Origin of the sequence: Candidatus Thiosymbion oneisti, assembly GCF_004359955.1 — a bacterium.
Classification (GTDB): domain Bacteria; phylum Pseudomonadota; class Gammaproteobacteria; order Chromatiales; family Chromatiaceae; genus Thiosymbion; species Thiosymbion oneisti.
Genome location: NZ_SMSC01000016.1, coordinates 57672 through 115342, shown reverse-complemented (window position 1 = coordinate 115342; position 57671 = coordinate 57672). Strand labels below are relative to the sequence as shown.

General features: G+C 59.5%; 44 protein-coding genes, 1 tRNA gene and 2 pseudogenes (2 of these 47 cut by a window edge). 29 read left to right on the top strand and 18 right to left on the bottom strand.

Annotation, left to right across the window (positions count from 1 at the left end; all coding sequences use genetic code 11):
* The 8 genes from dnaX to minE form a co-directional block, all read left to right on the top strand.
* Nucleotides 1-1048, top strand: the 3' portion of a protein-coding gene (gene dnaX, locus E1958_RS11195; RefSeq protein ID WP_133511944.1) for a DNA polymerase III subunit gamma/tau. Its footprint begins 746 nt before the window's first position; only the last 1048 of its 1794 coding nucleotides appear in the window; the start codon falls outside the window, past its left edge; it ends in the stop codon at nt 1046-1048.
* A 53-nt stretch (nt 1049-1101) separates the two neighbouring features.
* A complete protein-coding gene (locus E1958_RS11190; RefSeq protein WP_089727197.1) occupies nt 1102-1425 on the top strand; it encodes a YbaB/EbfC family nucleoid-associated protein in 324 nt (107 codons plus the stop codon).
* A 3-nt stretch (nt 1426-1428) separates the two neighbouring features.
* Nucleotides 1429-2034: a recombination mediator RecR gene (gene recR, locus E1958_RS11185; RefSeq protein WP_133511943.1), complete on the top strand. Its 606-nt coding sequence runs from the start codon at nt 1429-1431 to the stop codon at nt 2032-2034.
* 490 nt (nt 2035-2524) lie between these two features.
* Entirely contained in the window at nt 2525-2869 is a 345-nt protein-coding gene (locus tag E1958_RS11180) for a histidine triad nucleotide-binding protein (RefSeq protein WP_133511942.1), read from the top strand.
* A gap of 357 nt (nt 2870-3226) precedes the next feature.
* Nucleotides 3227-4075 (top strand): lipase family protein, encoded by an 849-nt coding sequence (locus E1958_RS11175; protein ID WP_133511941.1) that lies wholly within the window; start codon nt 3227-3229, stop codon nt 4073-4075.
* Between the two features lie 814 nt (nt 4076-4889).
* Nucleotides 4890-5654 (top strand): septum site-determining protein MinC, encoded by a 765-nt coding sequence (gene minC / locus E1958_RS11170; RefSeq protein WP_133511940.1) that lies wholly within the window; start codon nt 4890-4892, stop codon nt 5652-5654.
* A gap of 378 nt (nt 5655-6032) precedes the next feature.
* Nucleotides 6033-6842, top strand: coding sequence for a septum site-determining protein MinD (gene minD / locus E1958_RS11165; protein ID WP_089724588.1), 810 nt, complete (start codon nt 6033-6035; stop codon nt 6840-6842).
* Nucleotides 6843-6845: 3 nt separating this feature from the next.
* A complete protein-coding gene (gene minE, locus E1958_RS11160) occupies nt 6846-7130 on the top strand; it encodes a cell division topological specificity factor MinE (protein ID WP_089724590.1) in 285 nt (94 codons plus the stop codon).
* A gap of 244 nt (nt 7131-7374) precedes the next feature.
* Here the strand turns inward: minE and gltX are convergent, their stop codons facing one another.
* The 6 genes from gltX to E1958_RS20280 all read right to left on the bottom strand — a co-directional run bounded on the left by gltX (nt 7375) and on the right by E1958_RS20280 (nt 12401).
* A complete protein-coding gene (gltX, locus tag E1958_RS11155; protein WP_133511939.1) occupies nt 7375-8787 on the bottom strand; it encodes a glutamate--tRNA ligase in 1413 nt (470 codons plus the stop codon).
* 70 nt (nt 8788-8857) lie between these two features.
* Nucleotides 8858-9094, bottom strand: coding sequence for a type II toxin-antitoxin system RelE/ParE family toxin (locus E1958_RS11150; RefSeq protein WP_133511938.1), 237 nt, complete (start codon nt 9092-9094; stop codon nt 8858-8860).
* Complete coding sequence (locus E1958_RS11145; protein ID WP_243448439.1) at nt 9095-9358, bottom strand: type II toxin-antitoxin system RelB/DinJ family antitoxin; 264 nt, start codon at nt 9356-9358, stop codon at nt 9095-9097.
* Nucleotides 9359-9465: 107 nt separating this feature from the next.
* Nucleotides 9466-9663 (bottom strand): DUF1289 domain-containing protein, encoded by a 198-nt coding sequence (locus E1958_RS11140; RefSeq protein ID WP_279512432.1) that lies wholly within the window; start codon nt 9661-9663, stop codon nt 9466-9468.
* On the bottom strand, nt 9660-11837 hold the full coding sequence (locus tag E1958_RS11135) for a polysaccharide deacetylase family protein (protein ID WP_133511937.1): 2178 nt from the start codon (nt 11835-11837) through the stop codon (nt 9660-9662). Before E1958_RS11135 ends, E1958_RS11140 begins: the two co-directional genes overlap by 4 nt.
* 228 nt (nt 11838-12065) lie before the next feature.
* The gene (locus tag E1958_RS20280; RefSeq protein ID WP_166664633.1) at nt 12066-12401 is read right to left on the bottom strand and encodes a hypothetical protein; all 336 of its coding nucleotides are present in this window, start codon (nt 12399-12401) and stop codon (nt 12066-12068) included.
* A gap of 608 nt (nt 12402-13009) precedes the next feature.
* Between E1958_RS20280 and E1958_RS11130 the strand changes: the two genes are divergently transcribed.
* From E1958_RS11130 to mtnA, 4 genes are all read left to right on the top strand, one after another.
* A complete protein-coding gene (locus E1958_RS11130) occupies nt 13010-14134 on the top strand; it encodes a glycosyltransferase (RefSeq protein WP_133511936.1) in 1125 nt (374 codons plus the stop codon).
* Between the two features lie 88 nt (nt 14135-14222).
* On the top strand, nt 14223-14807 hold the full coding sequence (locus tag E1958_RS11125) for a D-sedoheptulose-7-phosphate isomerase (RefSeq protein ID WP_133511935.1): 585 nt from the start codon (nt 14223-14225) through the stop codon (nt 14805-14807).
* A 425-nt stretch (nt 14808-15232) separates the two neighbouring features.
* The gene (locus tag E1958_RS11120) at nt 15233-17209 is read left to right on the top strand and encodes a bifunctional aldolase/short-chain dehydrogenase (RefSeq protein WP_133511934.1); all 1977 of its coding nucleotides are present in this window, start codon (nt 15233-15235) and stop codon (nt 17207-17209) included.
* Between the two features lie 97 nt (nt 17210-17306).
* Nucleotides 17307-18365: an S-methyl-5-thioribose-1-phosphate isomerase gene (mtnA, locus tag E1958_RS11115; protein WP_133511933.1), complete on the top strand. Its 1059-nt coding sequence runs from the start codon at nt 17307-17309 to the stop codon at nt 18363-18365.
* 444 nt (nt 18366-18809) lie between these two features.
* On the opposite strand, the gene lptF is transcribed toward mtnA, so the two are convergent.
* A complete protein-coding gene (gene lptF / locus E1958_RS11110) occupies nt 18810-19919 on the bottom strand; it encodes an LPS export ABC transporter permease LptF (RefSeq protein ID WP_133511932.1) in 1110 nt (369 codons plus the stop codon).
* A 910-nt stretch (nt 19920-20829) separates the two neighbouring features.
* Between lptF and E1958_RS11105 the strand changes: the two genes are divergently transcribed.
* The 5 genes and pseudogenes from E1958_RS11105 (at nt 20830) to E1958_RS11090 (ending at nt 31097) form a co-directional block, all read left to right on the top strand.
* Entirely contained in the window at nt 20830-21843 is a 1014-nt protein-coding gene (locus E1958_RS11105; RefSeq protein WP_133511931.1) for an FAD:protein FMN transferase, read from the top strand.
* A gap of 393 nt (nt 21844-22236) precedes the next feature.
* Nucleotides 22237-24276 carry an AAA-like domain-containing protein gene (locus E1958_RS11100; RefSeq protein WP_133511930.1) on the top strand — a complete coding sequence of 680 codons (2040 nt, stop codon included), beginning with the start codon at nt 22237-22239 and terminating at the stop codon, nt 24274-24276.
* An 89-nt stretch (nt 24277-24365) separates the two neighbouring features.
* Nucleotides 24366-28061 carry an AAA-like domain-containing protein gene (locus tag E1958_RS11095; protein WP_133511929.1) on the top strand — a complete coding sequence of 1232 codons (3696 nt, stop codon included), beginning with the start codon at nt 24366-24368 and terminating at the stop codon, nt 28059-28061.
* A 347-nt stretch (nt 28062-28408) separates the two neighbouring features.
* A pseudogene (locus E1958_RS21775) lies at nt 28409-28519 on the top strand (hypothetical protein); the annotation flags it as partial.
* Between the two features lie 91 nt (nt 28520-28610).
* A complete protein-coding gene (locus E1958_RS11090) occupies nt 28611-31097 on the top strand; it encodes a bifunctional acetate--CoA ligase family protein/GNAT family N-acetyltransferase (RefSeq protein ID WP_243725260.1) in 2487 nt (828 codons plus the stop codon).
* Between the two features lie 381 nt (nt 31098-31478).
* Here E1958_RS11090 and E1958_RS11085 read toward each other — a convergent pair whose 3' ends face one another.
* The 8 genes from E1958_RS11085 to E1958_RS11050 form a co-directional block, all read right to left on the bottom strand.
* Complete coding sequence (locus tag E1958_RS11085; RefSeq protein WP_089728384.1) at nt 31479-32078, bottom strand: SH3 domain-containing protein; 600 nt, start codon at nt 32076-32078, stop codon at nt 31479-31481.
* A 430-nt stretch (nt 32079-32508) separates the two neighbouring features.
* Nucleotides 32509-33585, bottom strand: coding sequence for a histidinol-phosphate transaminase (hisC, locus tag E1958_RS11080; protein ID WP_133511952.1), 1077 nt, complete (start codon nt 33583-33585; stop codon nt 32509-32511).
* Between the two features lie 206 nt (nt 33586-33791).
* Entirely contained in the window at nt 33792-35489 is a 1698-nt protein-coding gene (locus E1958_RS11075; protein ID WP_133511928.1) for a hypothetical protein, read from the bottom strand.
* Entirely contained in the window at nt 35390-36328 is a 939-nt protein-coding gene (locus tag E1958_RS11070; RefSeq protein ID WP_207787904.1) for a ribose-phosphate diphosphokinase, read from the bottom strand. Before E1958_RS11070 ends, E1958_RS11075 begins: the two co-directional genes overlap by 100 nt.
* 526 nt (nt 36329-36854) lie before the next feature.
* Nucleotides 36855-37340 carry a hypothetical protein gene (locus E1958_RS11065; protein WP_133511926.1) on the bottom strand — a complete coding sequence of 162 codons (486 nt, stop codon included), beginning with the start codon at nt 37338-37340 and terminating at the stop codon, nt 36855-36857.
* A gap of 156 nt (nt 37341-37496) precedes the next feature.
* Nucleotides 37497-37571, bottom strand: a tRNA-Gln gene (locus E1958_RS11060).
* 5 nt (nt 37572-37576) lie between these two features.
* Nucleotides 37577-38428 carry a 4-(cytidine 5'-diphospho)-2-C-methyl-D-erythritol kinase gene (ispE, locus tag E1958_RS11055; RefSeq protein ID WP_133511925.1) on the bottom strand — a complete coding sequence of 284 codons (852 nt, stop codon included), beginning with the start codon at nt 38426-38428 and terminating at the stop codon, nt 37577-37579.
* A gap of 134 nt (nt 38429-38562) precedes the next feature.
* Entirely contained in the window at nt 38563-40332 is a 1770-nt protein-coding gene (locus E1958_RS11050; protein ID WP_133511924.1) for a tetratricopeptide repeat protein, read from the bottom strand.
* A 657-nt stretch (nt 40333-40989) separates the two neighbouring features.
* Between E1958_RS11050 and hemA the strand changes: the two are divergent.
* From hemA to prmC, 3 genes and pseudogenes are all read left to right on the top strand, one after another.
* A pseudogene (gene hemA, locus E1958_RS11045) lies at nt 40990-42275 on the top strand (glutamyl-tRNA reductase).
* The gene (gene prfA, locus E1958_RS11040; RefSeq protein ID WP_133511923.1) at nt 42272-43351 is read left to right on the top strand and encodes a peptide chain release factor 1; all 1080 of its coding nucleotides are present in this window, start codon (nt 42272-42274) and stop codon (nt 43349-43351) included. Before hemA ends, prfA begins: the two are co-directional and overlap by 4 nt.
* A 263-nt stretch (nt 43352-43614) precedes the next feature.
* A complete protein-coding gene (gene prmC, locus E1958_RS11035) occupies nt 43615-44499 on the top strand; it encodes a peptide chain release factor N(5)-glutamine methyltransferase (protein ID WP_133511922.1) in 885 nt (294 codons plus the stop codon).
* A gap of 379 nt (nt 44500-44878) precedes the next feature.
* Here the strand turns inward: prmC and nhaA are convergent, their stop codons facing one another.
* Nucleotides 44879-46072 carry a Na+/H+ antiporter NhaA gene (gene nhaA, locus E1958_RS11030; protein ID WP_133511921.1) on the bottom strand — a complete coding sequence of 398 codons (1194 nt, stop codon included), beginning with the start codon at nt 46070-46072 and terminating at the stop codon, nt 44879-44881.
* A 337-nt stretch (nt 46073-46409) separates the two neighbouring features.
* Between nhaA and E1958_RS11025 the strand changes: the two genes are divergently transcribed.
* The 8 genes from E1958_RS11025 (at nt 46410) to E1958_RS10990 (ending at nt 54333) form a co-directional block, all read left to right on the top strand.
* Nucleotides 46410-46826 carry a high-potential iron-sulfur protein gene (locus tag E1958_RS11025; RefSeq protein ID WP_089728364.1) on the top strand — a complete coding sequence of 139 codons (417 nt, stop codon included), beginning with the start codon at nt 46410-46412 and terminating at the stop codon, nt 46824-46826.
* A 502-nt stretch (nt 46827-47328) separates the two neighbouring features.
* Nucleotides 47329-48372, top strand: a complete 1044-nt coding sequence (locus tag E1958_RS11020) for a PstS family phosphate ABC transporter substrate-binding protein (RefSeq protein WP_133511920.1) — start codon at nt 47329-47331, stop codon at nt 48370-48372.
* Nucleotides 48373-48748: 376 nt separating this feature from the next.
* A complete protein-coding gene (gene pstC, locus E1958_RS11015) occupies nt 48749-50140 on the top strand; it encodes a phosphate ABC transporter permease subunit PstC (protein WP_089728371.1) in 1392 nt (463 codons plus the stop codon).
* On the top strand, nt 50133-51437 hold the full coding sequence (pstA, locus tag E1958_RS11010) for a phosphate ABC transporter permease PstA (RefSeq protein ID WP_133511919.1): 1305 nt from the start codon (nt 50133-50135) through the stop codon (nt 51435-51437). The genes pstC and pstA overlap by 8 nt, the downstream gene beginning before the upstream one ends.
* 39 nt (nt 51438-51476) lie before the next feature.
* Complete coding sequence (gene pstB / locus E1958_RS11005; RefSeq protein WP_133511918.1) at nt 51477-52340, top strand: phosphate ABC transporter ATP-binding protein PstB; 864 nt, start codon at nt 51477-51479, stop codon at nt 52338-52340.
* 282 nt (nt 52341-52622) lie between these two features.
* Nucleotides 52623-53429, top strand: a complete 807-nt coding sequence (locus E1958_RS11000) for a phosphate signaling complex PhoU family protein (protein WP_165741779.1) — start codon at nt 52623-52625, stop codon at nt 53427-53429.
* A gap of 156 nt (nt 53430-53585) precedes the next feature.
* The gene (locus E1958_RS10995) at nt 53586-53933 is read left to right on the top strand and encodes a type II toxin-antitoxin system RelE/ParE family toxin (RefSeq protein WP_133511916.1); all 348 of its coding nucleotides are present in this window, start codon (nt 53586-53588) and stop codon (nt 53931-53933) included.
* Entirely contained in the window at nt 53926-54333 is a 408-nt protein-coding gene (locus E1958_RS10990) for a helix-turn-helix domain-containing protein (protein WP_133511915.1), read from the top strand. Before E1958_RS10995 ends, E1958_RS10990 begins: the two co-directional genes overlap by 8 nt.
* Nucleotides 54334-54483: 150 nt before the next feature.
* Here E1958_RS10990 and E1958_RS10985 read toward each other — a convergent pair whose 3' ends face one another.
* Nucleotides 54484-54915 carry a DNA polymerase III subunit chi gene (locus E1958_RS10985; protein WP_133511914.1) on the bottom strand — a complete coding sequence of 144 codons (432 nt, stop codon included), beginning with the start codon at nt 54913-54915 and terminating at the stop codon, nt 54484-54486.
* On the bottom strand, nt 54912-56414 hold the full coding sequence (locus tag E1958_RS10980; protein WP_133511913.1) for a leucyl aminopeptidase: 1503 nt from the start codon (nt 56412-56414) through the stop codon (nt 54912-54914). The genes E1958_RS10985 and E1958_RS10980 overlap by 4 nt, the downstream gene beginning before the upstream one ends.
* A 266-nt stretch (nt 56415-56680) precedes the next feature.
* Here E1958_RS10980 and lptG point away from each other — a divergent pair, with 266 nt between their 5' ends.
* Nucleotides 56681-57671 carry the 5' portion of an LPS export ABC transporter permease LptG gene (gene lptG / locus E1958_RS10975; protein WP_133511912.1) on the top strand. 74 nt of this gene lie beyond the right edge of the window, so only the first 991 of its 1065 coding nucleotides appear in the window; its start codon is at nt 56681-56683; the stop codon falls past the right edge of the window.

Here is a 57671-nt window from a genome sequence, read left to right as displayed (position 1 = left end):
TTTGAACCTGCTCCAGGCCCTCGCCAAGCTGGACCGCCCCGGACTGCTGGACGAGGTGGCCCGCATCGCGGAGCTGACACCGGACTTCGCCGATGTGCTGCAGGAGCTGATCGGCCTGCTGCACCGCGTCGCCCTCTACCAGGAGGTACCGGCGACCCTCAGGGAGGACGATCCCGAGCGCGAACGCATCGCAGACCTGGCAGGGCAGCTGGCCCCGGAAGACATACAGCTCTTCTACCAGATCGCCCTCTTGGGGCAACGGGACCTATCCCTGGTCCCGGACCCGCGCACCGGGATCGAGATGGTCCTGTTGCGCATGCTCGCCTTCCGGCCCGATGCCGGGGATGAGACAAGAACGGAACAGCGGCCCAAGCGGCAACCGACCCGGTCGCCGGCCCCGCCGCGGGATGTCCCCGGAGAGTCGGTCACCCCGCGGGGAGAGCGGTCCGCCGGGCTGGGGGCGGCGCGACAGTCGATCGGAGCCGGGGGCGCGGCGCGGGAGACCCAGGCCCCGGTCGCGCCACCGCCACCCGCCGCATCCGGCGAAGACTATCGGACCGTGGAACGCGCGGGGGATACTGCGCCACCGCGGGTGGCGGAGGCGGGCGCGGAAACGACCCTATCCAAGCCCTATCTACAGGAGCCCACGAGCCCCGATAGCCTGCATAGCTCCGAGGACTGGCATCGCTTAGTCGCGGATTTGGGGCTCGGTGGCGTGGCGAGTCAGCTCGCGCACAACTGCGGGCTTGCCGGGTGGGATGGGCATCGGCTTGCCTTGACATTGGCCCCCGAATGCCAAAATCTGCGGGTGCCTTCGGCGGAGGAACGGCTGCAGGATGCACTGGCTGGGGTATTAGGTAAGGGGCTCAAGGTGGAGATCCGAATCTCCCGCCCGGAGCACGAGACGCCGGCCCAGCGTCAGGCCCACCGGCATACCCAGCGTCGGCTCCGGGCCGAGGCCTTGATGGAAGAGGACCCGGTGGCACGGTTCCTCCAGGACGAGTTCGATGCCCGCTGGGTGCCCGGCAGTATCGAGCCGACGCCATAGATTCGCCGCCGGGCCGAAGACCGGCGGCAACGAGCAGCAGGAGATAACCCAAGGTGAAAAGCGGACTAGGCAATATCCTCAAGCAGGCCCAGAAGATGCAGGAGGAGCTGCAGAAGACCCAGGAGAAGCTGGCCCGGGAAGCGGTCACAGGCGAATCCGGTGGGGGCATGGTCAAGGTAACCATGAACGGCAAACACGAGGTCAAGCGGGTCGAGATCGACCCCTCGCTCATGGAAGACGACAAGGAGATGCTGGAGGACCTGGTAGCGGCAGCGGTCAACGCCGCGGTGCAGCGAGTCGGCGAGAAGATGCAGGAGAACATGGCGGACCTGACCTCCGGGTTGCAACTGCCGCCGGGGATGAAGTTGCCCTTCTGAGCCATGCCGGAACCTTCTCTGCTTAACCAACTCGTCGATGCCCTGCGTTGCCTGCCGGGCATCGGTCCCAAGTCGGCGCAACGGATGGCGTTCCACCTCCTGGAACAGGACCGGGAAGGGGGGCGTCATTTGGCCTCCGTCCTGGAGGCGGCCATGGAGCGCATCAGGCGCTGCAAGCGTTGCCGTACCTTGAGTGAGCAGGAATTGTGCGGCCTGTGCGCCAAACCTAACCGGGATGACTCCCTGCTGTGCGTGATCGAGCATCCTTCCGAGATCGTCGCCATCGAGCAGGCCACGGATTTTCGCGGACGCTATTTCGTGCTCGGCGGCAGGCTCTCACCCCTCGACGGCATCGGACCGGAAGCCTTAGGTCTGGACCTGCTCGAAACCCAGCTGCAGGAACGGAAGATCGAAGAGCTGATCCTGGCCATCAGCCCGACGGTGGAGGGTAGCGCCACATCGCACTTCATCGCCGCTATGGCGGCGCGCTATCAGGTGCGGACGACCCGCATCGCCCACGGGGTTCCCCTGGGTGGAGAGCTGGAATATGTAGACGGCGGCACCCTGGCCCATGCCTTTGCCGGTCGTCAAGGGGTAGAGCAATCCTGAATTGTTTGCGCTGTTCAGGGAAAACGCAACACGACGCCAGACGCCAGGATCCGTTTTAACCAAACAGCCCGCGTAGGTCGGGTAAGGCGCGCCTGTGGTGGCCGCGTCGGCTGCGGTAATTGACGCGCCGTCACCCGACGCAAGATGGCGGACTACGCCATGTCGGGTGGCGGCCAGGCTCCCTCCTGCGTCGGGACGGGGCCTGGCCTGACCCGACCTGCGCGGGCTACCGATAACATTGAGCCGGCAGGATCCCACGAAAAATTTGTCCGCAAATCGGTAGTGGTTAATATCTAAGTTGTAACATGACCAACGACACTGGCCGCTATACCCCCTCTCCCTCTGGGAAAGGGTTGGGGAGAGGGGATCAAAAAGATGAATCTCTCTACGTTAACACTAGCGAACCGGTCTCGACCGATTTGCGTTTATTTGCGGAAAAAATGATTCCCATTTGCCGCAACGGAAACCGCACGCAACCAAAGGTTTTATCATGTCAGACACGCTTTTCAGCAAGATAGCGGCCGGTGAGATTCCGGCGAATATCGTCTACGAGGACGAAGACGTCGTGGCCTTTCGAGACATCGGGCCTCAGGCGCCGACCCATGTGTTGGTGATACCGCGCAAGCCGATCCCGACTATCAACGACCTGGAGCCGGAGGATGCGGAGCTGGTGGGGAAACTGTTTCTCGCCGCCAAACGGATCGCCGCGGATGAGGGCATCGCCGAGGCCGGTTATCGCACCGTCATCAACTGCAATGCGGCAGGCGGCCAGAGCGTATACCATCTGCATCTACACCTGTTGGGTGGCCGCCCCATGCAGTGGCCCCCCGGCTGAGGTCAGGAAACGGGGGCTTTACCCAGCTGCGTTCACCCCGTAGGATGGACGTAGGATGCGGTGAGCGCGGCAGGTCTTACCGGACGGCACTGCGAGGAGGTGCGAACCGCATCAATGGTGTGGTGAGCACCTGCCTGTCCCGCCCCAGGGATGTCTGCCTGTACCGGTATGACAGACAGATGCAGGCAGCGAACCGCATCGATTGGTAGGGGACAGGGGACAGGGGGCAGGGGACAGTTGTCAGGGGAGGTCCCCTGACAACTGATAACTGACAACTGCCCCCTGAGATGCGGTTCGCTGCGCTTACCATATCCCACCCGACTGTTAGCCACAGAACTGAGTTTTTAGAGAGTCATAATGCCGAAACTAACAAACCAAGTACAGCTTAACCCATTAACTTCACGTTATGAGCCCGCGAATGCGTATTGGATGGCGAAATTTTCTGAGATCGCCTATCGCAAGCAAAAAGATCTTTCGCCTGACGTTCAGGCTATTAAAGCCGAACTCTGTAACATCGACAAAAAATTCTCGGAAGTGAAAGGGTTTGATGCCAAGAGTTCTCAAGGTATTGTCATAAAGCACGAGGATTTCGTCGTGGCGGCCTTTCGTGGAACGGATGAGATTGGCGACTGGTTGGATAATCTGAATGCTGTGCCACAGTGCGGCCCCCTAGGTGGTGATGTTCACACGGGTTTTTACAGGGCTTTAATGGATATCTGGCCCCAAATGAAGACAGCCATTCGCTCCTTTTGTAGGACTTCTAACGGCCTCCCGGATAGGCCTTTGTGGTTGACAGGCCATAGCCTTGGAGGTGCTTTAGCGACACTCGCAGTGGCAACATTAATGGAAGCGGATGAAACCTTCTATGGTGCTTATATGTTTGGCAGCCCCCGGGTTGGAAATAAAGTTTTTGCTAGACACTTTAACGTTGAAGCGAAAGGTAAGGTTTTCAGATTTCAAAATAACGCTGACATTGTAACTCGGGTGCCAGCACGCCTTATGGGTTACAGCCATGTTGGATCGTTTGTCTATATTTCCGAGAATGGGAAGCTGAGCACGGATATTGGCTGGTGGTATCGCTTCATGGACACAGTCAAGGGTGTAATTGCAGATATCGGGGAAAAGGGCTTGGATGCTATTGAGGATCACAGCATCGACGAGTACATCGAGAGGATAGCGAATTTTGGCGACAATCATCCCGACTAAAAAGAGTAATTATGGATGATAAAGGTAATAGGTTCGCTGCACTTGACGTAACCATACCTACATAGAAGGCTAACATGCGTATCCAGCCGACCACAAAAAGCGCCGCTCGTTTCCCGCTCCGCTTTTTGTGCCGGCTGATACTTGACGTTAGGTAGCCGCCAATGCCATTAAGTTAAGTTTTGTAGGTCGGGTTAGGCGCGCCTTGCGATGCGAGCGTGGACAACCGAGGCTGAACGCGCCGTAACCCGACATCCCAGGCTGGCTCCCATCATCGTCTGTCGGGTTACGGCGCGCCCCAATCCTGTGATCCAACCGAACACCGAAGCACGCGCCTAACCCGACCTACCACGACCAGCGGCCGGCAGCTAACTTAATGGCATTGAGGTAGCCGCTCCATGCAGTGGTTCCCCAACCGAGGTAGACGGGAAACAGGTGCTTTGCTTAGCCGCGTTCAGGCCGTAGGATGCGGTGAGCGTGGTAGGTCTTAGAGGACGGCACCGCGAGGAGGCGCGAACCGCATCGGTGATGCTTTGCCTAGCCGCGTTCAGGCGTTAGTATGATACCCGTCATCCATGGATTTTCCGCGCGCTGCACGCCGCTCGCATCCACCGGCGGTTGGGTTCCACCTCCCGGTATGGGGAGGGAAGGCCAACGATGAGCTATCACGCCTTACACTCGGGTCCGACAGGCGTGTCTTACCTTCCGCAAAATCCACAGGCGACAGGTAGCGTGCGGTATTGCCGCGACATCCTCGCTCCATGGGGGGAAGTGCACCCTCTCCTGGGGTGCGGGGATCTGATCAATAACGAGATCAATGGTGGTCAAACCAGAATCAGAAGGGAAGACTCCTGCCGGGGCGGTCGAGCTCAAGGCGGCGGTCTTTACCCTGCCCGTTATTCACTTGTTTGATACCGACATGGATGGGGTAGCGGAACAGCTGGGCACGAAGATGGACCAGGCACCGGAGTTCTTCCGCAACACGCCCGTGGTCGTCGATCTCTCGGCGCTCCCCCCGCGTGCGGGCGATATCCAGTTTCCCCTGTTGGTGGGCCTCCTGCGCGGGTACGGCATGATCCCTGTGGGCGTGCGGGGCGGCAATGCCTCTCAGAACCAGGCCGCCGAGGTCATGGAGCTGGCGATCATGGGAGAGGCCGCTATCAGCAACCCCGGGCAAGCTACCGCCGAACCGGTGCCAAAACCCGCTGCACAGGCTGCCGAGCAGGCACCGGGGACCATTAAACCGAGCTCAGGGAAAACCTCCAAGTTGGTAACGCAACCGGTGCGATCGGGTCAACGGGTCTACGCCACGGGGGGCGACCTCTCGGTGGTGGGTCCCGTCAGCTCGGGGGCCGAGCTCCTGGCCGACGGGAACATTCACGTCTACGGCCCCTTGCGAGGCCGAGCCATGGCCGGCATGAGCGGCGATGCTGAGGCCCGGATTTTCTGTCAGGCATTGGAAGCGGAGCTGGTGTCGGTGGCTGGACGTTACCGCGTCAGCGAGCGTATACCGGACGTACTCAAAGGGATACCGGTACAGATCTTCCTGGATCAGGAAATACTGCGGATAGAAAAACTCTGATGTCAGGGGCCGTTGACATTCATCATTCTCGGGTCCATTGCGGCCCTGTTCCGCGCTGACGGCGTTGCGGCGCGTCGAAATAGGTCCACTATTTCCCCTCGCCGCGCCTTTCAGTTAAGAAAATTTCCTCGCAATCGTCCGCGCTTAAGAATAAATGTCAACAGCCCCTAGTACCCCATTTCTGCATATTTTGCGCGTAACCCGTAGGGTGGGCTGTGCCCACCAGCCAGGCACGGTGTTGGTGGGCACAGCCCACCCTACGAGCCTGAGAACGTAAAATAGGGTGAAATGAGGTACTAGTCCATTCTTGTACTGCAGGAACCGCCGAGTCGATCGGTGCTTCCTTTAGCGATCACGCGCCTTAAGGAGGGCGGAATCTTGGCGAGAATCATCGTTATCACCTCCGGCAAGGGCGGCGTCGGCAAGACCACGACGAGCGCCTCGCTGGCTATGGGCCTGGCCCAGCGGGGCAATCGCACTGCGGTGGTCGACTTCGACGTCGGCCTGCGCAATCTGGATCTGATCATGGGCTGTGAGCGGCGCGTGGTCTACGACTTCGTCAACGTCATCAACGATGAGGCGAACCTCAATCAGGCCCTGATCCGCGACCGGCGTTGCGACGACCTGTATGTGCTGCCGGCGTCCCAGACCCGGGATAAGGAGGCCCTGACCAAGGAGGGCGTAGGCAAGGTCTTAGAGGAATTGGCGCAAACTTTCGAGTATATCGTCTGCGATTCACCCGCCGGCATCGAGCACGGGGCGACCATGGCCATGTACTATGCGGACGATGCGGTGGTGGTCACCAACCCGGAGGTCTCCTCGGTGCGCGACTCGGACCGCATGCTCGGCATCCTGGCGAGCAAGTCCCGCCGCGCCGAGACCAACGCCGAGCCCATCCACGAGTACCTCCTGCTGACCCGGTACTCGCCGGAACGCGTCGCCAGGGGCGAAATGCTCGGCGTCGAAGACGTGCAGGAGATACTGTCGCTGGATCTGCTCGGTGTGATTCCCGAGTCCAAATCCGTGCTCAACGCCTCCAACTCGGGGGTGCCCGTGCTCCTGGACCCGGAAAGTGAGGCCGGACAGGCCTACAGCGATATGGTTGCCCGCTATCTGGGTGAGCAACTTCCGCACCGCTTCCTCGAAGCGCGGAAAAGGGGCTTCTTCAGCCGACTCTTCAGGGAGTGAGCCATGCGACTACTGGACATCTTCCGTTTACGTTCACCGCGCCCCAAAGGTTCCTCCGCCATCGCCAAGGAACGGTTGCAGATCCTGGTTGCCCATGACCGCACCGAACGTAACCGCCCATCCTACCTGCCGAAGCTCCAGCGCGAGCTCCTGGAGGTCATCCGCAAGTATGCGGATGTGGACGTCAGCGCCGTATCCGTCAACTACGAGCAGGAGGACAGCCGTGAGGTCCTGGAACTCAATATCGTCCTACCGGAGATCATAGCGGCGGTAAACAAGCGCGTATGAACCTTCCCGAAAACATGATCCTGTAGATGGGCTGTGCCCACCGGGACTCTGCTCACCACCCCGGTCTCAAGAGCCGAGGTTGCGTGCGTGTTTTGAATCCGCAGATTGCGCAGATTTTCACAGATTGTTTCGTTTGCGAAAATCTGTGGATATTAAGAATGTCGCCACAAACCGCCCCGAATAAAGGCGAGCCCGAGTAGGTTGGGGTGAGGAACGAACCCCAACATCAGCCTCTACATATTTATTATTCGATTGCCCTGCCTCGAATATATGCAAGCGCCTTGTCGATGCGGCGCAGGGTCGCCGTCTTTCCCACCAGCTGCAAGGTTACGTCGATACCCGGCGAGGCGGCCCGCCCCACCAGGGCCACGCGTAGCGGCTGGGCCACCTTGCCCAGCTTGACATCCAGCGCCTGTGCGACCTGTTTCACCGTGTGCTCCAGGGTCATCGGTTCCCAGTCCTCCAGGGCCAGCATATCGAATGCCTCTCGCAGTCGCTCCAGGGCCTCCCTGGCCGCCGGCCGCAGGTGCTGCTTGGCCGCCGCCGCATCGTAGGCATCGAAATCCTGGTACACGAAGGCGCTGATCGCGGCCAGTTCCACCAGGGTCTTGGCCCGCGCCTGCTGGACCAGAACGACGTCCACCAAATCGGGACCCGACGCAGGATCGACACCCAGCCGGCCTAGATGGGGACTCAGCAGATGGGCGATACGCTTGGGGTCGCCGTGCCGGATGTAGTGCTGGTTGAGCCAATCCAGCTTATCGATATCGAAGCTGGCGGCGGCCTTGTTGACCTGATCGATATCGAACAGCTCAACCAGCTCATCCAGGGAGAAAAGCTCCTGATCGCCGTGGGACCAGCCGAGGCGCACCAGGTAATTCAGCAGGGCCTCGGGGAGATAGCCCTGGTCCCGATAGGCAACGACGCTTACGGCCCCGTGCCGTTTGGATAGGCGCGTGCCGTCCTTGCCCAGGATCATGGGGACATGCGCATAACGCGGAGGCCTCCAACCCAGGGCGCGCAGCATGTTGATCTGGCGCGGGGTGTTGTTGAGGTGGTCATCGCCACGGATGACGTGTGTGATCCCCATGTCCCGGTCATCCACCACCACGGTCAGATTGTAGGTGGGAGAGCCGTCGCCGCGACGGATGATCAGATCATCCAGCTCCTCGTTGCTGAATGCCACGCGACCGTGGATCAGGTCCTCCACCACCACTTCCCCCGCGTCGGGGTTGCGGAAGCGCACCACATGCGGCTGGTCCGGCCCCAGGTCACGGTGGCGACAGTGGCCGTCGTAGCGTGGCTTGTCCTTCCTGGCCATCTGCTCCTTGCGCAGGGCGTCCAGACGCTCCATGGAGCAGTCACAACGATAGGCAAGCTCCTGCTCTATAAGATCGTCGATCACCTGGTTGTAACGCCCCAGGCGCTCGGTCTGGTAGAAGGGCCCCTCGTCATATTCCAAGCCCAACCAGGTCATCCCTTCCAGGATGGCATTCACCGAGTCGGCGCTGGAACGCTCCAGATCCGTATCCTCGACGCGCAGGATGAAGACTCCACCGTGCTTGCGGGCGAAGAGATAGGAGAAGAGCGCCGTGCGGACACCTCCCACGTGCAGATAACCGGTCGGCGAAGGGGCGAAACGAGTACGAATGGTCATGGTTGATTGGAATCCTTACCAGCTACCAGCTACCAGCTACCAGTCGTCGACTACCATGGGTGTCGTTTGTTTAGATGTCAAGCGGTACAAGTCTATCATTGTAGATCAACAACCAGTCCGGTTCGATAGGGCATTCGCGACGGTCGGTATATTTTCCGGCTAATGCATGGTCGCGCAGACGGGGCGGTAGCGGCTGTTCGGAGATAACCAGCTCGATGACCTTCTTCAGTTTAGCCGTCTTCTTTCCCCGCTTCTTCGCCAACGCCAGGTCCTTCTCGAAGCGCTTGGTGTAGCGCGGCGTTCGCACTCACAGACCCAGTTTGTCGAACATATCGGCGGTATCCTTGCAGCGAACAATGTCCTCGTCCCGGTCAGTGGCCTCGAAGGTCGCAACCGTGGTTGCGTTCGGTATCTCGACCTCGAACGGTAGGGCCTTGTCCCTGGCGATTCGCACCAGCAACAGCCGAACAGCATCGGACATGGACAGTCCCATAGCCTTCAAAACCTCGGATGCTTCGGCCCTTAGTTGCTTGTCGATCCGCATTCGAACCAGGTCTTCGGCAGGCATCATCGGGACCTCTATAAACTCGATGTCGCTATAGTCCAACTCAGAGAAACGGACGGTCCAGAGATAGCGTGTTTAGGTGCCGAATCCCCTGGACTATTCACATACGGCAGCTATAAGCATTTTCCTTGAGGCCATGCTTGCCGACCACCAACCCGCTCCAGCACAGCCAATTTCTCGGCCGTGCTGAAAGCCGTCCAGCCGGCGATTTCGTCCAGGGTCCGTTGGCAACCTCGACAACGGCTGGTGGTCGGGTCCATTTTGCAGACGCCGACGCAGGGCGAGGCGGGTTCCTGAGCCTCGCCGTTCACGCCAGATAGATCCGCTCCAGGGAGCTGCGCGAGCGGTTCCCTTTGGTGTCCTCGGCCTGGATGTAGTAGCTCACCTCGCCCGCGCCCACCGGTAGCTCCGCGGTAAAGAAACGCGCCCTAGCCCTCGGGCTGGTCTGTGACGGATAGAGGCCCTGGTCGGTCATGGCGATGGTCTTTTCGCCCTTGGCCGTGCGGAGTACCAGTGACACCCGCTTAAGGCCCGATACATCGTGGATGAAGCTGTGCACCACACCTTGGCGCGGCGCGTCTTCCAGGCAGCCCTGTCCCCACTTCTTACCGCCTGGGTTCTCTGGGATGATCCAGGGCGGGAAGATGGTCGGCCCGGTCCTGTCCTTGCTCGTGGAGACGAGCCGGTCGAGGTCGCCCTTGATCAGTGTGTAGGCGACGTTGGCCGCGTTGGTCACCTGGGCGTCCCACTCGGTCTGCCCGGTCCAGTACCAGTAGCAGCTGGTCTCCGCCGTCAACATCAGGCGGGAGGCCTCACCCAGCTTCGCACGGCTGGTCGCCGCGTCTGCCAGGGTATGGACGGCGTTGTGTAGGGCGGTTAGCACAGCCCAGGAGTTCAGATCCGGCGAGTAGGGCTCATTGTAGCGGCTGAACCATTTCATGAATTGGGGATCGCCGTTGTCCGCGCCGCTCCAGGAACCGGATTCGATGTGCACGGCCCGGTCGGGATCGGGCGGAAACAGCGTCAGGTAGTCCCGGATGGTGATCAGGTCGAAGCGTGGATCGCGTCTGATCCAGTCCACCAGCGCCCCGGTGTTGTGCTTGTAGTAGCTCTCCGCCCCGCCGCCGTGATTGTCTCCGTCAGAATGCAAGACGAAGAAAGGGGGATGTTTGGGGTCATAGGTCCCGGTGGCCAGGATCCGATCATAGACCTGGCCCAGCACGTCCGGATACTGCAGGGCGCCGAATCCACCGCGGGCGTCTTCGTTGCCGATGTAACGCTCGGCGGGCACGGCGATAATCTTGTGGATCCGCCCCTCGGGGTCTTCGTATTGCACGTACTCGGGCCGCAGGAGGCTGGGAGCGATCCGGGAACCGGCCCAGATGTTGTGTAGTTGCAACCAATCGTTGGCCGGGGGGTTGCGTTGATCCGCCGGATTGGGGGGCAGCATCCCTTCGTTGATGCCGGCGTAGGGGTATTCCTTGCAGGTGCGGAAGCGATGGATCGAGTCGTAGATGACCGCCTCGATACCGGCCTGGTTGAGGGCCGGGATCATGCGCACATGGAAGGCCGTCTCCGGCGGGAACAGCACGTTCGAGGTCTCGACCCCGAAGGTCGCGCGCACCAGCTCTCGGTGGCGAGCGATCTGCTCGACGATGTTACGCCCTGGGATAAGTGCCATGAGGGGGTGGAAGAAGCCGAAGGCGGTGAAATCTACCCGTGGGTTTCCCAAGCCGGTCTTTGCGGCGGCGATTTGGCGTAGTTCCCTCGTCCAATTGCCGAAACGACCGCCGCACAGGCCTTCACGGGCACAGCGGTTGAGCTGCTCGATAAGGGTGCCGCTCCAGCTCGTGGACAGACCTGCATGGGGCAGCCCGCCGTCGATGTATTGGCGCACCGCCGCCGGGATGAACTCCGTGTAGGGACCAGCCCGGGAGCCGAAGATTTCCTCTTTCTCGCCGTCCCAGTAGTTGCGATCGGTCGCCTGGTAGTAAGGCTGGTGCATGTGTTTGTGGATACCGAAGTAGACCTTCGGCTCCGCACTGAAGGTGCCTGGCTTCAGGGTCGCCCTGGGCACCGGCTTGGGCTTGGGCTTGGCCTTCGCGACCGCTGCCGACCCGCCTGCCGCCGCATCCGGTCGCATATGGACCCGCAGATATTCCTTGATCCAGTCGCCGTCACCGGCTTGCCGCAGATCCGCCTTCCGGCAGCCTTCCACCTGGATATCAACCTCCCCAGGCCCCACGAGCCCCGCGGGTACGGAAGCGACGTAGGTGACCCGTCCGTCCGCGTCCGTGCCGGATGCCTTGATCATCCGGTCCTTGATCAGGTGCTGCCGACCCTGGGCGTACAGGATGACCTGCGGGAAGGGGATCCGCCCATCGGCCAGGATGGTGACCTGGAAGGGGGCGTTCTTGCCGGAGGGGTCGCAGGCGACGGATTCCGGGACTTGGACGCGGACCAAGCGAGAAAATGGATTACTCATTTGAAAATCTTTCCTGAGCGATAAGGAAGTCCAACCACACTGGACGCGAAACGGCTAGGATGTTAGCCGTGTCGATTGTGACGAGCAAGGCTATACCGCTGGCACCGGAGGACACGGGCAGAGCGAGGGCACTAGGATCCTTGAGGGACCCGGAGCTTTACAAATGGGTCAAGTTTTGTGTGCACGGCACAAAAAATTCACGCCTCGTGGGCTTAAGGCGAAGCCTCGCTAACCAAATCGTACAGGATTAACAGGATTTTCAAGATTAACAGGATTTTTTGTTGTGAAGAGCGCTTGCTGGTTTGATAAGCGCGTGATCGGGCGTAGGAAATTCAGGAATGACAAGAATCTTGTCAATCCTGTGTAATCCTGTAAATCCTGTAAATCCTGTAAATCCTGTAAATCCTGTAAATCCTGTAAATCCTGTAAATCCTGTAAATCCTGTAAATCCTGTCCGATTGGGGTTTCGCCGCGAAGCTCGAGTTGTGCACTCGTGGGCTTAAGGCGGAGCCTCGCTGGGTACTCTTGACTTTTAACCTGATAGACTAGGCCCCACCAAGCCATTTAGGGGGTAGAAATGGTTCGCCTGAATTTGCGTGACGACCAATGGGAACGGATCTAGGGGCTGTTGACATTTTGGAGTGCGCCGGCAAAGCGGCGCGAGCGAATCGATCCGCACTCACAGGGAATACCAGCGGTGTTTGCTTAGGAGCCCGGGGATCACAGTTTACTCGCGCCGTGGCGACGGCGCTTTCCCCTGGCCGCAATGCCTGGTTGGGACGGGAGCCTTGCCGAATCCAAAGCGGCGGTGGGCAATTTCCGTTCGACAACGCCGCGGTTACTTCGAGTCCCGCAGCTTTCTGTCAGTGCCGAGTTAAAGTCGCCGCCGCACTCCAAAATGTCAATAGCCCCTAGCACCCCGTTTCAGCAAAATTTTCCGGTAAAACCATCTGTCATCTCGACCGAAGGGAGAGATCTTCTATACGAAGTGAGGGTGTTGTTTGGGTACAAGATTCCTCCTCCGTCGAGACAAGGATTTCTCGCTCCGCTCGAAATGACAACTAGTAAAATTGGGTGAAATTGGGTACTAGTCTCACACCCTGTGCAGGACAGGCGTTGAACAGCGCGCCGGTCCGTTCACGCTCCATGGGGAAAGGGACCCAGCGGGGAATATGTCCGAGTCCAACCCTCTACCGGAAAACTGCCCACCGCCCGAGCTGGCGGTGATCGTCCCTGTCTACAATGAGGCCGGCAATATCGAGGCGCTCACCGAGCAGTTGCGGCACAGTCTCCAGGGTTTGGACTGGGAGCTCATTTTCGTCGATGACGACTCCCCCGACGGTTCCACCGCCAAGGCACAGGAGATCGCCCGGCGCGACCGCAGGGTACGGGTGCTCAGGAGGATCGGTCGGCGTGGACTGTCCTCGGCCTGCATCGAGGGCATGCTGGCTACGGTTGCACCCTATCTGGCGGTGCTCGACGGAGACCTGCAGCACGACGAGACGCTGTTGCCGTCCATGTTGCAGACACTCAAGCGCGAAGGGCTCGATATCGTCGTCGGCAGCCGGTATCTGGAGGGTGGCGGCCTTGGAACCTGGAACCGGCGCCGCCGGTCCATGAGCCGGTTCGCAAGTCGCTTGGCCCGGACTTTGGTCAAGGCGGATCTGAGCGATCCAATGAGCGGATTCTTTATGCTGAACTCGACCCTGCTGCACGGCTGCGTGCGCAACCTCAGCGGCATCGGATTCAAGATCCTGCTCGACATCTTCGCCTCGTCGCCGCGCCCCTTGCGTTTCAGGGAAATCCCCTATGTCTTTCGCGCGCGCAGGGCCGGTGAGAGCAAGCTCGATAACGCCGTGCTCTGGGAATATCTGTTGATGTTGCTGCAGAAGACCATGGGGTCCATGATCCCGGTGCGCTTCATCGGTTTCTCGCTGATCGGTGGCTCTGGCGTGATCGTGCACATGGTTGTGCTCTGGGTCCTGTTTCGGCTGCTGGGCGCCTCGTTCATTAGCGGTCAAGCCGTAGCGACACTGGTGGCAATGACCACCAATTTCTTTTTGAACAATATGCTGACCTACCGTGATCTGCGCCTGCGCCGGTGGCAGCTGCTCCGGGGTTGGCTATCCTTCGTCCTCGCGTGCAGCATCGGTGCGATCGCAAATGTCGGAATCGCCACCTATTTGTTCCAGACCCAATCCTATTGGGTGCTATCGGCGTTTGCCGGCATCCTGGTCGGGGTGGTCTGGAACTATGCCATAACCGCGGTCTATACCTGGCGCCACAAAGCAGGCTGAACACGGCTTTCCATCCCAACCGGGAGACCTGAGCATGGATGGGCCCGTGGATCACTGCCGGTAGATCATCCAGGGAGCGAGAACAGATATGCAGCCGTCCGTACTACTCCAAAACAACCTTCAGGCATCCATCAACGCCAAACAACAATTACTGAAGGACAGTACCCAACTTGGTGTTTTCGAAACAGCAGTGAAAGCGGTAGCCGAGCGTTACCAAAAGGGGGGCAGGCTCTACATCGCCGGAAACGGAGGGTCCGCTGCGGATGCCCAACACCTGGCGGCGGAGTTCGTTGTCAAGTTGGCAAGAGACCGTGTCCCTCTCCCTGCCGAAGCACTCACCGTAAACACCTCCATCCTGACCGCGATCGGTAATGACTACGGGCATGAACACCTCTTTGCCCGTCAGGTCACCGGGAAAATGACAGAGAAGGATATCTTTCTCGGTATCACCACCTCCGGGCAATCGGGAAACATCCTCAAGGCGCTGGATGCCTGCCGAGAGAAAGGGATACCAAGCATTGTATTTACCGGCCGCGACGGTGGCCGGGCAAGCGAGAAGGCGGATTACTGCATCCTTGCGCCGGGTGCTACGACGAGCACGATCCAGGAGGTCCATATTGTCCTGGCTCACACGCTTTGTGAATATGTGGAACGGATCATCTTTCAACCTTGAGCAGCGAGACATAATCTTCCTTGGCTCTTTATGGATTCCGGACTGCCAAGGATCATGGAAGGGTACCACCGGACGTTTTGGAGTGCGGCGGCAACTTGACCCCGATGCTTACCGGAACCTACAGCGCCAGGCATAAGCGGGGGGGCGGCCAAGTGGCACAATCCTGCCGCCGCTTTGGATTTGGCGATGTATCCGTTCCCAGCACAGGTGTTGTGGTCAGGGGAAAGCGCCGTCGCCGCGGCGCGGGTGGAACCTAAGTGCCCGGATTCCCGGCCAACGCCGCTGGTATCCCCCGTGACTGAGGTTCGATGCGGCCGCGCCGCTTTGCCGGCGCACTCCAAAGCAGTCCGGAATCCATAAAGAGCCTCTTCCTTTACCAGCCCATTTGCCTTTGCGGAACGAATTGTTGATGTTGGAGTCGTCAGATGAACAGCCTGTGGAATGATGAGGACATCGTCGATATCCCAGTGGGAGATGATATTGCATCCAGAGTCTATTCTTCCCGGTTACTGGGAAAAGACAAATCACTGGTTCTGCATGGCGGTGGTAATACCTCGGTCAAGGTCGTAGAAAAAGACCGTTTTGGCGTAGAGGAAGCGATTCTCTATGTAAAAGGCAGCGGTTGGGATTTGGAGACCATCGAGGCGGAAGGCTTTTCCCCGGTTCGGCTGGAGCATTTGCAGCGGCTTGCCGGATTGCCTTCACTCTCCGACCCGGAGATGGTGAATGAGCTGGTCACCCATATGACCCGTGCTACCGCCCCGGTGCCTTCGGTCGAGGCGATTCTGCACGCCGTCATCCCTCACAAGTATGTGGATCATACCCACGCCGATGCGGTGGTCACGATAACCAATTCACCCGAGGGTGAAGAGAAGATACGCCGGATCTATGGGGACGAGGTCATTGTCATTCCCTATGTGATGCCCGGCTTTGATCTGGCTCACCTCTGTGCGCAACGACTGGACGCGGAGTTGACTGCGCACACCATCGGCATGGTGTTGCTGAACCACGGCATTTTTTCCTTTGGCGAGTCCGCCAAAGCGTCTTATGAGCGTATGATTTACCTGGTGGGGAAGGCCGAAGCCTATTTGCGGTCACAGGCGGCTTGGGACATCACCGGCGACCCGGCAGAGCACGATCGGGACGCAGGTCTTCGGCTCGCAGAGTTGCGGAACCGGATCGCCGATGCGGCGGGCTTTCCCGTCATCATGCGCCGCCATACGGACCCCGCAACCATGTCTTTCGTTTCACGTCGGGATCTTGAGTCGATTGCGCAGCAAGGGCCGGCTACGCCGGACCATGTGATCCGCACCAAGCGGCTGCCGATGATCGGCAAGGATGTGGATGCCTATGTTACTGCCTATAAGGCTTACTTTGCCGAGAACGAGCCGCTGGCTAAAGAACACAAGACCATGCTCGACCCCGCCCCGCGCATGGTACTCGACGCCCTACTTGGGATGTGTACGGTCGGACGGTCTGCCAAGGAAGCGGGGATCGCAGCGGATATCTACAGGCACACCATGGAGATTATCCAGCGTGCTGAGAAATTAGGCGGTTATCGGGCCCTACCGGCCAGGGATATCTTCGATATGGAATACTGGGATCTCGAACAGGCCAAGTTGAAGAAGGCCGGTAAAGCGTCCCGGTTTGCCGGGGAAATTGCCTTGGTGACCGGTGCCGCCTCCGGTATCGGCAAGGCCTGCGTGGGCGCCTTGCTGGCAACTGGTACCGCTGTTGTAGGTGTGGATATCGATCCGGGGATCGAGACCTTGTATACGCGACCTGATTACCTCGGCCTGGTGGGCGATGTGACATCCGAGAGCAGGCTCAAGGAGGTTTTGACGAAAACCGCGGATGCCTTTGGCGGATTGGACATGCTGGTGCTGAATGCCGGGGTATTTCCCGGTGGGTGCAGGATCGCCGAACTGCCACTGGACCAATGGCGCAAGGTGATGGCATTGAACCTGGATGCCAACCTGGTATTGATGCGCCAAGCCCATCCCTTCCTTAAGCTGGCGCCTAAGGGGGGGCGCGTGGTAATCATCGGTTCCAAGAATGTGCCCGCCCCCGGCCCCGGCGCAGCCTCCTACTCCGCTTCCAAGGCCGCCCTGAACCAGTTGGCGCGGGTTGCAGCCCTTGAATGGGGCGGGGACGGGATTCGGATCAACTCCCTTCATCCCAATGCGGTATTCGACACCGGGGTCTGGACAGAAGCGGTGCTGGCCGCGAGAGCTGCCCACTATGGCCTGTCGATGGATGAGTACAGGCGTAACAATGTGTTGAAGACCGAAGTGACCAGCCGGGATGTTGCTGAATTGGTCATACAGATGTGCGGTCCGGCCTTTGCCAAGACCACCGGGGCGCAAGTGCCGGTGGACGGCGGTAATGATCGGGTTATCTAAGCATCGCCTACGGCAACGACCCGTTTAAGGGCGGCAAGCGCTGCACCTTTTCTATTTTGGGTGTTCTCGCTCTGTGAGTTTGAGGGAGGCTGATATCATGGCCGGGATTATTGGGAGTGATGTGGAGACATTAAGGTGGAAAAATGGCCGTTTGGAGATGATCGACCAGCGAGTATTGCCTGCTCGTTTTGAATACATCTCGTATGACTCGGCGGCTGGTGTGGCGGATGGGATTCGCTCGATGGTAGTCCGTGGCGCCCCGGCGATTGGCTGCGCGGCAGCTTATGGGGTTGCGTTGGAGGCGTTGCAGCTTCGTGACCTGGGTCCTGAAGCCTTCAGGGACGAAATGGAAAAGGCATTCGAGGTTCTGGCCGGGAGTAGACCTACCGCGGTAAACCTGTTTTGGGCCCTGGAGCGCATGCGTACCCGCATGGATGCCATGTCGGTTTCTGCTCCATCGGAAATAGCAGCGAAGTTGCTGGAGGAAGCGCACGTGGTTTTGTCGAAAGATATTCGGATCAATCGTACACTGGGTACCTTCGGGGCGGATCTGTTATCCGATGGTGCGCGTGTATTGACCCACTGTAACGCAGGTGCACTGGCGACGGCCGGACACGGCACAGCGCTGGGTGTCATTCGCTCTGCGGTAGCATCAGGCAAGAAGATATCAGTGGTCGCGGATGAGACGCGCCCGTTTCTTCAGGGTGCAAGGTTGACCGCTTGGGAAATGGTGCAGGCGAAGATTCCGGTTACCCTGATCTCCGATAATATGGCCGGGCATCTGATGAGCCGGGGCGAGATCGATGCGGTTATTGTGGGTACGGATCGGGTCGCGGCCAACGGTGATGTGGCAAACAAGATCGGTACCTATATGGTAGCGGTGTTGGCGCGGCGCCATGACATTCCTTTCTATGTGGCCTGTCCGCTATCGACCATCGACCTCGGTATTGCGGATGGTTCTGCAATCCCCATCGAAGAGCGTGCCGCGGATGAGGTGACGGGCTATCGGGACTGTCAGTGGGCCGCACCAGGGGTCTCGGTTCGCAATCCGGCGTTTGATGTTACCCCGGCAGAACTGGTAACTGCGTTGATTACGGAAAAGGGAGTCGTGAAGCAACCGACTACTGATCGTGTAGTCGCATTGTTCCCATCCTGAGCCTCGTATGCCTTTTGGGTAGTGCCTAATATGTAGTGATAAATTTCCGGTTAAACGCTACCAGCAATGCTTCGAGCTTTGTGCTGTTATCCAATAGTACAGGATTCACAGGATTTCCAGGATTCACAGGATTTTTCTTCGTTTTAATTTCGTATCCTATTTCACCTGATTTTGCTATAGGGAATGCCCGACCTGGCATTCCGAACAGTTTATGGAACGGCGGGTCGGCCGTTCCCTACAAAAATAAAGAATCTTGTTAATCCTGAAAATCCTGTGAATCCTGTCCGATTGGAACTTTGCAATGAGCATCCAGAACTGGATCACTACATGTTGAGCACTACCGCCTTTTGCACCTGATATTCGAGTTGCACTATTTCTCGACTTATCTGAATATCTGTGCTCTCAAGGGCATAAGGCTTAGGGATCATCGATTGGTACGGTCCCCTATCCTGGGACTGCGCGTGGCGAACGCCGCATCAACCGCTTCCGCCAGTGGCCTTCCGGCAACAGAATCGCGAGCACCAGTACCAGTATCAACGCCTGATACCAGAGGCTTCCGAGCCAGCTCGGCGTGACCCCGGTCTCGAACCAAGTCTCCGCCAGACGTTGCAGATTGAAGAAGCTGAAGTAGGTCAAAAGAGCCAGGAATATGCGGCCGCCAGTGCGCTGGCGCGGCGATTTTACCGTCAAAGGAATCGTCAGTAACGTCAGGGTAAAGATGGCAAGCGGACCACCGATTCTGTATTGCAGCTCCGCCTGATCCTGCAAATCCTCGGAGCCCAGAAGCGTTTTGGTCTGAAAGCCGGCACGTTTCCTGTTTTGGAAGTGTTCAAGTCCCGTCGCCTCGAGGCGCTGATTGTAGCGTTCGAAGGCACTGATAGAATAGTCGGGCTGCCCTGGAACCCCCTCGTAACGCCGTCCGTTCAGCAGGGTCACGAACTGATCGCCCGACGCCTCGTCGACCCGGCGCACTCCTGTTTCACTGATCACCAATCTGATCCGCTCTTGGCGACGGTCGTGGATAAAGACGTTGCGTAACCGCTTTTTGCCCTCGATCTTTTCCACATAGATTGTGACCAGCCCCTGCTCGTGTTGGTAGAAACGCCCCTGCTTAATTCCACTGACCTGATGTGCCTGATCCTTGCGCTGATGCAGTATCTTCTGGATCTCGGAAACCACCAGGGGTCGCAGCGTGAAGGAAAACCAGACCGTTAAGAGGGCAGCCGGCAACGCGAGATAGAACAGGGAGCGGTAAATGCGCCCGCTCCCCAGTCCACAGGCGCTCAGCGCAATCAACTCGTTGTCGCGGGACATACGGCCGAGTGCAATCAGGACGGAGATGAAAAACGCCGGAGGCATCAAGCTGGAGATATCCCGCGCAACTTGCAGGCTCACAAAACGTATGACCATGTCGCTGCCGAGGGCACCCACGTTTACCTCCTCCAGGGTGCGCAGAAAGAGCATGCTGAGGACGACCAGTAGGAAGGTGCCCAGAATCGCCGTAAAGACCTTGAGCACTTCCAGCAGGATATAGCGGTCGACGATACTGAACATGATTTCGGAACAGGCGAGAAAGCAGGGCTATTAAGCGATTTCCGTCAAGGGCACCTTGAATCTTCCAAGGCCCCCTATTGTCGCACGCCGCGGGCAAATTTCATCCCGCTCGAGGATCCTATCCAGGGCAACCGAATGATAACTCGCCAACAAGCAGCAGGTTACATCGATGCCTTAGAGGCTGTCTAAAAACCAACCCATTGATTTTCTACTGGCATTGATTTTCGGCTGGCTCCCCACGCTCCAGCGTGGGAGCAGATCCCGACGCTCCAGCGTCGATTAAGCGCCTCGGTAGGCTAACCGCCAACGCCGATCAGCACCGAGGCGCTGCGTCCGCTGGAGCGGACAAGCTGCCGTTCCCACGCTGGAGCGTGGGAACGAGCGTGAAATTTTCAGATTTTATGCCCTAAAATCAGTATCTTAATTTTTAGACAGCCTCTTAGGCATCCGAACCGGAACTGAACGACCTGTAGAGCATGGTGTGCGCCGGTTTCGGCACGCGAAGATCCCAGCTCACGGCAGGCGGTTGGGCAACGCCCGTAGGATGGGCAAAGCAAGCGTCCATCAAGCGGGGGTAGTGATTAATGTATAAGTTGTAACATGACCAACAGCACTGGCCGCTATGCCCCCTCTCCCGCCGAGAGAGGGTTGGGGAGAGGGGATCAAAAAGATGAATCTCTCTACTTTAACACTTATAAATTTACCACTACCTGCGCACCGCAGCGGCTGGTTAGGATGCACCCAGCGCAGCGTGCCCATCGATCCATCGCTGTTGGGCACAGCGCGCTATGGGCCGTGGGCTCGAGCGCCGGCTCGGCAGCGCGCCTTGGCCCAACCTACCCGATTCGCTTCCATGCCAAGCGATTGTTTCAGCAGTGATTATCTTTCGATTGCCCGGGGATCCTATCGCATGTCGCAATACGCCCGTCTCTCCTTCCTTCCCGTCCTCCTGTCGCTTCTGACCTGCTGCACTCCCGCCCCGGAGAATCAGGTCATGGAGCTGCGGGGCGCCACCATGGGGACCTTCTACAGCATCCAGGTAACGGACCTGCCGCCGGCGATCGAGCCAACCAGGCTTCGGGACAGGATCGAGGCCGAGCTGGAGCTGGTCAAGGCTCTGATGTCCACCTATCGAGACGACTCCGAGCTCTCGGGCTTCAATCGCAACCGAGCCACCGATTGGTTCGCCGTTTCCCCGGCCTTGGCCGGGTTGGTACAGGAAGCCCTCCGGACCAGCGAGGTAAGCGATGGGGCCTTTGACGTCACGGTCGGCCCCCTGGTGAACCTGTGGGGCTTCGGTCCGGACGGTGGGTCCGATACCCCACCCGCGGACGCCGAGATCGCCCGGGCAAAAGCGCGTGTCGGCTACCGCAAACTGTCCGTCCGCTCCGACCCGCCGGCGCTGAGAAAATCCGAGCCCACCCTGTACCTGGATCTCTCCGCAATCGCCAAGGGCTATGGTGTGGACCGCCTCGCCGAGCTGCTCGACGCGACCGGGGTCACCGACTATCTGATCGAGATCGGCGGTGAGCTGAGGGGCCGCGGATACAACGGCCAGGGCCTTCCCTGGCGGATTGCGGTGGAACGCCCGGACCCTGAAGGGCGGACAGTCCACAGGATCTTGGCGCTGCGTGACGGCGCGATAGCGACCTCCGGCGACTACCGCAATTTCTTCGAGCAGGACGGCAAGCGTTACTCGCATACCATCGACCCTAAGACAGGGCGTCCGGTAACCCATCGGCTCGCATCCGTCACCGTGCTGGCGCCGCGGACGGCACGGGCGGATGCCCTGGCGACGGCCTTCCTGGTCCTGGGACCCCAGGCGGGATTTAACCTGGCCGAGTCCCTCCGGATCCCCGCCCTGTTTATCGTCCGCACATCTGAAGGCTACTCCGAGCTGCAAACGAGCGCCTTTGTGGATTAGTACCCCCCGTTTCAGTAAAATTTTCTGATAAAATCAGTCTCTGTCATCTCGACCGAAGGGGAAGATCTTTGGCAATGAGGCAACCACAAAGTTACAAGATTTCTCGCTTTGCTCGAAATGACAACCAGCAAAATTGGATGAAATAGGGCATGTTGACATTTTGGAGTGCGCCGGCAAAGCGGCGCGGGCGAATCGAACTTCATCGACGGGGAATACCAGCGGTGCCTGCCGGGAGCTCGGGCGTCACAGTTTACCCGCGCCGCGGCGACGGCGCTTTCCCCTACAGCGGCACATCCCGGTAGCCGTGATTGCACCGGGTCAGCACCGACAAGGGCGGTAGCTCGGCCTGGTTTTATAGGGCGACCGATACACAAAAAGTTGACTAGGTTAATTATGAACCCGGACAAAACCATCGATGTCTTCCTCAGCTTCAACAGTAAAGCGCGCGAAATTGTCGAACAAATCGCCGTTTACCTGGAAGACCAAGCCGATCTCCGGGTCTGGTTCGACGAATGGCAACTGATCCCCGGTGAATCGACGATCAAAAATCTCGAGCGGGGACTGAAGGCCGCGCGCACCTGCGCCCTGTTCGTGGGCGCGGACGGCCAGGGGCCCTGGCAACGAAAAGAGCTCGAAGCGGCTATCCGCCGCCAGATCCAAAACGACGACTTCCGGGTGATTCCGGTACTGTTACCCGACGCGCCCCCCAAAGAAAGAGCCCCCGAGCTGCCTGCTTTTCTCGCCACCAATACCTGGGTCGAATTCGGCGAAGGGTTGGGTGATCCGGCCATGTGGCAGCTGGAGTGCGGCATTCGCGGCCAGGCGCCAGGGCGGGGACGGCCGCCACAAGGGACTAGGCCACCCGTTCCTGTCGCGTCCATGCCCATGGATCTGGAGATTCGACCCACCAGTAGGTCCACTTACGTGTTTATCAGCTACCGCCACCAGGAACCCGATAGCGGCCTGGCGCAGATATGCGCCGCGGCGCTGCGGCGGGCCGGGCACCAGGTCTTTATCGACACCGGCGTCACCTGGGGCAGGGAATGGGCGCAAGAAATCCAAGCCGCCCTGCAACGCTGCGAATACCTGCTGCCGTTGCTCTCGGCGGAATCGGTACGGAGTGACATGGTGGTCGAGGAAGTGAAGATCGCTGCCGAGCTGGCGCAAAACAACCAGGGCATCCCCCGTTTGCTGCCGGTACGGGTCCGGTTTCCTTTTGGCCAGGCCCTGCCGTATGTGCCCGCCGCATTACTGGACAAGATTCAGCAACGGGAATGGCGCGACGATCAGGACACCGCCCCGTTGTTGGGCGAGTTGCTCGAGGTATTGGAACAGCGCGAGGCCTGGCCTGAGACCTCGTCGCCCACCCCCGGCATGACTGTCCACACGCGGCAGACGGACAAACCCATGCCCCAGTGTGATCCGCGCAGGCTGACCGAGCCCGGCGGCGCCTTGGATACGGACGCGCGTTTTTACATCCGACGCCCCGCCGACCAATTGGTTTGGGACGGGGTGCAAAGAGACCGCGCCTTGCTGACCCTGCAAGGCGCGCGGCAATCCGGCAAGACCTCGCTCATCGCGCGGGTCCACACTGCGGTCTTGGGCGGCGAACCGACTTTGCGTAGCGTCTTTGTGGACGTGCAGGCGATCCCGCTGGAATCCCTGCAATCCCTGGAGGCGGTGTGGTGCTATCTGGCCGAAGAGATTGCCACCCAGCTGGAGCTGTCTTTTGACTGGAGGGGAGAAGGCAACCATGAACGCGGTTTTCATCGGTTTCTCAAAGACCGGGTATTCGCCCAAGGCGATACTTCCTTGCTGATCTGCCTGGACGAGGTGAACCGCTTCTTCTCCACCGATCTGCACAAGGAATTCTTCGCCTCCCTGCGCGCCTGCTGTAGCAAAGGTGCATTCGACCCGGTATGGAAAAAGGTCCGCTGGTTGTTAGGCACTTCTTATGACCCGGTCTTTTTCATCGAAGACCTGACCCAGTCGCCCTTCAACATCGGCAGACCGGTCAGACTCGATAACTTCGATGTCGCCCAGGTGGCCGAATTCGCCCGCCACCTGGGGATGAGTCTGCCCGCCGGAAAGGCCGAAGAGATCGTTACCTATGTAGGCGGTCGGCCCTATCTGGTGCATCTACTGCTCTACCATTTGGCCCGCGAGCCGGGGACGCGGGGCGATCTGTTCGACGGGGCTAGTGCGGGACATGGGATCTTCCGCGATCACCTCCACTACTATCTGATCCACCTCGAACAAGAGGACGCCCTGGCCGAGGCCATGGGCGAACTCTTGGCAGATCACCAGGTGGCGATCCGGCTCGCCAAGCACCTGGAGGCCGCCGGTCTCGCGTACCAGGACAAAGGCGGTCAATATCGCCCGGCCTGCCGTCTGTACGCAGAGTTTTTCGGCAAGGCGCTGACGCAGAGATAACGCAAAGACGCAAGGTCGCCACGACCCAAAGAAAAACAAAAACAATCTTTGCGTCTCTGCGTCATTGCGTCCTTGCGTTAAATCCGAAAATGAATAAAAAACCCGGCAGAAATTTCTTCCAAACCGGCGGCACCCTCGGCGAAGACGCCCCCAGCTACATCGAACGCCCCGCCGACCGGAACCTGGCGACCGCCCTGGCCAAAAACGAAATCTGTCTGGTGCTGGCCCCGCGCCAGACCGGCAAATCCAGCCTGATGGTGCATGCCCTGGCGGGCCTGCGCGAGGGAGGCGCGCGGTCGGCGGTGGTGGACCTGCAATCGCTGGGACAACAGCGGGAATTCGCCCCCTGGCTGGGCGACGTGGTCTACCAAATCGAAAATACCTTGGGGCTCGATACCGATACCAGCGGGTGGTGGAAGGCCCACGAGGCACTGGGTCCCGACCAGCGTTTCATGCGATTCCTCGAAGAGGTGGTACTCGCCGAGACGGGCGAGGCCCCGGTGGTGGTGTTCTTCGACGAGATCGACTCGGTGCTGCCCCTGCCCTTTGCCGACGATTTCTTCACCACCTTGCGCGCGCTCTACAACGTCCGCGCGGTCAAACCGCTGCTCAAGCGGTTGAGCTTCGTCCTGTTAGGAGTGGCCGATGCCGCCGATTTCATTAGCGACAGCCGCCGCACACCCTTCAACATCGGCACCGCCATTTCTTTGCAAGATTTCGACCCGGCAGACACCGGGCCATTCCGCGAGGTACTGGGGGACAAGAGCGCGGATCTGATCGAGCGGATCTTCCACTGGAGCGGCGGCCAGCCCTTCATGGTGCAAAGCCTGGCCGAGGCGGTGTGGGAGCTACCGCCGGAGCAACGGGACACCGAAGCGGTAGACGCTATCGTCCGGCGTACCTATCCGGACGGCAAGATCGAGCAAGACACCCATTTCAGGTTCATCCAGGATTATTTGCTCGCATATCCGAAGCTGCGCAGGCTGCTCGGCCTGTACCGGCGGATACTGCAAGGCAAGCCGGTGGCCATCGACGAGCAGGACCCGCTGCAAAACCGCCTCCGACTGGCCGGGGTGGTGCGGGTGGAAAAGGGCCGTCTGCAACCCCGCAACCGCATCTACCGCAGTATTTTCGACCTGGACTGGATCAAACGACACTTCCCCAGTCACCGGCAACGCCTGGCGCTATACGGCATGACGGGGCTCATGGTCGTTTGGCTCGGCTGGCAGTTTCTCGCCCAACCCCTATTGTTTCCGCGCTTCCCGCCCCTGACCTCCATCGTGCGCTATACCGCCGAGCCGGTGGTGGAGATCCCGATCGATCTCAACAGCACCAATGTCTCACAGGTGCGCCTGGGCGACCAGATACTGTTCGAGGCCGCTGGCCTGCCGGTGCTGTTCCAGCAGGAAAACCTGCGCCATCAATTGGCGAGCCTGCCGGTCGGGAAACAGGACCTAAAGCTGGAACTGAGCGGCGGCCTGCCGCGGCAGATCCGTGAGATCCCCCTGCGCCTGGCGCATTACCCCGGCTGGGAGATCAAGCAGATCCCCGACAAGCGGCTGGAGGCCTTGAATCCCATCCTGGATATCGAAGAACAGCGAATCCTCTTCAAGGATGTGATGAACGGACGGGTGTTGGGCGAATTGGCAGGATTCGAGCAGCCCATCACCGCCCTGCGCCTGTCCGCCGACCGCCGGCGCCTGCTGGTGGGCACCCAGACCGGGCAGATAAATCTGTGGGAAATCAATCTAATAGAGCCTGGTAGTGGCCGCCTACCCTCTATCGCAGGCAGAAGGGTCGAAACCAAACGCCTGCAAAGCTTCAACGGCCATCCGGAGGCCGTGCTGGCACTGGATTTCTCCCTGGACGGTAATACGGTGCTCTCCGCCGGTCGTGACCGTGTCCTGCGCCTGTGGGACGTAGAGAGCGGCAAGGAACTACGCCGCTTCGAGGGCCATGAAGGGGCGGTCAGTGCGCTGCTGGTGGCAGGGCCGCGTAGCTTTTTCTCCGCTGCCGAGGATGGCACTGTCCGGCGTTGGGACATGCTCACCGGCAAAGCGATCGCCAAGGCCGAGCTGCCCGACTTCGATGCCGCCACGCCTCAGGGGACCGAACGCTCGCTGACTACCACTCTGGATCTCTCGCCCCAGGGCAAGACACTGCTCGCCGCCGGCGTCCACGGCATCAGTCTGTGGGACCTCGACGCGCCGGACGACGGAAAGATTTCTCGCTTCGCAAGATTTCTCGCTTCGCTCGAAATGACAGTTCGCTCCACTTGTCGTCCCGACCGAAGGGAGGGATCTTCTCGCTGCGCTAAGATCTCTCCCTTCGCTCGAAATGACAAGGATGGGTGTTCTGGCACCCCGAAGCAAAACGATCCTGCCACCCCGGAGCAAAATGATTCCGTCACCCCGAAGCAAAATGACCCTGTCACCCCGAAACAAAATGATTCCGTCACCCCGAAGCAAAACGATCCTGCCACCCCGAAGCAAAATGACCCTGTCACCCCGAAACAAAATGATTCCGTCACCCCGAAGCAAAACGATCCTGTCACCCTGAAGCAAAATGATTCCGTCACCCCGAAGCAAAATGACCCTGTCACCCCGAAGCGCAGCGAGGGGTCTTGTGCATCGCTTTTCACCAGCTACCCCCATGGCAAGCATGCGCTCTTTACCCCGGACGGCCAGGGCATCGTCAGTGGCGGGCCGGACGGCACCGTGACCCGATACAATCTCGCCGACGGCCAAGCGGTACGCAGCTATACCGGCCTCAGCACTGCGATTCGCAGCCTGGCGTTCGGTGCCCAAGGCCAATTGCTGCTGGCACGGGGCCTGGATAATGGTCTCAAAATCTGGGAGCGCACAAGCGGTGAAGAGATACCCGTCTATGTAGGGCATAGCGGTCCGATTATCGGCGTGGATTTCTCGCCGGATGGACATTTGATTGCGACGGCGGGAGGAGCCCCCGACAGCAGCTTGCGGGTTTGGGAGGCCGACAGTGGGCGTCTAAAAACGGTTTGTGAATACCATGCAGGGGCGGTGTGGGCGCCACAATTCACCTCGGACAGTCGCCAGGTCATTACCTCGGAGGCTAATGACAATAAAGATAAAGATATGCTCATCCGTTTTTGTGATGTGACGACAGGCGAAACAGTGCGTAGCTGGCCTGCGCATGATGAGTATATATGGGATTTGGATCTTTTATCTGACGGCAAGCTACTGGCCTCGGCAAGTGGGGACAAGACCGTCAAGCTCTGGGATGTGGTTAGCGGAGAAGAACTGGCAAAATTGGAAGGGCATACTAAGTGGGTTAACGGAGTTGCCTTTTCACCCGATGGAAAGCTGCTGGCTTCGACAGGTGGCGATGGTAGCTTGAGACTGTGGGAAGTAACTAGTGGGTGGGCATTGCGTACCCTGTTTGAGGGAGAAAACAGGACTGCATCTGTTGCCTTTTCCCCGGATGGAAAAAACATTATTGCGGCGGTGGATGATCGGACCCTAAAACTCTTCGATGTCGCCACAGGACAACTTCTACGCACCTTGAGGGGACATGAAGATTTATTTGCGATAGGTTCTGTCACTTTCTCCCCGGACGGCAAACAGATCGCCTCCGCCAATGCTGACGACACGGTCAAGCTCTGGGACGCCGCCGGCGGGACCATCCTCCGTAATTACACCGGCCACAAAGCGGACGCCCGGGCCTTGGCCTTCTCCCCGGACGGCGATCGGCTGGTCTCGGTCAGCGAAGACGGCACCTTGAAGATCTGGTGGGCGGCGGTGGAGTGAGTTTATCCTGTAGCCAGCAGGATGCGGTAGGCGCTGCCCATCGCCTGGGAACGCCTACTTATTGCTGGCTATTCACCAGGCCAGGCATACGAGACAAAGGAATAGGGGCGCGAACCGCGTCATGGAGCCGACAATAGCCGGTTGCAGGACAGCCCAGTTCGGAAGTTGAGTATGGGAAAAAATGATCGGCGTTGGCGGTTAGCCTACCAGGTGCTTAATCGACGCTGGAGCCCGGGGAGCCAGCCGAAAATCAATGCCATTAGAAAATCAATAGGTTAGTTTTTAGACAGCCTCTTAGCGCCTTGGCGTTCTCTTCCCCAAGTACCCCGGCAAGCACTGGCAAACACATGAGTCTACGCCACCTCGATTCCCTCTTTCGTCCCCAGTCGGTTGCCTTCATCGGGGCCTCCCAGGAGCCGGGGCGCATCGGCACCATGGTCATTCAGAACCTCCTGCACGGCGGCTTCAACGGACCCATCATGCCGGTTACCCGAAGATTCAAGTCCGTGGGGGGGGGTACTGGCCTATCCGAACCTTGCCGAGCTGCCGATGACCCCGGAGCTGGCAATCATCGGCACCCCACCGGAACCCGTGCCCTCCCTCGTGAGCGCACTCGGCAAACGGGGCACCCGGGCGGCGATCGTCTTGACGGTCGGCATGTCCGGTCGGTGTGACGAACAGGGAGAAACGACCCTAGAGGCCATGCTGGAGGCCGCACGGCCCTATAACCTGCGGATTCTGGGGCCCAACTCCTCCGGTCTGGTAATTCCGGAAATCGGTTTGAATGCCAGCTTTTTCCATCGCTCTGCGCTGCCCGGCAAGATCGCCTTCGTCTCCCAGTCGGGGGGGATGTGTACCGGCATCCTCGACTGGGCAAGTGCCAAGGGCATCGGCTTCTCACACTTCATCGCCCTGGGCGAATGTGCCGATGTGGGATTCGCCGAGGTGATCGATTTTCTGAGCATAGAGCCGTCCACCAGGGCGATCCTGGTGTTCATGAAAACGCTCGTCCATTCCCGCGGATTCATGTCGGCGGCGCGGGCGGCCGCTCGCAATAAGCCGGTACTCATCGTCAAGGCCACGGGCCATCCGGAGGCCACCTCCATCGGCTCAGCACCAGCCCGGACCAGGGTCCGATCGGATGCGGTTTACGCCGCGGCCTTTCGGCGCGCCGGGATGCTCCAGGTACAGGATACGGAGGAGCTGTTCGCGGCGGTGGAAACCCTGGCCCGCTCGGGTCCGCTCAGGAGCGACGATCTGACGATTATGACCAACAGCGATGGTACTGGAATCAGGGCCGTCGATTCCCTGAACCAAGGTGGTGGCAGCCTCACGCGCCTCACCGACGCGACCCTGGAGCAACTCGATGCCCTATTGCCGATGGTCCGGTCCCACGGCAACCCGGTCAACATCAGGGCCGACGCCACGGGCGAGCGCTATGCCGATGTCCTGCGGATCCTGGTCGCGGCCCAGGAGGTCGACACGATTTTGGTCCTGCACACCCCGACCGCCGTGACGTCCGGCATGGCGGCGGCCGAAGCGGTGGTCCGAGTCGTATCGGAAACCGGGGGCAACGTCCTGACCTGCTGGATCGGTGGGGAAACCGCGTTGCCGGCACGCAACCTGTTCGCACAGGCCGGCATCCCGAGCTATGGATTACCAGGCATCGCGGTACGTGCGTTCCTACATCGGGTACGCTACCGTCAAAACCAGGAACTGTTGATCCAAACGCCGCCTTCCGTACCCCGGACATTCGTACCCGCCACGGATGTGGCGCAGGATGCCGTGCGCAAGACCTTGGCTGCAGGCAAAACAGTCATGGCCGATCCCGAGGCCAAGGTGGTTCTGGCGGCATACGGCCTATCGACGGTCCCTACCCGGATCGCCGGAGCGCCGGCACAGGCCGCACAACTGGCCGCATCACTCGGCTTTCCGGTCGCCGTCAAGCTCCTCTCTCCCGATATTGCCAACCGCTCGGACGTCGGCGGTGTGGTCCTCGACCTAGACACGCCCCAGGCGGTGGTGGAAGCGGAGCAGCGCATCCGATCGCGGCTGCGGCGGCTGTTCCCAAAGGCCCAGGTCGCTGGCTTCTCGGTACAGAAGATGGTGCAACGCCCCGGAGGCCAGGAGTTGATGGCAGGTGTCGTTTCAGATCCCGTCTTCGGTCCCGTCATCCTGTTCGGCCAAGGCGGCTCCGCGGCGGATGTCATCGGCGACCTGGCTGTGGCATTGCCGCCGCTGAACATGCACCTGGCGCGGGAGCTCATGTCGCGCACCCGCATCCATAATGTCCTGCGGGGTTATCATGGCCACAAGGCAGCCAATATCGACGCCATCTGCCTGACCCTGGTCAAGCTCTCGCACCTGATCGTCGATATCCCACCCATCGCCGACCTCTTGATCAATCCGCTCTTCGCGGACGACCAAGAGGTGCTGGCCGTCGAGACGAGCATCCGCCTGTGGGCGGAATCCCCACCGTTCCACCACCGGCTGGCGATTCGCCCCTATCCTCAAGTGCTCGAGGAAGACTTCGCCCTCAGGACCGGGCCCCTGGTGCAGCTACGGCCCATCCGCCCGGAAGACGAGCCGGAGCACGCGGTCTTCTTCGCCAAGCTCCGCCCCGAAGACATCCAGCTCCGCTTCTTCGGGTCTTTCAGCAAGTTTCAGCACCCGGTGCTGGCCCGCTTCACCCAGATCGACTACGACCGGGAGATGGCCTTCATCGCCACCGCCCCCGACGCCGGCGGCAAACCGGAGACCCTGGGTGAGGTGCGGACCATAGCGGACCCCGACAATCTGGTCGCCGAGTACTCCATCATCGTACGCTCGGATCTAAAGGGAACAGGATTGGGGCGCAAGCTCATGAGCAAGATGATCGACTACTGTCGTTCGCGCGGGATCCGGAAGCTCACAGGCCATGTGCTGTGCAATAACCCGACCATGCTCGCGATGATCGGCGCCATGGGCTTCCACCGCAAGATCTCACCCGACGATCCAGAAGTCTTCGAGACCTGGCTGGATTTGCAGGAGGAGTAAAGTTTTCTGCCGACCACACCACGGAAATGGGGTCCGCTTTTAAATCCACAGATTACACAGATTTTCACAGATTATTTCGTTTCTCATCTGTGGAAATCTGTGTAATCTGTGGATTCAAAAAGAGCGTTGTAAGATGGGGAAAACGAAACCCCTACCCGCTGCAGACAGGTCTGCCACACCCATGGTTCCCGCTCTTAAGTCCGGGGTTATACCCCAGGGCAACCGAATGATAAATCGAAAAAACCCAGCGGGTTGCCAGTCTTTTGAACCACAGAGACGCGGAGAATGCAGAGGCAATGAAAGGCTGACTATCGCTTGGGCTCAGCCGGCCCGAAAACGCGCCAGCGTTTTTGGGGTCGGCTGTAGCCCCTTGTTGGGCTTTTATCGCATGATTTCACCGGTAGCTGCATTCAAGTAGATCTTGTTACTACTGCGCATCCCACCACAGTAAGTAAAGTAGATGGGCTTGCTTCTGTGATTGGACGATTTCATCCAGCCACCCATTTCACGAAAATCGTTAGCAGAACATTTACCAGAAGCGATTAGTTGATCAGCAACTATAGCAAATGCGTCTTTATAGATCCTGAAATCATCTGAACCTTTAACCAGAGCGTAATTTGCTGAAGCGGTTGCCGCGGGATCTGGCGGGCGTGTTGAGCTTAAATACTTAGCAGACACCCATTCGGCAAATTTGCCATTGTTGATGCCATTGCTAGATACGCATTTCTTATTGCTACTATCTACATAGTGACTAAGCCCATTGACGCACGAGGCATCATAATATTTTGTAATTCGAGCCCAGCCGGCTTTTTCTTCGAGAATGGTTGCCTTTTCACGGAATTTAAGAACCCCGACGATTCCGCACGTTGATGCTGGGCAAGTTCTCCTATTGAGATTATCGACAGTTACCCAGCCGTCTCGTGCAGCATAAGCAGGCATGGTCAGTGCCACCAATGCCGCAACCAGAATCAGTCTTTTCATTGCTTCCTCCATATTTGTGAAGCCCAACAGCTACCTGTCATTCACTACCCGTTCGGAAAGCTTCCTGCCGGTGCCGGCTTACTGCCCTTTGGCGTGCGGCGGCAACCGGATACCCCGGTCCTTGGGAAGAGATCGCCGGTGATGGGCCACTAGCACCGGCCTCCCGACGGGCACGAATCCGACGCCGCTTTGGATGGGAACCGGCCGCAAACCAAAGCGCCGTCGCCGCGCTGCGGGTGGAACGCCGCACCGCCGATTCCCGGCAAACACCGTGGCAGTAATGCGCACCGCTTGGTTCCAATCAGAGGCAGCGCTCTGCCGGCGCACTCCAAAGAGTCGGACAGGTTGCCCAACCGACTCGACTCGCTTACCGACAACAGCTTGTTGAGCAGAGATTATCATTCGGTTGCCCTGGGTTATACCCCTATGCCTACAAGGCCGATTCGAGGGCGGCGAGGAAGGTATCATTCTCCTCCGGACGCCCCACCGTCACCCGCAGGCAGCCCTCGAGTAATAGCTGGGTGCCATCGAGATTCTTGACCAGTACGCCGCTACGCTTGAGGGACTCGAAGAGCTCATCGGCCCGACCAGCGGGTACCTGTAACAGGATAAAGTTGGTCTCGCTGGGATATGGACGGACGCCATCCAGACCGGACAGCTCGGTGAACAAACGGGAGCGTTCTGCGCGGATCCGCTGTGTCTGTTCGTCGAGAACCTCCCTATGGCGCAGGGCGAAGATGGCACTTACCTGGGTCAGCACATCGATATTGTAAGGCAGTCGGAGCTTGTCGATCTCGGTAAGCACCTCAGTGGGTCCAGCCAGGTAGCCGAGCCGCAGCCCGGCCAGGCCCATCTTGGAGAGGGTACGCATTACCAACAGGTTGGGCCAGTCCCCCAGGCGCGGCAGGAAGCTGCGATCGGTGAAGGGGGCATAGGCCTCATCGAGGACGATCAGACCCGGCGCCGCCTCGATGATGCGCACGACGGCATCGGCATCGAACAGGTTCCCGGTCGGGTTGTTGGGATAGGCAATGAAGACGATGGCCGGCTGCTCCCTTGCCATGGCCGCCAGCAACGCCGGCAGATCGAGCGAGAAATCCTCGGCCCGCAGCGGAACGCCGACATACTCCATACCGGCAAACAGGGCGATCATCCGGTACATGACAAAGCCCGGATCCAGGGACAGCATCCTGCATCCGGGCCGCGCTACCGCCAGCGCCAGCATCTGGATCAACTCGTCCGAGCCATTGCCCAGCAGCAACCCCATTGCATCCGGGATACCCATAGACGCCCGCAGCGTCGCCCGCAGCTCGTCTCCGCGGGGATCCGGATAACGGTTCAGATGGACCGCCTGCAGCGCTTCCAGCCACTCCCGACGCAACCCCTCGGGCCAGGTATAGGGGTTCTCCATCGCATCCAGCTTGATGAGACCAGCGGCATCCGGGACCTGGTAGGCACCGAGGGACTGAATCTCCGGGCGGATCAGATGTTCGATCAGCTTGGACATCAATGCCATTAAGTTAAGCGTTACCGGTCGACAAAAAAGAGGAGAAACGACGCACCACGCGAATCCTCGCGAAATTGTCATCCCGAACCGAAGGGAGGGATCTTTTTCACGCCGCTTCGCGCGCTTCGTCGTTTTCTCTTCCGCATCCTGATCGACCACGACAAGCGGTCAGCAGCCAACTTAACGGCATTGACCTTGATCCCCGATCATGTTTCCGAAAACGCCGTAACTTTATGCCAACCCTTGAGTTCACCTTTGTATTCGTAACCTCGACTCTGCCAGAAATCTTCCGACATCTTAGGTGGGAAAAGGAAAAAGTCAGGTCTATATTCGGCCAGGATATAAGGAATATCCGTTTTCAGATGCCCGGGAAGATACTTTTTAAAATCCAACCTAGAAAGTGGTGGAATATCCATTCCGGCAATTGTCTTTTCATTGTATCCTAAAAGATCCACCATTCGAAAATCCGTAAAATAGGCTGGAACACCAGCCAAACCAGTCGCCACAATAGACGCCGGTTGTAACAAGGTTTGTAATTCCATAGATTTGCGAATAACCCAGTCATGACTGATACTATAAGCAGGGCGTTTGATAACGGTAAATTTCCTAAACTCTTCTCCAAAGTTCCAGGGAGACAGAAAAAAACCATTAAAAAACAAAGAAAAGATAAGTGAGACAAAAATTATCACAGCGCGATCCCGAGCTAGCGATGGTTTTTTTCTTTGATCTAAATAGTCCAATCCCTGGTTCAACAATGCGTTGAACAATACGAATAACATGGGCATAGCAACGGTGACAAATCGATTCGCGCCGACATTGGTATACTCCCAGACATCACCGCCGACATAGATCGAGTAACCGAAACAGATTCCGATAATCAAGAGCGGTAACCCGAGCTTTGGTCGGATCCGCACGAGCGGTAGGGTGCCGGCTATGATGAGAAGAAGGGGTATTGATATCGGAAGAAAAAAATTCTTAACGAAAACGTCCAGGCCTCTTAGAATACGAATCTCAAAAGGAACTCCCGTCAGCTTCAGGTAGTAGGTATTCGGAAGTAGCTCATGAAAATATACCCACCGGAAGATTGAATATGACACAATCGTCATACCGAAAATCGCAAAGCCGATCAACCAGGAACGCCTATTTACATGGATAAAGCCGGGTTGGTAAGCAATGAAACCGAGAATGACCAAAACCAACAGCATCATATCCATCCGTACCAGATAAGCAACCGCAAACAGCGAAAGTAGCGTAACGGGACTGGATTTCTTTTCGATTACACTGAAAGCAAGATAGATGGATGAAGTAACCAGGAGCACCTGTAATCCGGACTCCATCCCTTGTAAGGCCCAAAAGTTTAGGGGATAGTAAGAAGCGGTAAGCACAGCGGCCGGAAACCAGTATCTTTTCGCCCCGAAGCCGAAGTGAGTGACCATCAACTTACGTATCATCAATATGTTGAGGGCCAACAATATCATTGAAAAAACCTGAATGAACAGGCTTTTGTAGTTGAGCCCGACAGGTAATGCATTGACGGGGATCATCAGGAATGTCCACAGCGGTGTGGTAAATCCCTCCACGGGTTCTCCGAACCTGGCCCAATTGAGACCGTATCCATTGACCAGGTTCTTTGCGTACGCCATCGATATCATGGCGTCATCGAAAAGACAAAAATAGCGGATATCGTCGATCGTAAATGATGTTCTATAGATAAACCAAATGGACCAAGGAAAAAAGAATAAGAAAATCAGAATCGGACGATCGCTGTCGATAGCTGCCTTGAGCCAGCTGGATTTCATATCGATCAGTCCACGAACAGTGAGCTGACCGACTCCTCGTTCGAGATTCGGCGCATGGTTTCGGCAAGCAGTTCGCCGATACTCAGCTGGCGGATCTTGGAGCATGCGGCCGCATCCGGGCGCAACGGGATGGTGTTGGTAACCACCAGCTCATCCAGCAAAGACGCGGCGATATTCGAAACCGCCGACCCGGAAAGCACCGCGTGGGTGCAATAGGCAACCACCTGGACGGCCCCATGCTCCTTGAGCGCTGCGGCCGCCCGACACAAGGTCTCTGCGGTATCCACCAAGTCGTCGATCAGCACACAGGTGCGGCCTTTCACGTCACCGATGATGTTCATGACCTTTGCTTCATTGGCCCGTGGCCGGCGTTTGTCGATGATCGCCAGATCGGCATCGTCGAGCTGCTTCGCCAACGCGCGGGCACGCACTACACCGCCGACGTCGGGTGACACCACGAGCAGATCAGGATACTTCCGTCGCCAGATATCGCCCAAGAGGATGGGCGACGAATACACATTATCCACCGGTATATCGAAGAAGCCTTGGATCTGGTCGGCATGCAGATCCATGGTGAGGACGCGATCCGTACCGGCATGGCCGAGCATTTTGGCGACGAGCCGGGCCGTGATAGGCACCCGAGCCGAACGGGGGCGCCGATCCTGACGCGCATAGCCGAGATAGGGGATAACGGCCGTGATCCGCCTCGCCGATGCCCAACGCAGGGCATCGATCATCACCAACAGCTCCATCAGGTTGTCGTTGGTGGGCGCTCCCGTGGGCTGAACCACGAAAACATCGCGACCGCGAACGTTCTCCCGGATCTCTATCATCACCTCGCCGTCGCTGAATTGACCCACGACGGCCTTTCCCAACGGGACGTTCAGGTGAGTTGCGATTTCCGCGGACAGCGGCGGATTGGCGTTTCCGGAAAACACCATCATCTGGTTGGCGGACACGGCTGATTTATCCATCGACACAAGGGCCATCAACACAAAGGTCGTGAAGACCACAGGAGATCAAGGTTCAAGGACATTCCCGGCCTCGTACCGCACTGCCTTCCTGGATTTTCAAAATCGGATGACCGTTGGCCGCAACCCCCACGCACGGGCCGATCCGAAACGCGAGACAGGGGCAAGGGCAACCGAGTAGCTACCGCACTGCGAAAGACATGAAAAATAGCGCATCAATCCAACGCCGCCGCCGGGTAGTGGTAAAACCCTAACTGGTAGCGCAATGCCATTTACACAGCCTCTGGTAGTGGTAACTCTTTAAATGGTAGAGGATAGGTCCTGTTGACATTTCGTAGGATGGGCAAAGCCAGCGCCCGGCCAGCCGGGCTCGCGGCTGCGGTCATTCCACGGCGGTTTCCAAGCCGCGACGGCTTGGGAGGATGCACCCGGCGCGGCGTGCCCATCACCATAGTGGACTGTCTTCGCTTTATCTCGTCCTCGTTTTCTCGCCGAATGGTTACTCGCCGGAATTGAAGTAGAGCCCGGCATTGGGATCGCTCCAGCCAGGCGGTGCAAAGACCACGGTCTCGCCCTTAGACAGGTCAATTGTGCCGATTCCGCTGGATTGCACGCTGAAGGCCACCGCTGCACCCGTACGAGTGACGATTTGGCCCGTCAGCTTACAGGGAGAATAGAGGTCATTGACCAGAAACCGCTCCGGGGCCATTCGAATGTCGTTCAGCCATGCGACTAGCGCCTCTTCAGTTGGACGAAACCCGGCGCACGCAGCTTCGCCCGCATCGGTGTAGGCCTCCACTACGATCCAAGCGGCGTTGCCTGCGTTCGGTCCGGCGCTCGAAATGGCGATACCCTCCTCGAACGGGAGTGCGTCGACGGGCGCGCCCAGATATGGGGTAACTAAGGCGAGATGCGCGGGCACCGTCCCAGCACGCTTGTCGTTATGGGACAAATCCCCGTCGGCGAGGTCAGGTCCGCTGCTCACCGCTACATACGCGATACCAATAGCGAGACCAAGGCTGAGGACGATAACCGTGAGTTTCCTTTGTTATCCAGCATTAAAGGGTCGCGGCAGGGACCTTGGACCTCAGGCGGCAGGCATCTCGGTGGCGACATAGGGGTCTCTTATCTAACCGACATATGGCTGGGGCGCCAGGATTCGAACCTGGGTATGCAGGGATCAAAACCCTGTGCCTTACCGCTTGGCGACGCCCCAAGGGGTTAAACCCGGCTCACTTCCGAGAGCGGCGAACGATTCATTCCGCGGGCGACGAAGGCGGAGAAGCGCGGCGGGGCCATCGAGCAGGCGGCACGCGCCTGCGCCACCGTCGCAAATGTGCAGAACACACAGGCACCGGTTCCGGTGAGCCGCGGCCGACCGACGGTAGCAAGCCAGTCCAAGGCCGCTGAAACCTCAGGATAGCGTCGTCGCACGACCGCCAAACAGTCGTTCCGATCATCGCCGGCAATGAAGTTTTTTATTGTGATTGGAGCCGAATTCCTTGTCAATTCTTCGTCTGAGAAGACCGCAGCGGTGGCCACCTCACACTGCGGTACCAGCACTAGATACCAAGGCTCCGGCAGATCGATGGGGGTCAGCACCTCGCCGATCCCCTCCCCCCAGGCCGCATGCCCGTAAACGAAAATCGGGACATCCGCGCCCAGCATCAAGCCGAGTTCGGTCAGTTCGGATTCGGAAAGGCCCAGATCCCAGATTCGGTTCAATGCCACCAGGGTCGTCGCCGCATCCGAGCTGCCGCCACCCAACCCACCCCCCGGAGGCAGCTGCTTCTCCACTCGGATATCGACCCCAAGACCGCTGCCAGCCCGATCCCGGAGCAAGCGGGCCGCACGCACCACCAGATCGGATTCCTCCGGGATCCCGGCAAGGTTCGATGTGCGCCTGATCCGACCGTCGTCGCGCGGCTTGAAGAACAGCCGGTCTTGCCGGTCGATGAACTGGAACACGGTCTGCAGGCGATGATAACCGTCGGGACGCCGCCCCAGGACCCGCAGCATGAGATTGAGCTTGGCCGGGGCGGGCCAGGGATGCCTGAGCGGAGGGGCGGTCATCAAAGCCTGTCTGGCTTGCGTGTTTGTGGTCTTAAGTGGTTCGAAATGACTTTCGCGACACCCTCGGGGAAGAGGGGGCATAACAGCGGCCGCTCGAAGCCTTAATAGAACAGCCGTAAATTAGACAGGCTCTCTTAAGGTTGAGAGTCCGAACGCGTAAAGTTGTAGCGGCCGATCAAACGCAGGAGATATTCATGGTCCGGCTCCCGTTCCCGGGCCGCCTCCCAGATACTCCGTGCCTCGTCGTGCCGACCCAGGGTCCAGAGCACTTCGCCCAGGTGCGCAGCGATCTCGCCGTCAGGCATCAGGGCCAGGGCTTTGCGCAGATACTCCAGGGCCTGTTCCGGATTACCCAACCGGAATTGGACCCAACCCATACTGTCGAGTATGGCAGGATCGTCCGGCTTCAGGGCCAAGGCGCGTTCGATATAGGACAGGGCCTCGGTAAACCGCTCGGTCCGATCCGCTAGGCTGTAGCCGAGGGCATTGAGGGTCTCGGCGCTGTCCGGATCCTCGGCGAGGATGGCCTTGAAATCGCTTTCCATGATATCCAGCCGATCCAGCGAGGAGGCATGCAGGCCACGCGCGTAGAGGAGATCATGATCGCCGGGGAAGGCCTCCAATGCCTCGTCGTAAACTGCCATTGCCGCGTCCGGTCGGTCCAGCTCAATCAGGACCGTACCCTCCACCAGGTAAATCATCGGCGCATCTTCGGGCCATTGGTCGCGCAGCTGCTGCAGGAGCTCGCGCGCGCGCTCCACCTCCCCCTGCTTGGCGCGCACCAGCGCAACCCGCACCCCGGCATCGACGGCGTGCTCGCCCCCCACCTTGCGGTACCAGGACACGGCGGCCTCCGGATTATCCGCCAGCTCTTCCACCTGCCCAAGGTAATAGGCGGAGTCGCCCCGACGCTCACCGGTAGCGTGCAGCTGAATGAGGTAATCGCGGGCGGCTTCCAGATCTTCCAGCTGCAGTGAAAGGATGCCCAGCGCAAACAGGACATCCGGCGCCTTCGGCGCATTGCGCAACATCTGCTCGAATAGGCTACGGGCATGGGAAAACTCCCGCTCGTCGATGAGCAGCTGCGCATAGAACAGGCGTAGCCTCTGGTCGTCGGGGCTCTCGTTGACGAAGGCCTCCAGGACCTGGCGCGCCTGCTTGCGATCACCACGCTTCAGGAGCAATTGGACCAGGAAAATACGCGGCAGATTCCAACCCGGACGCAGATCCGAAGCCCGCTGCGCCGCGTCCACCGCTTCCTCGTGCCGGTCGGCGCCGGCAGCCACGATGGCCCGGGCAAACCAGGCCTCGGCGCTCTCCGGTTCCTCGGAAGTCAGGGTCTCCATGAGCTTCAAACGCCGCTCCGGAAGCTCCAGCTTGGAGACCAGGTGGGCCGCTCGACCATAGCCATCCCCACCCTCCGCCGCCGCCAGTGCGATGATACGCCGCAAGTGTTCCATCGCGGCGGGCACGTCGTCGGCCTTGAGCCGCGCGTAGGCCGCCAGCTGGTGGGCACCGATCGCCTGGGGAGCCAGGTCGAGCCACAGGTCCGCGGTCTGCTGCATAGCCGTGGCATCGTTGAGGGTGAGGGCCGCGTTGGCTGCCAGCTCTGCCAATCGGGGAAGCCGGGCCAAACGCGCGCCGTGCAGGAAATGGGTGAAGGCCATTTCCTGCTCACCGCGCTGTGCGGCGATTTGCCCGACGAGAACGGCGTAGATGAGCTCCACCCTCAGCCCGGAGGGGCGCACGGTCTTCGGAAGTTGCACCACGGCCTCCGGCACCCGATCCGGCTTGGCCCCAACGCCGGCGAAGCGTTGAGCATCAGCAATAGGGGACAGCCCGGCGCCGTCGGCAACCGACGATAGGAGCAGGAGGAAGAAATAGAAGCTGAATCGGTTTTGCATATGAGGTCATATAAACCGAACGCGCGTTAACGAATTGAGTACAGTATAACCGTTAAATTCCCAGTTAAAAGTCCAATGATGGAGACGCTTCGAGGACGCCTTCAAGGGCACTTTGAAAAACACGATTTTCGTCTAGGGCATATCTCAACAATCAGTAGCTTAGGGTCGTTTGATTAGTGAGAATACCTGTTTTTCATATGAGTCGCACGGGCGCCACTTGCATAGAGGCCGCCGATGCCAAAGAATCAGAAGCTGTCTGGTTAAAATGGATCCGAGCGTCGGGTTGCGTTACGCCGCGTTCGGCGCCGTGCCGGTCCGGGCGCGGTCCTGGATTATTTGGCGTTGGTTGTGGGATCCGGCGTGTTGGGTTACGGCGCGTTCAGCCCTGTCACTGGGCTTCGGGATCGAACCGCGCGCCTAACCCAACCTACACTTAACGCGAGGCCGCGCGGGGGTAATCTGGGTGTAGGTTGCGTTGAGACGCCGGTACGGGCCTGGCCGTCGATCAATGAGCCGTTGGGCGTCGAAACGCAACCCGTCAAACCCTGTCCCGACGCAGGAGGGATCTTTCCCCCCAAACCGCACCGAATCATTCAGGATTGCTTTTAACCAGACAGCTTCTCAAAGTAGGTTCCTTCCCAAAAGTATTTGTAAAAGATGGCGATTCTGGCAGTCGGACTCAACCACAAGACCGCCCCCGTGGCAATGCGCGAACGCGTCGCCTTCGGACCGGACATCCTGGTGGGCGCCCTGCGCAGTCTCACCGAGCTCGCACCGATCTGTGAGGGACTCATCCTGTCCACCTGCAACCGCACCGAGATCTACTGCTCCATGCACACTGGGGCATACCGGGGCATGCCGAGGAGCCAATTACTGACTGGTTGGGGCGATTCCACGGACTGGACCCGGCGCACCTCGAGCCTTACCTTTACACGCGGCTGGACCGCGAGGCGGTCTCGCACCTGCTGCGAGTGGCCAGCGGACTCGATTCCATGGTACTCGGCGAGCCCCAGATACTCGGTCAAGTGAAGACGGCCTTTCAAGTAGCCAATGACAGCGGAGCCACGGGCAAACTGCTCGGCAGACTGTTTCAAAACGCCTTTGCGGTGGCAAAGCAGGTGCGCACGGATACCGCCATCGGCAACAGCCCGGTCTCCGTGGCCTTCGCGGCAGTCAGCCTGGCGCGGCAAATCTTCAGCGACCTGAATGACCAAACCGCCCTGCTCGTCGGCGCCGGTGAGACCATCGAGCTCGCCGCGCGTTACCTCCACCAACACCGGATCGGGCGCATCCTGGTCGCCAACCGCACGGTCGAGCGCGCCCACGGCCTGGCCGTCCGGTTCGACGGCTTCGCCATCGCCCTGACCGAGGTGGCAAACCACCTCCCGCAGGCGGATATCCTCATCACCTCCACTGCCAGCCCGCTGCCCATACTCGGTAAGGGAACCGTGGAGCGGGCCCTCAGACAACGCAAGCATCGACCCATCTTTATGGTGGATATCGCCGTGCCCCGCGACATCGAACCGGAAGTGGGTGAGCTCGACGACGTCTATCTCTACACCGTGGACGATCTGCGGGACCTGGTGGCGGAAGGCCTGCGCTCGCGCCGCGAGGCCGCCGAACAGGCCGAGGAGATCATCGGCTTCCATACCGAGGAATTCCTCTGCTGGCTGCGTTCCCTGGATGCGGTGACCCTGATCCAGGGCTACCGTGACCGTGCCGAACGCCTGCGCGATCAGGTGCTCACCAAGGCCCGGCGCCAACTCCAAGGCGGCAAGCCCCCCGAGGAAGTCATCGGCTTTGTGGCGCACACCCTCACCAACAAGCTCCTGCACGGACCCAGCGTCCGCCTGCGACAAGCCGGACGGGAGGGCCGGGAGGAGCTGTTGGCGGCCGCCAACGAGCTCTTCCGACCCCACGAAAAATCGGGTTCTTCCTTATGAATCCCTCCATTCGCCACAAGCTCGATCAGCTCACGGACCGCTGCGGCGAGCTCACCGCCCTGCTGGCCGATCCACAGATCCAGGAAGACCAGCGACAGTTTCGCGAGCTGAGCCGGGAATACGCCCAGCTGGGGGCCGTGGTAGCCTGTTACCGGCGCTATCGGCAAATCGAGGATGCAATCGCTGGCGCCGAGGAGCTACTGGCGGACCCGGAGCTGGCGGACCTGGCCCGCGAGGAGATCGCTGCCGGCACCGCACGGCGCCAGACCCTGGAGCCGGAGCTGAAACGACTGCTGGTGCCCCCGGATCCCCACGACCAACGCAACGTCTTCCTGGAGATCCGCGCCGGCACCGGTGGCGCGGAGTCAGCCCTGTTCGCTGCCGATCTGGCCCGCATGTATCTGCGCTTCGCCGAGCTCAGAGGCTGGTCGGCCGAGCAGATGAGCGAGAGCCCCGGCGAGCTCGGCGGCTACAAGGAGACCGTGCTGCGTATCAGCGGCGGCGGCATCTTCTCGCACCTCAAATTCGAGGCCGGCACCCACCGCGTCCAACGGGTACCCGAGACCGAGTCCCAGGGCCGTATCCACACCTCGGCCTGCACCCTTGCAGTGTTGCCCGAGGCCGAGGCCATCGACGACCTGGCGCTCGACGCCAAGGACCTCCGCATCGACACCTATCGCGCCTCCGGCGCCGGCGGCCAGCATGTGAACAAGACCGACTCGGCGGTGCGCATCACCCACCTGCCCTCCGGGATCGTGGTGGAATGTCAGGATGAACGCTCCCAGCACAAGAACAAGTCCCGTGCCATGTCCCTGCTGCAATCCAAGCTACTGTCCCAGGCCCAGGCCGCCCAAGTCGACGAGCAGGCCCGGTCCCGCCGGCTACAGGTCGGCAGCGGTGATCGCTCCGAGCGCATCCGTACCTACAATTTCCCGCAGAACCGGGTTACCGACCACCGCATCAACCTGACCCTGTACAAGCTCGAAGAGATTATGACCGGACAGCTGGACCAGGTCATCGACCCCTTGATCCAGGAATACCAGGCGGAGCAGCTGGTGGCCCTGATGAGGGCTTGATCTAGGTTCTGTTGACATCCAGCGAGGCTTTGCCTCAGACCGACGAGGCATGAATTTTTTTGCGCGGTGCGGATAACAACCGGAAACGAGAACCACGGATGAACACGGATCGACACGGATGGAGACCAATCCGTGTTGATCCGTGTCTATCCGTGGTTCGATCTAAGGAGGGTGCAGATTAGGCTACAACACCCCAGCGGTCCGCACAGCGGACCATACAGTCAGGCAGACTTAGCGTAGGGTCCGCTGTGCGGACCTTCCGAATGTCAACAGGCTCCAGGCACACCGATGACGCGCAGCGCAGGCCAAGCATTGGAAGGGTACTGCGGGAGGCCACCGCAGCGCTGGCGGCGCTACCCCAGGCCTCCCCTCACCTGGAGGCGGCATTGCTGTTGTGCGATGCGACCGGGCACACGCGTACGGAGCTCCTGGCCTGGCCGGAGGCCGAGCTCGGCGAGGCAGACCTGGCCCGCTTCGAGGCCCTGATCCAACGCCGCCTCGCCGGCGAACCCATGGCCCATATCCGCGGCCATCAGGCATTCTGGACCCTGGATCTGGAGGTCACCCCGGATACCCTGATTCCGCGCCCGGAGACGGAACTCTTGGTGGAGCTGGCGCTGGAACGGCTCCGCGCCGACGCACCGATCTTGGTCCTGGACGCCGGCAGCGGGAGCGGCGCCATCGCCGCCGCACTGGCCTCCGAACGACCCGCCTGGACCCTGATCGCAACCGACCAGGATATGGGAGCCGCCCGCATGGCCGGCAGGAACTTCCGCACTTACGCACTTAGGAACGTGCACGTTGTCAGTTGCGACTGGCTGGCGCCCATCGCCGAGCGGTCCCTGGACGCTATCGTCGGCAACCCCCCTTACCTCCCCGCTGCGGATCCCCACCTCAGGCAGGGCGATTTGCCTTGGGAACCGCGCAGGGCCTTGGCTGCTGGCCCCGACGGGCTCGACGCCATCCGCATTTTGGGCGCGCAGGCGGCCTCCCGGCTCCGACCCGACGGATTCATTGCCTTAGAGCACGGCTTCGACCAAGGACCGGCGGTGCGAATGATCTTCAATCAGCATGGTTTCGAGGACATCCGCACCCATCCCGATTTCGGTGGCCGGGAACGGGTTACTACGGGACGGCTGCCCGTGTGAGAAGCTGTCTGGTTAAAAGCAATCCTGAATAATTTGGCGCGGTCTGGTGTACCGAACTTTCTTTATCCACAGATTGCGCAGATTTCCACAGATTAAGAACGAAACAATCTGTGAAAATCTGCGTAATCTGCGGATTGAAAAGACGCCTTCGTGGGCAACACCAATGCGGAAATAAAACGACGAAGTGCACAAATCGGCGCGAAACAGATCCCTCCCTTCGGTTCGGGATGACAATTTCGCGCGGATTCGCGTGACTCGTAGTTTCTCTTCTTTTTTGTCGACCGGTAACCTTTAACTTAATGGCATTGGGTTAGACCTTGTCTGTCCCATCCGTTTTATCGGATTCCTCGATTTTTACTGTTTACGGGCATGCAACCGGTTAACTGGGTGTAGGGGCCGGACGATTATTTCCGGAGAAAAAGCGCAATACAACGTAACCTAATATACCGGATGCAAGCGAACCAGACAGAATGCCCAATCTGTCATCTACGGCGAAATCAGGGCCGCCTTGCTCGAATGCGAGCGAACCGACAAACAAGCTCATTGTGAAACCGATTCCACAGAGTAAGGCGACGCCATAGAGCTGCACCCAACCGACGGCTTGAGGCATCTCCGATATCCCCAGCTTTATCGCCAGCCAACTGAAGCCGAATACGCCGATTTGATTGCCGACAAAAAGGCCTGCTGCAATACCAAATGGAACCGGATGGAGCATGGATTCCAGCGTAATGCCTTCAAACGAGATACCGGCATTCGCAAAAGCAAATAGCGGCAAGACACCATAAGCGACCGCTGGGTGAAGGTCGTGCTCCAATCTTTCCAGCTGGGTGTGGGTTTCTCCCGCCTCTCGCTTGAAGGGGATGAAGAAGGCAGTCAACACGCCCGCGAGCGTTGCATGTACGCCGGACTTGAGCACTGCCGCCCACAATACCACACCAATCAGCATATAGGGTGCCAACCTCAATACACCGCTGCGATTCATGATGAACAGGCCGACGATGGCGATTACAGCAAGCAGCAACGAAGAAAACGACAGATCGGCGGTATAGAACACCGCGATAATGATGATGGCGCCCAGGTCATCGATTATGGCCAGGGTCATGAGAAACAACTTCAGGGATTGTGGTATCCGGCTGCCAAGCAATGCAAGTACCCCTAATGCGAATGCGATATCCGTAGCCGAAGGGATTGCCCACCCTTTCATGGCTACCGGATCACCCCAATTTATCGAGGCATAGATCGCGGCGGGGATAGCCATACCGCCTACTGCTGCAATAATAGGCAAAACAACGCGAGAAGGATCGGATAGTTCACCGGCCAGGAATTCTCGCTTTACCTCAAGGCCGATAAGGAAGAAGAAAATGGCCATCAGGCCATCGTTTATCCAGAGCAGCAGCGGTTTAGCAATTTCAAAATCACCGATTTTGATCTCGACCGGAGTGCCGAGTAATGCATCATAGAGGTATTTTGCCGCCGAATTTTCGACCACCATAGCCAGCGAAGCAGCAATCAGGAGCAGAATTCCACTGGCAGACTCCAGGCGCAGAAATTCTTTTAATTTATCGATTACCATATCTCTTTGTGGCTTGGTGTCTTTGTGCGATGTTTGTGTGATGCGGGAAAAGGCGGGACGCGGCGCGCCGGCCAGCGCGGTAATCGCGGTGCCAGGTGGCCGCGCCTTTCCCGCCCTACGCGGGCTGGCAGATCGTAAGTCCGTACTACACCGTGCCCCCCACCCACGCCTCGCGGAACCGATGCAGGGGTCCGCAGCTCCGGTTGCTTGATCCTCACCCAGGTCGAACGATCTGTAGCACATCGACGCCTTCAGGTCCATCTGTATTGGACAAGACCATTGGTAATGTCCCAAAATTAGATGTTCCCAACAGTCGAAATTACCGGAGAAGACAACCATGTCCGATAAGCCGATGAGCGAGAGTCGTCGTGATGCCATCAAAGCGATGATGGGAGGCCTGGCCGCTGTCCCGCTGATGAACCTGGTCGGTATGGCAGCCGCACAGGCGAAAGATCCGGAGAAGGAAAAAAAGGAGAAAGCAGATCTACCCCATCTCGACGAAGAGAAAGATCCTACGGCACTTGCCTTAGAGTACAGGCATGACGCCACTGTCGAGTATAAGCCTAAGCCAAAGGACGGAGAGAAAGAGCCAAAGGCGCCAAAGGTGCCAATGGCACCGAAGGGTCAAACCTGCGCTAACTGCATGTTCATCCAGGACGGTGCCGGTGATTGGCGTCCCTGCCAACTCTTCCCGGGCAAGGCTGTCTCCATGAAGGGTTGGTGTGCCTCCTGGGCGAAGAAGCCGGGCGCATAAAAGCCGCAGGCGTTTCCTCCTGGACGAAGAAAAGCGGGGTTTCGGCCTCGCTTTCTGTTTGGCCCTTTTGGATTCCGGACTGCTTTGAAGTGCGCCGGCTTAAGCGGCGCAGCCACATCGAATCTCAGCGACGGGGGATACCAGCAGCGTTTGCCGGAAACCTGAGCATCGGGTTCCACACGCGCCGCCGCGAGGGCGCTTTCCGCTGGTCGCAACGCCTTATAGGTCGCCAAATCCAAAGCGGCGGCGGTCGGGCACTCCATGGCCGACCCTGCGGTCATGTCGGGCACTGCGGACTCCAGTCGGTACCGGGGTGAGGTTGCCGCCGCCCTCCAAAGTTTCCGCTGACCACTTCGGTTCGCTGCGCTCACCACACCCTAGGGTCGCGCCGGGGGTGGAAACAAGAGGGGGATTCACGAAATGGTAATGAGGTTGCTATAGAATCCCAACCCTAGGCCGTAGCAATACGGGTTCGCATCCATACACCAAGTGTGAGGTTTTTATGAAGAAGACGCTGATTGCCGCCGCCGTTATGGCCGTCGCGGCCCCTTTCGCCACCCAGGCCCTGGCCCGCGACACCGTTAACATCGTTGGTTCCTCGACCGTGTTTCCCTTTGCGACCACGGTCGCCGAAAACTTCGGTCGCACAACCAAGTTCAAGACCCCGAAGATCGAGTCCACCGGCTCCGGTGGCGGCCTCAAGCTGTTCTGCGAGGGGGTCGGCGTCAAGCATCCCGACATCACCAACGCCTCGCGCCGCATCAAGGGTTCCGAGTTTGATACCTGTAAGAAGAAGGGGGTCAAGGAGATCGTCGAGGTCAAGATCGGCTACGACGGCATCGCCATCGCCAACGCCAAGGAGGCCGTTAAATTCGACCTGACACCCAAGGACATCTTCTTAGGGTTGGCCAAGGACGTGCCCGACCCGAAAGGCGGCGATAAGCTGGTAGCCAACCCCTACCGGACCTGGAAGGAGGTCAACCCTAAACTGCCCGACGCCGGGATCGAAGTCCTGGGTCCACCGCCGACCTCGGGTACACGTGATGCCTTTGTCGAGCTGGCGATGGAAGCCGGCTGCAAGCAGTTCGACTTCATCAAGGCCATGAAGAAGCAGGACAAAAAGAAGTACAAGGCGATCTGCCACGGGGTGCGTGAAGACGGTCGTTACGTCGAAGCGGGTGAGAACGACAACCTGATCGTCCAGAAGCTCAAGGCCAATCCGACGGCGCTGGGTATCTTCGGCTTCAGCTTCCTGGATCAGAACATCGACAAGATCAAGGGCTCCAAGATCAAGGGTGTCAAACCGACCTTCGAGACCATCTCTTCCGGCAATTATCCGATCTCCCGCTCCCTGTACTTCTATGTCAAAAAGGCCCACGTGGGTACCATTCCGGGCATCGAGGAGTACGTGAAGGAGTTCACCAGCGAGAAGGCCTGGGGGGACGAGGGCTACCTCACCGACAAGGGCCTGATCCCGCTGCCCAAAAAGGAGCGTGACAAGGTGGCCAAATCCGCCCGGGCCATGGAGCCGATGAGCAAGCCTTAAGAAGAAATAACTCCGAGGTTCGGGTCCGGAGTTAGACCCTAAAGAACCGCCGGCGGTCCCTGGGCCGCCGGCTTTATTTTTTGGCTCGTTCCCATGCTCCAGCGCCTACCTGGGCGTCCCTGCACGCAGACAGGCACGCAAAACAGGCTCCCACGCCGGAGAGACCGTGAAAGATGTGGATGTTGGGCACGCCGCCGTCCCTGGCGGGCTTTGCCCAACCTACGGCTCAATCCGGGAACGGAAGCGTTCGCCCTAAATCAAAGGCAAATGAACGCAATGGGGTCAAGAACCGTCGCTGATGGCGAGCCGATTGCGACCCATTTGCGTTCATTCGCGTTCATTTGCGGCAAAAAAGAATTTCAAACGAATCCGTCCTATGCAATCCCCTGTCCTGCTTCTCGTACTCCTCGGCGTCATGGCGCTGGCCTATCGGTTCGGTTACCAGCGGGCCGTGTCCGTCGCCGGGGGCGTGGATCGGATCAAGACCCTGCACTCGCTGCCGGGTTACTACGGCTTCTACGCCGCCCTGTGGACAGGTCTGCCGGCGCTGCTGCTGCTCGGCTTCTGGGTCGGGTTCCAGGATGTCATCGTGACCGGCCTGGTGGAGGCGGAGCTGCCGGCGGAAATGACGGCAGGTCTTTCCACGGGGCAGAAGGGTCTGCTGCTTAATGACATCGAGAACCTGGCGACCGGGAACATCGTCTCGGGCGAGGTGACGCCCGCGCTGCAGGCCGCCGCGGACAAGTACGCCCACCTGCAGGGCCTAGCCGATATCGCCATGTGGTCCCTGGTCCTGGCCGTGGCCTTAGGCGGACTCGCGCTCGCCTGGAAGCGGACCCACCCGGAGCTGCGGGCCCGCAACGGGGTGGAGTCGACGCTGATGGTGATCCTGGTGGTCTTCTCCTCGATTGCCATCCTGACCACCCTCGGCATCCTGTTGTCGGTGATCTTCGAGTCGATCCGGTTCTTCCAGAAGGTCTCGGTGACGGAGTTTCTCTCCGGTACCGAATGGAGTCCCCAGATCGCGCTGCGGGCGGACCAGGTGGGAGCGTCGGGCGCCTTCGGGGCGATTCCCCTGTTCACGGGGACCCTGCTGGTCTCCCTGATCGCCATGCTGATCGCGGTGCCCATCGGCCTCATGGCCGCCATCTATCTGTCCGAGTATGCGCCGGCCAAGATACGGACCATCACCAAGCCGGTACTGGAGGTCCTGGCCGGTATCCCGACCGTAGTCTACGGCTTCTTCGCCGCGCTCACGGTAGCCCCCTTCATCCGTGATCTGGGGGCCTCCCTGGGGCTCGCGGTTGCCTCCGAAAGCGCCCTGGCCGCAGGCCTGGTCATGGGGATCATGATCATTCCCTTCGTGTCCTCCCTCTCGGATGACGTGATCAACGCCGTCCCCCAGGCCATGCGCGACGGTTCCTATGCCTTGGGCGCGACCCGCTCCGAGACGATCAAAAAGGTCATCTTTCCCGCGGCCCTGCCCGGCATCGTCGGCGGCGTGCTGCTGGCGGTGTCACGCGCCATCGGCGAGACCATGATCGTGGTCATGGCCGCCGGCCTGTCGGCCAACCTGACCTGGAACCCCTTGGAGGCCGTGACCACGGTGACGGTCCAGATCGTCACCCTGCTGACCGGGGATCAGGAATTCGACAGCCCCAAGACCCTGGCCGCCTTCGCCCTGGGCCTGACGCTCTTCGTCGTCACCCTGATCCTGAACCTGATTGCCCTGCATATCGTGCGCAAATATCGGGAACAATATGAATAAGCAAGTACCCGAGGCACCGCCCAAGCGCACCATCGACCTCGTCAACGCCGGCCTCCAACGGCGTCGCGCCGCGGAGAGGCGTTTCCGTTTCTTAGGGGTAGGGGCGGTGGTGCTCGGCCTATTGTTCGTGGCCATCCTATTCGTCGACATCATCGGCAAGGGCTATACGGCCTTCCAGCAAACCTACATCCGGCTCTCCATCCGGTTCGATCCGGCGCTCATCGATCCCACCGGCGCGCGCGAACACGACGCCCTTTCTCGCGCCGATTACCGGAAGCTGATACGCACTGCGCTCACCGCGCGCTTCCCGGAGGTCTCGGGCCGTCGGGACAAACGGGCACTCTATCAGCTGCTGAGCCCCGGTGCCCCGCAGCAGCTGCGGGAGCGGGTCTTAGCCGATCCCGGACTGATCGGCACCGAGTCGGAGGTCTGGCTACTCGCCGACGATGACATCGACATGCTGGCTAAGGGGCATATCGACCGCGCGGTGCCTGAATCCGAGCGGCGGGTGAAGGACCGAACCCTGGGCTGGGTGGATACCCTGGTCGCGGACGGTCGGTTGGAGAAGCAATTCAACACCCTCTTCTTCACCGCGGGGACCTCCCGCGAGCCCGAGCTGGCCGGCATCGCCGGGGCCCTGATGGGTTCCTTGTACACCCTGGCGTTGACCTTGCTGTTCTCGTTTCCCATCGCCGTGGGTGCAGCCCTCTACCTGGAAGAATTCGCGCCCAAGAACCGCTGGACCGATCTCATCGAGGTCAACATCAACAACCTGGCCGCCGTGCCCTCCATCGTGTTCGGCCTGCTGGGCCTGGCCGTTTTCATCAACTTCTTCGGCGTGCCGCGCTCCACCCCCCTGGTGGGCGCCCTGGTGCTGACCCTGATGACCCTGCCCACCATCATCATCGCCGGCCGCGCGGCCCTCAAGTCGGTGCCGCCGTCGATCCGTGAGGCCGCCCTGGGTGTCGGCGCCTCGCCCCTGCAGACCCGGTTCCATCACGTCCTGCCCTTGGCCATGCCCGGCATGCTGACCGGGACCATCATCGGCATGGCGCAGGCCCTGGGCGAGACCGCACCCTTGCTGATGATCGGCATGATCGCCTTCATCGTCGACATCCCGGGCGGAGTGACGGATCCGGCGACGGTGCTGCCGGTTCAGATCTACTTGTGGGCGGACAGCCCCGAGCGCGGCTTCGTGGAGCGGACCTCGGCGGCCATCATGATATTGCTGGCTTTTCTGATCGCCATGAACCTGACCGCGGTCTTGTTGCGCAAGAAATTCGAACGGCGCTGGTAGGCCACTGGCCCGACGCCGGATTGAATCGAGGTATGAACAATGAGCACGACTGTTGAAGTAGCCACTGAGGATGCCGTCGCTATGACCGCTTCCGACCTGGAGCAGGAGGGCGTGTTCGGGGGCACGGTCGGCGACTATACCGTCAAAGATGCCCGCATGCAGTGCCGGGGCGTCGATGTCTATTACGGAGAAAAGCGCGCCATCAAGCATGTGAGCCTGGACGTCGGAAAGCGCGAGGTGGTGTCCATGATCGGCCCCTCCGGCTGCGGCAAGTCCACCTTTCTGCGCTGCCTCAACCGGATGAACGATGAGATCCCCGGCTGCCGCGTCACCGGCACCATCAAGCTGGACGGCGTCGAGATCTACGATAAAAAGCTGGACGTGGTGCCCCTGCGGGCACAGGTCGGCATGGTATTTCAGAAACCCAACCCTTTCCCCAAATCTATCTACGAGAACGTCGCCTACGGGCCGCGCATCCACGGCCTCACCAACAACAAGGCCGAGCTGGACGAGCTGGTGGCGTCGAGCTTGCGCAAGGCGGGGCTCTGGGACGAGGTCAAGGACCGGCTGGATCAACCCGGAACCGGCCTCTCCGGGGGCCAACAGCAGCGCCTGTGTATTGCCCGCACCATCTCCGTTTCTCCCGAAGTGATCCTGATGGACGAGCCCTGCTCGGCCCTCGACCCCATCGCCACGGCCAAGATCGAGGAGCTGATCGACGAGCTGCGGGAAAACTACAGCATCGCCATCGTGACCCACTCCATGCAGCAGGCGGCTCGGGTGTCCCAGCGTACCGCCTACTTCCATCTCGGCGATCTGGTGGAGGTCGGCGAGACCAACCAAATCTTCACCAGTCCCAACCACAAGCTCACCGAGGACTATATCACCGGCAGATTCGGATGAATCGCTCGCGTTTTTCAGATCAAGCAGGTAGACGGTTAGCCCCTCCTGTTCCAACATATTGCGTCAGAGAAGTTAATCGCCCACTCCCTATCATATGATTCGCGCTATCACATGATTCGCGGTTGGGCATTTTTCTCGTTCCCACGCGCTGCGTGGGAACCTAGTTGCTCCGCGCCGCGGAGAGAATCAGGCCTGTGTCCACCATTCCGTAGACACGGGAACCAAACCCGCCAAGCTCGGATAATTCCGCGCAATTGTTTCCGATTCCGAATGGAGTGCGGCATGACCGAAGTTACCAAGGGCCACACGGTTCGCAAATATGACAAGGAGCTTAGCAACGCCCGCAAGCTGGTGCTGGAAATGGGGGCGCAGGTGCTGGAGCAGGTACGCAAATCCGTCAGCGCCCTGGGCGAGGGGGACATCGGCCTGGCCCGTGAGGTCGTCGATAACGAGCGCAAGATCGATGCTTGCGAGCTCGATATCGACGAGGCCATTTTCGACCTCATCGCTAAGCGTCAGCCGGCTGCCATCGATCTGCGGTTTATCCTTGCCCTGTCCAAGGTCGCTGGCGATCTGGAACGGGCGGGGGACAAGGCCGCACAGATCGCCTGGTGCGCGATCCGACTCATGGGACGGACGAGCCGGCGACCGGCGTCGAAGAAGATACTCCATCATATCCATAGCCTCGACCAGGTCACCCGTCGCTTGCTGGAACGCAGTCTCGATGCCCTTGCCAAGGTCGATGTGGATTTGGCCCTCGATGTGTTCGAAGACGGCTCCCAGCTGGACGACCTGGCCGGACACCAATCGGGTAGAGCAACGGCAGACTCACACGAGATGCTGGAAGACGGTTCCGAGCTGGATGACGGATTCGACGCGGCGATACGCCATGCCATGACCTTCGTGTTCGAAGACACCCAGTTGGTGGGCCAGGTGTTGGACGTCGTCTTCGTCCTGCGCGCCCTTGCCAATATCGGAGACCACGCCGGCAACATCGCCGAGCAGGTGATCTTCATTGCCAAAGGCAAGGACGTGCGTTATCAGAACAAAGAGGTCCTGATCGACGCCCTGCGTGAGCGCAAAGCGTAGCGCGTAGGATGGGCAAAGCAAGCGTCCACCAAACCGATCTCGAGGTTTCGGTCATGGCGAACGACGAGAAGGACAAGGAGAACAAACAAGTCCGTACAATCAACCGATGACTTGATCGCTCTACGTTATTCACGTATCTTGTCTGAAGAATTACGCATGCATACCCTGGTTGAAACGCCTGTCTTCATTCGTCGAGCAGCACAGGCTGGGGTGAGTGAGGCAGAGCTCGACGAAATCAGGTTGCTCATCGCAAACCATCCGAAGGCTGGAGATCCTGTGCCCGGCACTGGTGGAGCGCGAAAACTGCGGTTCGCTGCGAGAGGCAAAGGAAAAAGCGGTGGATACAGAATCATTACCTTTTTCAGCGGTGAAGACATTCCTGTTTTTCTTTTGGATATCTATGCCAAAGGGGAGAAGATTGATCTCAGCCAGAATGAGAAGAATACCCTGAGGGGTGTGCTGCAACGGTTAGCCGAAACTTACCGGAGCAAACAGGATGAGTGAAGCTGGGAAACGTCTGATCGAAAGTGCCGAGCAAGCCCTCGCCTTCGCTGAAGGACAGGCGGAACCTAAGGATTACCGTATCCACATCCCGGGAGAGATCAACGTTCGGTACATCCGCGAGCAGTTTCACATGAGTCAAACGCAGTTCGCACAGGCGTTCGGTTTCAGCGTTCGAACCCTGCAGGAGTGGGAACAGGGCCGGAGCGTTCCACGCGGGGTTTCCAAGCATTTTCTCCTCGTGCTGCAAAAGGAGCCGGAAGCAGTTCAACGCGCGTTGAGGAATTATAGACTCGAGGGCAACACCCAGGAATCGACTAGCACAGGGCATAGGCCGATTCCGAGGCAGGAGAGTTCTCAGAAATTGAACCTGGCTCCTTTCCCCTTTTTCCCCGTGAATTAAAATCTGGTAGTGGTAAATTCACAAGTGTTAACGTAAAGAGATTCGTCTTTTTGATCCCCTCTCCCCAACCCTCTCCCGGAGGGAGAGGGGGTATAGCGGCCAGTGCCGTTGGTCATGTTACAACTTAGATATTAACCACTACCGAAAAATCTAAAGCTGGATCTCATGATGGTGCAGGGGATAGCCGTGATCCCGGTAATACACATAGCGTTTTCTACCGGTTTCGCGCACGTTCGAGTCTTGGTCGATCAGCTCGCAGAGGCGCTCGAAGCGCTCGAAGAAGGCGGGTACTTCCAGGGAGAGGTTGATCAGGACCTGGTTCTCTTCTCCCGGATCCTCACCGTGACCGATCAGGATCGGTGTGAGCGCGCGGTCGCTGTCGTTCACCAGCCCATGGGGGAGAAAGCTTTGCTGCCGGAAGGTCCAGAGCAAACGGTCGAGGTGGCGCGCCTGTTCGCGGTCCGGGACCTGAATGAGGGTACGTTGTCCGGTCCCGTAGATGCGCTCTACCAGGCGGCAGGCGAGGAGGAAGCGGTCACCGCGACTCGGTTCCTTGAGGGAATAGAAATCGATGCGGGTCATTTGAGTTGGCCGCTGCGCTTGAGGATGAGCTCGGTCAGCAGGGATACCGGCCGCCCGGTGGCGCCCTTCTTCTTGCCGCTGCGCCAGGCGATGCCGGCGATGTCCAGGTGCGCCCAGGGGTACTGCTTGGTGTAGCGTGAGAGGAAGCAGGCGGCGGTGATGGCACCGCCCCAGCGGCTGTTGCCGATGTTGGCCATATCGGCGAAATTGCTGTCGAGCTCCTCCTGGTAGTCGTCCCACAGGGGCAGGCGCCAAGTGCGGTCACCGGCGGCTTCACCGGCGGCGAGGATTTCCGCTGCAAGCTGCTCATCCTGGGTGAACAGACCGCTCGGATGCTTGCCGAGGGCGACGACACAGGCGCCGGTGAGGGTCGCCATGTCGATCACGACGGCGGGATCGAAGCGCTCACAGTAGGTCAGGGCATCGCACAGGATGAGTCGGCCCTCCGCATCCGTGTTCAGGATCTCGATGGTCTGGCCTGACATACTGGTGACGATGTCCCCCGGCTTGTTGGCGTCACCATCCGGCAGGTTCTCGGAGGCCGGGACGACCCCGACCAGGTTGAGGGGAAGCGCCAGCTCCAGGGCGCCGAGCATGGCCCCGAAGACGCTCGCCCCGCCGCACATGTCGAATTTCATCTCGTCCATGTCGGAGGCGGGCTTGATCGAGATCCCGCCGGCGTCGAAGGTGAGACCCTTGCCGACCAGGACCACCGGCTTGGCGTCTTGCGCGCCGCCCCGATACTCCATCAGGATGAGCTTGGCGGGCTGGCGACTGCCGCGGGAGACCGAAAGCAGGGCGCCCATGCCGAGCGCTTCTAAGTCTTTTTCTTCGAGGATCTCTACCCGCAGCTCGGGGTAGTCCTTGCCCAGATCGATGGCCTTATCCGCAAGGTATGCGGGTGTGCAGATGTTACCCGGTAGATTACTCAGGTCCTTCGCCAAGGCGACCCCCCGGGCGATGGCGCCGCCGTGGTGGACTGCTTCTTGGGCGGTCTGGGTATCCTGTTTCTCCGCTATCCAGAGATCGAGGCGCTTGAGTGGAAAGCGCGGGGCTTTTTTCTCTTGCTTGGTCTGGTCATAGTGGTAGACGCTGTCGGCACAGGTGGTCACGGCGTCGCGCACGGTGCGATAGCGGGTCATGCCTGCGGGGATGACCTCCGGCAAGGTGCATAGGGCCGTGGTGATGCGGGTGTCGTTGAGCAGGGTCACCGCAGCCGCCAGGGCCTTGCGATAGCTGCGGCGGTTGAATTCCTTGCGTTTGCCGCAGCCGATCAGGAGGACCCGCTCGCAACTGACGCCGGGTATGCCGTAGAGCATCAGGGTCCGGCCGGTCTCGCCGTCCATGTCGCCTTTGCGCAGGATATCGCTCAGATGGCCGCCGCTGGCCTTGTCGATGACCTCGGCGGGTTCGGAAAGCTTGTGTTTCTCGAACACCCCGAGGATCAGACAAGGGGTCTTTTGTCCGGCCAGGTCGCCGCGTTTGATCTTGAATTCCATGGTTACTCCATCGGCTATGAGGATAGATCAGGATCCACCCGCCAGCCGGAATCAGAGAGGCAGTGATAAGATGCGTACTGGTGAGAAGTCTACAAGATTCCGGCGGTAACGGCAGCTACGGGTCGCTGGGACCTATTGACATTTGGGAATTCTCGTTTGCCGCAAATGAACGCAAATCGGTCGAAATCGGCTCACCATCCTCGAGGGCCTTTCACCTCGTTATATTTATTTGCGTCCATTGGCGTTGATTTGCGGCGAACGCTTCCGTGAAGATCCTCGATCGCTATCTGGCCGGTGCCGTCATCATCGGCACGCTTGTGACCCTGGGGGTGCTGTTGCCGTTAATGGGGTTTTTCCTCCTTGCCGACGAGATGGACGAGGTGGGAGAAAACGGCTATCAGCTCGCGGATGCCTTGCTGTTCGTGGCCCTGATCATGCCGCGGCATACCTATCAGCTCTTTCCGATCGCGACCCTGATCGGCGCCCTCGTAGGCCTGGGCTCTCTGGCGAGTCGCTCGGAACTGGTCGCCATACGGGCGGCGGGGGTGTCGATCGGGTACATCGTCTATGCCGCAATCAAGGGGGGGCTCCTGCTGGCGTTGGTCGCCGTGGCGGTAGGCGAGGGAGTCGCGCCGATTGCGGAGCAGAAGGCGCTGCAATGGCGTTCCGAGGCCCAGTCCGGCCAGGTTACGCTCAAATCGGAGCATGGATTCTGGGCCCGGGATGGTCGTGCCTACATCTATATTCAGGAGATCCTGTCCGGCGCGCAGCTGCGCGACATCCATATCTACGAGTTCGACGAGGAACGGCATCTGAGCCGGGTGACGCGCGCCGAGCATGCCGGATATGTAAAGGGAAGCTGGATACTGCAGGGGATCTTCCGCAGCACGATCGACAATGAGCGCATCAAGACCAGTCACCTTGCCCAGGCCGACTGGAATTCACTGCTGGACCCGGGATTGTTGAAGATTATCGTCGTCGAACCCCATGTGCTCCCGATCTGGGGGCTGCTGCGGTATGTCCGGTATATGGCGGCAAACGGTCAGGACGCCCGCCCCTACGAGGTGGTCTTCTGGGGTAAGGCGATCCATCCTTTTTTGATTCCGGCCATGATCTTCGTCTCCATTCCCATTTTGGTCGGTTCGGCGCGCACCAGCGGTTTTGGGGCGCGCATGCTCTTGGGTGTAGTGGTGGGTATCGCCTTCTATCTGGTCAGCCGCACCTTCGCTTATTTCGCGCTCCTGTATGGAATGAACC

Excerpts from the sequence above, each read along its gene's own strand:
- gltX (WP_133511939.1), bottom strand. The coding sequence starts at position 8,787 with ATGACCATTCGTACTCGTTTCGCCCCTTCGCCGACCGGTTATCTGCAC.
- hisC (WP_133511952.1), bottom strand. The coding sequence starts at position 33,585 with ATGTCCAAGCTGATCGAACATCTGATCCGCCCGGAGATTCAGTCCCTC.
- E1958_RS11090 (WP_243725260.1), top strand. The coding sequence starts at position 28,611 with ATGACCCCGGAGCTGGCAATCATCGGCACCCCACCGGAACCCGTGCCC.
- pstB (WP_133511918.1), top strand. The coding sequence starts at position 51,477 with ATGAGCACGACTGTTGAAGTAGCCACTGAGGATGCCGTCGCTATGACC.
- minE (WP_089724590.1), top strand. The coding sequence starts at position 6,846 with ATGCGACTACTGGACATCTTCCGTTTACGTTCACCGCGCCCCAAAGGT.
- prfA (WP_133511923.1), top strand. The coding sequence starts at position 42,272 with ATGAATCCCTCCATTCGCCACAAGCTCGATCAGCTCACGGACCGCTGC.
- ispE (WP_133511925.1), bottom strand. The coding sequence starts at position 38,428 with ATGACCGCCCCTCCGCTCAGGCATCCCTGGCCCGCCCCGGCCAAGCTC.
- E1958_RS10980 (WP_133511913.1), bottom strand. The coding sequence starts at position 56,414 with ATGGAATTCAAGATCAAACGCGGCGACCTGGCCGGACAAAAGACCCCT.
- E1958_RS11000 (WP_165741779.1), top strand. The coding sequence starts at position 52,623 with ATGACCGAAGTTACCAAGGGCCACACGGTTCGCAAATATGACAAGGAG.
- E1958_RS11135 (WP_133511937.1), bottom strand. The coding sequence starts at position 11,837 with ATGAGTAATCCATTTTCTCGCTTGGTCCGCGTCCAAGTCCCGGAATCC.
- E1958_RS10995 (WP_133511916.1), top strand. The coding sequence starts at position 53,586 with ATGCATACCCTGGTTGAAACGCCTGTCTTCATTCGTCGAGCAGCACAG.
- E1958_RS11130 (WP_133511936.1), top strand. The coding sequence starts at position 13,010 with ATGTCCGAGTCCAACCCTCTACCGGAAAACTGCCCACCGCCCGAGCTG.
- minC (WP_133511940.1), top strand. The coding sequence starts at position 4,890 with ATGGTGGTCAAACCAGAATCAGAAGGGAAGACTCCTGCCGGGGCGGTC.
- E1958_RS11070 (WP_207787904.1), bottom strand. The coding sequence starts at position 36,328 with ATGATGGTGTTTTCCGGAAACGCCAATCCGCCGCTGTCCGCGGAAATC.
- E1958_RS11105 (WP_133511931.1), top strand. The coding sequence starts at position 20,830 with ATGTCGCAATACGCCCGTCTCTCCTTCCTTCCCGTCCTCCTGTCGCTT.
- pstC (WP_089728371.1), top strand. The coding sequence starts at position 48,749 with ATGCAATCCCCTGTCCTGCTTCTCGTACTCCTCGGCGTCATGGCGCTG.
- E1958_RS11175 (WP_133511941.1), top strand. The coding sequence starts at position 3,227 with ATGCCGAAACTAACAAACCAAGTACAGCTTAACCCATTAACTTCACGT.
- E1958_RS11050 (WP_133511924.1), bottom strand. The coding sequence starts at position 40,332 with ATGCAAAACCGATTCAGCTTCTATTTCTTCCTCCTGCTCCTATCGTCG.
- E1958_RS10990 (WP_133511915.1), top strand. The coding sequence starts at position 53,926 with ATGAGTGAAGCTGGGAAACGTCTGATCGAAAGTGCCGAGCAAGCCCTC.
- pstA (WP_133511919.1), top strand. The coding sequence starts at position 50,133 with ATGAATAAGCAAGTACCCGAGGCACCGCCCAAGCGCACCATCGACCTC.
- E1958_RS11075 (WP_133511928.1), bottom strand. The coding sequence starts at position 35,489 with ATGCTCCAAGATCCGCCAGCTGAGTATCGGCGAACTGCTTGCCGAAAC.
- E1958_RS11085 (WP_089728384.1), bottom strand. The coding sequence starts at position 32,078 with ATGAAAAGACTGATTCTGGTTGCGGCATTGGTGGCACTGACCATGCCT.
- recR (WP_133511943.1), top strand. The coding sequence starts at position 1,429 with ATGCCGGAACCTTCTCTGCTTAACCAACTCGTCGATGCCCTGCGTTGC.
- E1958_RS11020 (WP_133511920.1), top strand. The coding sequence starts at position 47,329 with ATGAAGAAGACGCTGATTGCCGCCGCCGTTATGGCCGTCGCGGCCCCT.
- prmC (WP_133511922.1), top strand. The coding sequence starts at position 43,615 with ATGTCAACAGGCTCCAGGCACACCGATGACGCGCAGCGCAGGCCAAGC.
- E1958_RS11125 (WP_133511935.1), top strand. The coding sequence starts at position 14,223 with ATGCAGCCGTCCGTACTACTCCAAAACAACCTTCAGGCATCCATCAAC.
- E1958_RS11100 (WP_133511930.1), top strand. The coding sequence starts at position 22,237 with ATGAACCCGGACAAAACCATCGATGTCTTCCTCAGCTTCAACAGTAAA.
- mtnA (WP_133511933.1), top strand. The coding sequence starts at position 17,307 with ATGGCCGGGATTATTGGGAGTGATGTGGAGACATTAAGGTGGAAAAAT.
- E1958_RS11025 (WP_089728364.1), top strand. The coding sequence starts at position 46,410 with ATGTCCGATAAGCCGATGAGCGAGAGTCGTCGTGATGCCATCAAAGCG.
- E1958_RS11145 (WP_243448439.1), bottom strand. The coding sequence starts at position 9,358 with ATGATGCCTGCCGAAGACCTGGTTCGAATGCGGATCGACAAGCAACTA.
- E1958_RS11120 (WP_133511934.1), top strand. The coding sequence starts at position 15,233 with ATGAACAGCCTGTGGAATGATGAGGACATCGTCGATATCCCAGTGGGA.
- E1958_RS10985 (WP_133511914.1), bottom strand. The coding sequence starts at position 54,915 with ATGACCCGCATCGATTTCTATTCCCTCAAGGAACCGAGTCGCGGTGAC.
- lptF (WP_133511932.1), bottom strand. The coding sequence starts at position 19,919 with ATGTTCAGTATCGTCGACCGCTATATCCTGCTGGAAGTGCTCAAGGTC.
- E1958_RS20280 (WP_166664633.1), bottom strand. The coding sequence starts at position 12,401 with ATGGCTTGGTGGGGCCTAGTCTATCAGGTTAAAAGTCAAGAGTACCCA.
- E1958_RS11095 (WP_133511929.1), top strand. The coding sequence starts at position 24,366 with ATGAATAAAAAACCCGGCAGAAATTTCTTCCAAACCGGCGGCACCCTC.
- E1958_RS11180 (WP_133511942.1), top strand. The coding sequence starts at position 2,525 with ATGTCAGACACGCTTTTCAGCAAGATAGCGGCCGGTGAGATTCCGGCG.
- nhaA (WP_133511921.1), bottom strand. The coding sequence starts at position 46,072 with ATGGTAATCGATAAATTAAAAGAATTTCTGCGCCTGGAGTCTGCCAGT.